This window comes from Marinobacterium iners DSM 11526, assembly GCF_900107855.1.
Classification (GTDB): Bacteria; Pseudomonadota; Gammaproteobacteria; order Pseudomonadales; family Balneatricaceae; genus Marinobacterium; species Marinobacterium iners.
The window spans coordinates 57,672-115,342 of the sequence record NZ_FNRJ01000011.1; the positions used below are offsets into that span (position 1 = coordinate 57,672).

The 57,671-nt window shown below is 56.1% G+C and carries 42 protein-coding genes and 1 pseudogene (2 of these 43 cut by a window edge); 26 read left to right on the forward strand and 17 right to left on the reverse strand.

What is annotated here, in order from left to right:
• The 7 genes from BLV48_RS12270 to BLV48_RS12300 form a co-directional block, all read left to right on the forward strand.
• On the forward strand, positions 1-1,562 hold the 3' portion of the coding sequence (locus BLV48_RS12270; protein WP_217633010.1) for a bifunctional diguanylate cyclase/phosphodiesterase. It extends 1,273 nt beyond the left edge of the window; the window shows 1,562 of its 2,835 coding nt (coding positions 1,274-2,835); its start codon lies off the left edge, out of view; the stop codon is at positions 1,560-1,562.
• Positions 1,563-1,673: 111 nt separating this feature from the next.
• Complete coding sequence (locus tag BLV48_RS12275) at positions 1,674-5,855, forward strand: PAS domain-containing protein (RefSeq protein WP_091827085.1); 4,182 nt, start codon at positions 1,674-1,676, stop codon at positions 5,853-5,855.
• Positions 5,855-9,487 carry a response regulator gene (locus BLV48_RS12280; RefSeq protein ID WP_091827086.1) on the forward strand — a complete coding sequence of 1,211 codons (3,633 nt, stop codon included), beginning with the start codon at positions 5,855-5,857 and terminating at the stop codon, positions 9,485-9,487. The genes BLV48_RS12275 and BLV48_RS12280 overlap by 1 nt, the downstream gene beginning before the upstream one ends.
• 27 nt (positions 9,488-9,514) lie before the next feature.
• Positions 9,515-12,703 (forward strand): response regulator, encoded by a 3,189-nt coding sequence (locus BLV48_RS12285; RefSeq protein ID WP_091827087.1) that lies wholly within the window; start codon positions 9,515-9,517, stop codon positions 12,701-12,703.
• A 151-nt stretch (positions 12,704-12,854) separates the two neighbouring features.
• Positions 12,855-14,006 carry a hypothetical protein gene (locus BLV48_RS12290; protein WP_175527665.1) on the forward strand — a complete coding sequence of 384 codons (1,152 nt, stop codon included), beginning with the start codon at positions 12,855-12,857 and terminating at the stop codon, positions 14,004-14,006.
• The gene (locus tag BLV48_RS12295) at positions 13,990-14,898 is read left to right on the forward strand and encodes a metal ABC transporter substrate-binding protein (protein WP_091827143.1); all 909 of its coding nucleotides are present in this window, start codon (positions 13,990-13,992) and stop codon (positions 14,896-14,898) included. Before BLV48_RS12290 ends, BLV48_RS12295 begins: the two co-directional genes overlap by 17 nt.
• Complete coding sequence (locus tag BLV48_RS12300) at positions 14,888-15,667, forward strand: metal ABC transporter permease (protein WP_091827088.1); 780 nt, start codon at positions 14,888-14,890, stop codon at positions 15,665-15,667. Before BLV48_RS12295 ends, BLV48_RS12300 begins: the two co-directional genes overlap by 11 nt.
• Here the strand turns inward: BLV48_RS12300 and BLV48_RS12305 are convergent.
• Genes BLV48_RS12305 through BLV48_RS12320 form a run of 4 tightly spaced genes read right to left on the reverse strand, consistent with a single transcriptional unit; the run spans position 15,625 to position 18,705 of the window.
• Positions 15,625-16,197, reverse strand: a complete 573-nt coding sequence (locus BLV48_RS12305) for a DUF3299 domain-containing protein (RefSeq protein WP_091827089.1) — start codon at positions 16,195-16,197, stop codon at positions 15,625-15,627. The genes BLV48_RS12300 and BLV48_RS12305 overlap by 43 nt on opposite strands.
• An 11-nt stretch (positions 16,198-16,208) precedes the next feature.
• Positions 16,209-17,465 carry an ABC transporter permease gene (locus BLV48_RS12310; RefSeq protein WP_091827090.1) on the reverse strand — a complete coding sequence of 419 codons (1,257 nt, stop codon included), beginning with the start codon at positions 17,463-17,465 and terminating at the stop codon, positions 16,209-16,211.
• Entirely contained in the window at positions 17,459-18,148 is a 690-nt protein-coding gene (locus BLV48_RS12315) for an ABC transporter ATP-binding protein (RefSeq protein WP_091827091.1), read from the reverse strand. The genes BLV48_RS12310 and BLV48_RS12315 overlap by 7 nt, the downstream gene beginning before the upstream one ends.
• Complete coding sequence (locus tag BLV48_RS12320) at positions 18,145-18,705, reverse strand: ZrgA family zinc uptake protein (RefSeq protein WP_091827092.1); 561 nt, start codon at positions 18,703-18,705, stop codon at positions 18,145-18,147. Before BLV48_RS12320 ends, BLV48_RS12315 begins: the two co-directional genes overlap by 4 nt.
• A 348-nt stretch (positions 18,706-19,053) precedes the next feature.
• Here BLV48_RS12320 and BLV48_RS19490 point away from each other — a divergent pair.
• The 6 genes and pseudogenes from BLV48_RS19490 to BLV48_RS12350 all read left to right on the forward strand — a co-directional run.
• Positions 19,054-20,202 (forward strand): annotated as a pseudogene (locus BLV48_RS19490) (methyl-accepting chemotaxis protein); the annotation flags it as partial.
• A gap of 159 nt (positions 20,203-20,361) precedes the next feature.
• Positions 20,362-23,004, forward strand: coding sequence for a GAF domain-containing protein (locus BLV48_RS12330; protein WP_091827093.1), 2,643 nt, complete (start codon positions 20,362-20,364; stop codon positions 23,002-23,004).
• Positions 23,001-24,737 (forward strand): GGDEF/EAL domain-containing response regulator, encoded by a 1,737-nt coding sequence (locus tag BLV48_RS12335; RefSeq protein ID WP_091827094.1) that lies wholly within the window; start codon positions 23,001-23,003, stop codon positions 24,735-24,737. Before BLV48_RS12330 ends, BLV48_RS12335 begins: the two co-directional genes overlap by 4 nt.
• 19 nt (positions 24,738-24,756) lie before the next feature.
• Positions 24,757-26,013: a DUF2254 domain-containing protein gene (locus BLV48_RS12340; RefSeq protein WP_091827095.1), complete on the forward strand. Its 1,257-nt coding sequence runs from the start codon at positions 24,757-24,759 to the stop codon at positions 26,011-26,013.
• 188 nt (positions 26,014-26,201) lie between these two features.
• Complete coding sequence (locus tag BLV48_RS12345) at positions 26,202-27,944, forward strand: autotransporter assembly complex protein TamA (RefSeq protein ID WP_254775032.1); 1,743 nt, start codon at positions 26,202-26,204, stop codon at positions 27,942-27,944.
• Positions 27,941-31,168, forward strand: a complete 3,228-nt coding sequence (locus BLV48_RS12350) for a translocation/assembly module TamB domain-containing protein (RefSeq protein WP_091827096.1) — start codon at positions 27,941-27,943, stop codon at positions 31,166-31,168. The genes BLV48_RS12345 and BLV48_RS12350 overlap by 4 nt, the downstream gene beginning before the upstream one ends.
• A 61-nt stretch (positions 31,169-31,229) precedes the next feature.
• Here the strand turns inward: BLV48_RS12350 and BLV48_RS12355 are convergent, their stop codons facing one another.
• Positions 31,230-32,090 carry a universal stress protein gene (locus BLV48_RS12355; RefSeq protein ID WP_091827097.1) on the reverse strand — a complete coding sequence of 287 codons (861 nt, stop codon included), beginning with the start codon at positions 32,088-32,090 and terminating at the stop codon, positions 31,230-31,232.
• Between the two features lie 12 nt (positions 32,091-32,102).
• Positions 32,103-33,593: a SulP family inorganic anion transporter gene (locus tag BLV48_RS12360; protein WP_091827098.1), complete on the reverse strand. Its 1,491-nt coding sequence runs from the start codon at positions 33,591-33,593 to the stop codon at positions 32,103-32,105.
• A gap of 144 nt (positions 33,594-33,737) precedes the next feature.
• On the opposite strand from BLV48_RS12360, the gene cysP reads away from it, so the two are divergent.
• From cysP to BLV48_RS12380, 4 genes are read left to right on the forward strand one after another with little or no spacing between them, the layout of a single operon-like run.
• On the forward strand, positions 33,738-34,733 hold the full coding sequence (gene cysP, locus BLV48_RS12365; protein ID WP_091827099.1) for a thiosulfate ABC transporter substrate-binding protein CysP: 996 nt from the start codon (positions 33,738-33,740) through the stop codon (positions 34,731-34,733).
• A gap of 9 nt (positions 34,734-34,742) precedes the next feature.
• A complete protein-coding gene (cysT, locus tag BLV48_RS12370; RefSeq protein ID WP_091827100.1) occupies positions 34,743-35,633 on the forward strand; it encodes a sulfate/thiosulfate ABC transporter permease CysT in 891 nt (296 codons plus the stop codon).
• A 6-nt stretch (positions 35,634-35,639) separates the two neighbouring features.
• Positions 35,640-36,503 (forward strand): sulfate ABC transporter permease subunit CysW, encoded by an 864-nt coding sequence (gene cysW, locus BLV48_RS12375; RefSeq protein ID WP_091827147.1) that lies wholly within the window; start codon positions 35,640-35,642, stop codon positions 36,501-36,503.
• Entirely contained in the window at positions 36,500-37,594 is a 1,095-nt protein-coding gene (locus BLV48_RS12380; RefSeq protein WP_091827101.1) for a sulfate/molybdate ABC transporter ATP-binding protein, read from the forward strand. The genes cysW and BLV48_RS12380 overlap by 4 nt, the downstream gene beginning before the upstream one ends.
• Here the strand turns inward: BLV48_RS12380 and BLV48_RS12385 are convergent.
• Genes BLV48_RS12385 through BLV48_RS12425 form a run of 9 tightly spaced genes read right to left on the reverse strand, consistent with a single transcriptional unit; the run spans position 37,588 to position 45,696 of the window.
• A complete protein-coding gene (locus BLV48_RS12385) occupies positions 37,588-38,439 on the reverse strand; it encodes a metallophosphoesterase family protein (protein WP_091827102.1) in 852 nt (283 codons plus the stop codon). The two genes, BLV48_RS12380 and BLV48_RS12385, sit on opposite strands and share 7 nt — an antisense overlap.
• On the reverse strand, positions 38,436-39,830 hold the full coding sequence (locus BLV48_RS12390; RefSeq protein WP_091827103.1) for a sodium:solute symporter family transporter: 1,395 nt from the start codon (positions 39,828-39,830) through the stop codon (positions 38,436-38,438). Before BLV48_RS12390 ends, BLV48_RS12385 begins: the two co-directional genes overlap by 4 nt.
• Position 39,831: 1 nt before the next feature.
• Entirely contained in the window at positions 39,832-40,422 is a 591-nt protein-coding gene (locus BLV48_RS12395; RefSeq protein ID WP_091827104.1) for a DUF3047 domain-containing protein, read from the reverse strand.
• Positions 40,419-41,045, reverse strand: coding sequence for a TIGR04282 family arsenosugar biosynthesis glycosyltransferase (locus BLV48_RS12400; protein ID WP_091827105.1), 627 nt, complete (start codon positions 41,043-41,045; stop codon positions 40,419-40,421). The genes BLV48_RS12395 and BLV48_RS12400 overlap by 4 nt, the downstream gene beginning before the upstream one ends.
• Positions 41,042-41,728, reverse strand: coding sequence for a TIGR04283 family arsenosugar biosynthesis glycosyltransferase (locus BLV48_RS12405; protein WP_091827106.1), 687 nt, complete (start codon positions 41,726-41,728; stop codon positions 41,042-41,044). The genes BLV48_RS12400 and BLV48_RS12405 overlap by 4 nt, the downstream gene beginning before the upstream one ends.
• Before the next feature lies 1 nt (position 41,729).
• Entirely contained in the window at positions 41,730-43,880 is a 2,151-nt protein-coding gene (locus BLV48_RS12410; protein WP_091827107.1) for an FAD-dependent oxidoreductase, read from the reverse strand.
• Positions 43,877-44,839 carry an arsenosugar biosynthesis radical SAM (seleno)protein ArsS gene (gene arsS, locus BLV48_RS12415; protein WP_091827108.1) on the reverse strand — a complete coding sequence of 321 codons (963 nt, stop codon included), beginning with the start codon at positions 44,837-44,839 and terminating at the stop codon, positions 43,877-43,879. Before arsS ends, BLV48_RS12410 begins: the two co-directional genes overlap by 4 nt.
• A 57-nt stretch (positions 44,840-44,896) precedes the next feature.
• Positions 44,897-45,103 carry a zf-HC2 domain-containing protein gene (locus BLV48_RS12420; protein WP_175527667.1) on the reverse strand — a complete coding sequence of 69 codons (207 nt, stop codon included), beginning with the start codon at positions 45,101-45,103 and terminating at the stop codon, positions 44,897-44,899.
• On the reverse strand, positions 45,100-45,696 hold the full coding sequence (locus tag BLV48_RS12425) for a sigma-70 family RNA polymerase sigma factor (protein ID WP_091827109.1): 597 nt from the start codon (positions 45,694-45,696) through the stop codon (positions 45,100-45,102). Before BLV48_RS12425 ends, BLV48_RS12420 begins: the two co-directional genes overlap by 4 nt.
• A 192-nt stretch (positions 45,697-45,888) precedes the next feature.
• On the opposite strand from BLV48_RS12425, the gene BLV48_RS19535 reads away from it, so the two are divergent.
• The 7 genes from BLV48_RS19535 to BLV48_RS12460 all read left to right on the forward strand — a co-directional run bounded on the left by BLV48_RS19535 (position 45,889) and on the right by BLV48_RS12460 (position 54,307).
• On the forward strand, positions 45,889-46,677 hold the full coding sequence (locus tag BLV48_RS19535) for a metalloregulator ArsR/SmtB family transcription factor (RefSeq protein WP_091827110.1): 789 nt from the start codon (positions 45,889-45,891) through the stop codon (positions 46,675-46,677).
• A 26-nt stretch (positions 46,678-46,703) separates the two neighbouring features.
• Positions 46,704-48,029: a permease gene (locus BLV48_RS12435; RefSeq protein WP_254775033.1), complete on the forward strand. Its 1,326-nt coding sequence runs from the start codon at positions 46,704-46,706 to the stop codon at positions 48,027-48,029.
• A gap of 43 nt (positions 48,030-48,072) precedes the next feature.
• Positions 48,073-48,303: a thioredoxin family protein gene (locus BLV48_RS12440; RefSeq protein ID WP_091827150.1), complete on the forward strand. Its 231-nt coding sequence runs from the start codon at positions 48,073-48,075 to the stop codon at positions 48,301-48,303.
• 113 nt (positions 48,304-48,416) lie between these two features.
• On the forward strand, positions 48,417-49,418 hold the full coding sequence (locus BLV48_RS12445; protein WP_091827111.1) for an ArsJ-associated glyceraldehyde-3-phosphate dehydrogenase: 1,002 nt from the start codon (positions 48,417-48,419) through the stop codon (positions 49,416-49,418).
• The gene (gene arsJ, locus BLV48_RS12450) at positions 49,419-50,660 is read left to right on the forward strand and encodes an organoarsenical effux MFS transporter ArsJ (RefSeq protein WP_091827112.1); all 1,242 of its coding nucleotides are present in this window, start codon (positions 49,419-49,421) and stop codon (positions 50,658-50,660) included. It abuts the gene before it with no gap.
• Positions 50,661-50,782: 122 nt separating this feature from the next.
• A complete protein-coding gene (locus BLV48_RS12455) occupies positions 50,783-52,399 on the forward strand; it encodes a methyl-accepting chemotaxis protein (RefSeq protein WP_091827113.1) in 1,617 nt (538 codons plus the stop codon).
• Between the two features lie 132 nt (positions 52,400-52,531).
• Positions 52,532-54,307 (forward strand): SLC13 family permease, encoded by a 1,776-nt coding sequence (locus BLV48_RS12460; RefSeq protein WP_091827114.1) that lies wholly within the window; start codon positions 52,532-52,534, stop codon positions 54,305-54,307.
• A gap of 30 nt (positions 54,308-54,337) precedes the next feature.
• Here the strand turns inward: BLV48_RS12460 and nhaB are convergent, their stop codons facing one another.
• Positions 54,338-55,849: a sodium/proton antiporter NhaB gene (gene nhaB, locus BLV48_RS12465; protein ID WP_091827115.1), complete on the reverse strand. Its 1,512-nt coding sequence runs from the start codon at positions 55,847-55,849 to the stop codon at positions 54,338-54,340.
• A gap of 195 nt (positions 55,850-56,044) precedes the next feature.
• Here nhaB and BLV48_RS12470 point away from each other — a divergent pair, with 195 nt between their 5' ends.
• Together BLV48_RS12470 and BLV48_RS12475 are read left to right on the forward strand one after the other, a co-directional pair.
• Entirely contained in the window at positions 56,045-56,497 is a 453-nt protein-coding gene (locus tag BLV48_RS12470) for an NfeD family protein (RefSeq protein ID WP_091827116.1), read from the forward strand.
• A gap of 60 nt (positions 56,498-56,557) precedes the next feature.
• Positions 56,558-57,397, forward strand: a complete 840-nt coding sequence (locus BLV48_RS12475; RefSeq protein ID WP_175527668.1) for an SPFH domain-containing protein — start codon at positions 56,558-56,560, stop codon at positions 57,395-57,397.
• A 1-nt stretch (position 57,398) separates the two neighbouring features.
• On the opposite strand, the gene BLV48_RS12480 is transcribed toward BLV48_RS12475, so the two are convergent.
• Positions 57,399-57,671 carry the 3' portion of a sensor domain-containing protein gene (locus BLV48_RS12480; RefSeq protein WP_254775034.1) on the reverse strand. Its footprint extends 1,986 nt past the window's final position, so 273 of the gene's 2,259 nt are visible here — the last part of the coding sequence; the start codon falls outside the window, past its right edge — the gene reads right to left on this strand; the stop codon is at positions 57,399-57,401.

The window sequence follows — 57,671 nt, forward strand, 5'->3', positions numbered from 1 at the left end:
GCATCGAACATGTGGGCTTGAGAGTCTCCGAGCGATTTGGTGGTTCGTTCTACGACACGGTAAAGGCCGGTTCCCAGGGGGTGCGCCTGAGTCAGGGGTTTCCGGTGCTGCTGACGCAGCAGGAGTGGCAGGTGGAGGCAGTGGCCGGGCCTGACTATCTGGCCGCTCACCCGGTCAGTCAGGCACTCTATCTGCAGGTTTTGCTGGTCGGCCTTGGCGCTCTGGCCTCTTTGCTGATCCTGTCGATGTACAACCGTGAACGCCTGCTGGTCGCGCGGGTGCAGCAACAAACACTGGACCTTGCCTGGCAAGCCCGACACGATGACCTGACCGAACTGCCCAATCGCACCCGTATGCAGGAGCAGCTGACAGAGTGGCTGAAAACACCTGACAGTCCCTTTGCGCTGCTGTTCATAGACCTGGACCGATTCAAGCTGATCAACGATAGCCTGGGGCACCAGGTAGGGGACCGTTTGCTGCAGGCGCTGGCATATCAGATGCGTGTGGAAACACCAGAAGACTGTAAGTTGTGCCGCATGGGAGGGGATGAGTTCATTCTGTTGGTGCCCGGTGCCGCGCAGCGTGCCATTGCCGAGGCACAGCGGATCCTGCTGATTGTGGGCCGTCCCTATACGGTTGCCGAGCATAGCCTGCAGCTGACCGCGAGTATCGGTATCAGCCTGTGCCCGTCACATGGGCGTGATGCCGACAGCCTGATCAAGCATGCTGATACTGCCATGTACCGCGCCAAGTCGCGGGGCAAGGATCGTTATGAGTTGTACTCCGAGCAGTTAACCTCGGATGCGGTGCAAAGCTTTTCAGTTGAACAGGATCTGCGCCAGGCACTGCAGGAACATCAGTTGGTGTTGCACTATCAACCACAGTACCGCCTGGATGATGATCGCCTCTGTGGTCTGGAAGCACTGGTGCGCTGGCAACACCCAGAGCGCGGACTGTTGGGGCCAGACCAGTTCATTCCGCTGGCGGAAGAAACCCAGCTGATTGTGCCGCTGGGCTGGCAGGTGATCGAACAGGCCTGTCAGCAGATGTCTCGATGGCTGGAGCAGGGGCTGGATGTTCCGCTGGTTGCGATCAACATTTCACCGCATCAGCTGTTGCAGGCCGACTTTATCCCGCGCCTGAATGCACTGGCAGACGGGTTTGGTCTTGAACGCAAGCGCATTGAACTGGAAATCACCGAGTCGATGATTCAACAGGATCCTGACTTTGTGATTCAACAGCTGCAGCGCCTGCGCCTATCGGGGTATCATTTGGCGCTGGATGACTTCGGTACCGGTTTCTCCTCACTGGACCGTCTCAAGTACCTGCCGCTGAATCGACTCAAGATCGACAAGAGCTTCACTCGCGACATTGGCCGTAACCCCAAGGATGAAGCGGTTATCCTGACGGTAATCGCATTGGGCCGAAGTCTGGGCGTAGAGGTGCTGGCCGAAGGGGTCGAAACTGAAAAACAGCGCGACTTCCTCAAGACACACCAGTGCAACAGCATGCAGGGATTCTTGATGGGCAAACCTGTTCCGGCAGAGTTGGTCAGATTGTGACAGTTTGGATTTACTGACAGAAACGGGGGAAAGTGATTCAATAGCGGTCCACAGACCTGACACAAGACAGTCAAGTCTGGTGTGTATTGACGTACCAGCTCTGGAGTTGTGATGCTGTTTGCCCCCCTATCGAGCATCGCCAGTCGTGACGTTATCACGTTGGCCGAATCCGATACTATCCATTCTGCTGTCAGCCTGATGGCTGCGCACTCGATTCATGATGTGGTCGTGGTTACGGCGGATGGGCTACGTATCATCACGATACAAACTGTGATCAGGTTACGTTTGGCAGAGGCGGATTTCTCTGCTCCGCTGTCACAGGCATGCCTGCCTCGGGTTTCCTGCGTTAAACCAACCGAAAGTGTAGCTGATGGTCTTGTAGCCTTGAGAGGCTCTCCAAGTGAACATTTGTGCCTCGTAGACGAGAATGAGAGGTTGGTTGGTATTGTCAGTTACACGGATCTGATAAGCCGAATTGACCCTCAGAATATGGCAGAAACTGTCCGTATCAAGGATCTGATTAGACTTACGCATTATTCTCATCTCGAACCAGACGATACTCTTAGGACGGCCATGCAGCAAATGCATAGCGCCGGTCACTCTGCAGCCTTGATATCGCTGCCGAATCAAACAATCGGCATCATTACTCAAAGCGATATTACCCGTGCACTACAAACTCATGCTGACTGGCAGCATCCGGTTACTGAGTTCATGTCGGCACCTGCGTTTACAGTTGAGGAAGATTTGACCATCCAACAGGCCATAACGGTGAGCCGAGAGCGTCGGTTAAAGCGGCTGGTGGTCACGGATAAACGGGGTGAGGTGGTGGGCCTGCTGCATCAGAAAGATTTGGTGGGGCTGGCTTATGAAAGTTGGCGTGAGCTTCTTAAACGACATGAAGAAGACGTTCAAGCCGCCCTTGATGCCACAGAAAATGAACAACGTTGGCGAGCTGTGCTTGAAGGCACGCAACAGGGTGTCTGGGACTGGAATGCCCAGACAAACAAAGTGTTTTTTTCGCCGACCTGGAAATCGATGCTGGGCTACTCTGAGGATGAAATTGGAGACTCGCTCGATGAGTGGGACTCGCGTATTCATCCGGACGACAAAGCGGCAACCTATGCAGACCTTGAGCGACATTTCTCAGGGGAAACATCCGTTTACGAAAACACACACCGCGTGCGCTGCAAGGATGGCAGTTATAAATGGATTCAGGACAAAGGCAAAGTGTTCAGTACTGACGCTGACGGCAAACCGTTGCGTGTTATCGGCACACATACCGATATAACGGCTGAATATGAGCAAAAACAACAACTGAACCGGCTTGCAGAGAACGTGCCGGGGGTGTTGTACCAATATCGGCTGTTTCCGGATGGCAGCAGCTACTTCCCTTTTGCAACTGCGAATATCAGAGACGTTTATGGAGTGTTTCCCGAACAGGTAGCCAAAGATGCTCGAATTGTACTTGAACGTTTACACCCTGATGATGCTGAACGGGTTGCTACGAGTATAGGGGAGTCTGCCGATCGGCTAACGGTCTGGGAAGAGCAGTATCGATATAACCATCCCGAAACAGGCGAACGCTGGCTCGAAGGGCGTGCTACTCCCGAAAGGATGGCTGATGGCTCAATTATCTGGAACGGTTATATCTACGATATTACCGAGCGAAAACAGCAGGAGCTGAAACTGGCGGAAACCACGGCTCAATTTCAGCTTACCATGGAAGCAACGGACACAGGTCTGTGGACCCGGGATTTGTTAACCAATGAGGTTAACTGGTCACCACAAGCCTATTCCATGCTGGGATATGAACCGGATGAGTTTGCGGTGACGCTCGAAAAGTTCCAGGAGTTGGTGCACCCTGATGATCTTCAGAACATGATGTCTGGAGTGATGAGCAGCATCGAACAGGGCAGTGGGTTCAATGTCCAGTTTCGGCTGCGCCATGCTGGTGGGTATTGGGTCTGGATCCAGGGTCGAGGCAAGGTCACGGAGCGTGATACAGCTGGCAAGCCCTGCTTCATGATGGGCACCTATTTCAATATCAATGCCCTCAAAGAGACCGAAGAAAAACTGAACAAGAGTCGAGAACGTCTCATGCTCGCGACTGAGTCGGCAGATCTTGGGATATGGGACCTGGATATGAAAACAGGCCGGCTGGAGTGGGACCAGGGTATGTTCAGTCTCTATGGCATGCGTCCAGACGAGTTCAGTGGTGAGATCAATGACTGGAGCAATGCAATTGTCAAAGAGTACCGCGATCAGGTTGTTGAAACGTTCCGGTCAGCATTGGAGCATGAGACCACGCTGGTTCTGACTATGCCCGTTTGCAGACGATCGGATAGCGAGGTTCGTATTCTGCACGGTGAGGCCAAGATCATCAGGGATTCTGCGGGTGAAGTACTCCGGGTCGTTGGCATCAACCGTGATGTGACAGAGCAGGAAGAAGCTCGCCGAGCATTGGCCACAGCAAAGGCCGAAGCCGATGCCGCCAACCGTGCCAAATCTGACTTTCTTGCCAACATGAGTCATGAGATCCGTACACCCATGAGTGGCATCATTGGTCTTAGTCAGATCAGCATCGATGAACAGGACGTTGTCACCTTGCAGGATCGGCTGCGTAAAATTCACCGCTCAGGTCGTCTGTTGCTTGGAATTATCAATGACATTCTCGATTTTTCCAGAATAGAGTCTGGCAAATTGGAGATCGACCCGCAGCCGTTTTTCCTGCCTGGGTTGCTCGACAATCTTAAAAGCTTATTTGCTCAGATGGCAGCCGAGAAAGGCTTGCAATTGAATATTTCGACCGATGACAGTGCGGGAAAAGCTTATGTTGGGGATGAGCTTCGCCTGCGTCAGGTGCTGACGAATCTGTTGGGTAATGCGATCAAGTTTACTGAGAAAGGAACGGTAACGCTGAATGTCAGCGTCAAGGTCACGGACGATGGACTCCGTCGTCTCAGCTTCTGCGTCACTGATACAGGCATCGGTATCTCCAGTGAACAGCAGCAAAAGCTGTTCACTGCATTCAGCCAGGCAGATAACTCCATTACGCGTAAGCATGGCGGCTCGGGTCTGGGGCTGGTGATCAGTCAGCGACTTGTCGAAGCCATGGGAGGGGCTCGCATAGAGCTTGAGAGCGAGCTGCATCAAGGCTCCAGTTTCGGCTTCTCACTGATAATGCCGGTGTGCAGCCCAGGGCAGGAACAGGCGCTGTTACAGAGTATTCCCGATAGCCTGGGGTATTTTCAAAATCTGCAAGGCAGAGTGCTGCTGGTTGAAGATAATGAGATCAACCAGGAAGTTGCGAAAGCGCTGTTGCAGCAGTATGGGCTTAACGTGACAGTGGCAACTAACGGGGTGGAGGCGCTGGAACTGTTCGAACAAAAAGACTTTGATCTGATCTTCATGGATATACAGATGCCAATGATGGACGGATATGAAGCAACCCGTCAATTGCGTGCGAGGGGGTGTCAGTTGCCAATCATTGCGCTGACAGCTGCTGCCATGGCTGAAGATCAACAAAAGGCTTTTGACGCTGGCATGAACAGTCACCTTGCTAAACCCATTGATACCCAGGAGCTACAGCAGGTTTTGGTTCATTGGCTGCTGAAAGTCGACAAAACGGTATCGGCGGTTTCAGCTAATACGCAGGTGTTTGAGCACTTGCCACCGAGGACAAACGGCTTTGATCCCGCAGCAGGCCTTGCCATGTTGGCGGGCAATCGCCCTCTGTACCGAAAAGTACTGACCGAGTTTTTGCAGCAGCTTGAGTCTGAATATCAAGCCTTGCCGGATACACTGCGTAGCCTTCAATCAGACGGCCAGGAAGCCGCTGTCGCTGCTGCGCAAAGAAAAGCACACAGCCTGAAAGGTGTTGCCGGCAACCTTGCCCTCAAGGATTTGGCTCAGTGTGCAGTATCGCTTGACAGAGTGTTGAAACAGGCCCAATTACCGGAAATCCAGTCTATCAATACACTGGAGCACACCCTGAAACAGACAGCCACAGAGATCAAACGATGGCTCGATGAACAGGGGGAAAAGAATGAAGTCGTTGGCTGTTATCGCAGTAGTAATGACACATTGGAAGCTGACCTTCAGCAACTGCTGCAGGCCATTCAAAACAGTGAATTCATCGATGAGTCTCTGTTGAATAATGTTGAGAAGCAAGTGCTTCCATATGCTCAGGATGCCTGGCGACGGCTTTGTCAGGCCCTTGATGACTTCGATTTTGACAAAGCGAAGATTCAGTTATCACAGCTGAAAAAACTGTTGTCTGAGCTGCATCACTGATGCGCAGGCCCGTATCCAACTCGCTGAGCAAACGATTGCTGCTGACTACGCTTGCGTCTGTTCTTGTGACGACGCTATTGCTTACGGCAATGATCGAGTGGCTGGTGTTACAGCATAACCGTGGCCTCCTGCTTGAGCATCAAAAAAGCTACACGGACCTTGTGGCACGCCGTATTGATCACGGGCTGGAAGTGCGCACGCGTACGCTGAAAGGCTTGGCCGGGTTGCTCAATGATGGTGAGCAACTACTGCCGCTTGAGGCCATACAGGCTGTCCTGGACTCACGCCTACAGCTTCATGAACATTTTAATAATGGCCTTTCGGTGCTCAGTAAAGAGGGTGTGCTCTCGGTCGACTCCCCGGTACTAGAAGGGCGTGTTGGCATTGATCTGAGAGACCGTGAACATTACCGCCACGTATTGCGGACGCAACAGCCGTATATTTCCAAGCCACTCATTGGTAGAGGTGTCAACTCGCCGGTTTTTCTGATCAGCGTACCCATACTGAACCGGCGCAACCAATTGCTTGGCATGACGCTTGGTTCAACTCGCTTGGCTGAAGACAACCTGCTGACCGAGATATCACTGCAAACCATCGGTGATGAAGGTGAACTGTGGGTGTTGGATCTTGAAAGCGATCTTGTAGTCACCAGCTCAAAGCGAGAATACGTCATGGGACATATCTCGCAGTTGGGTTTTAATACGTTGCCCAATCGCCTGAAGCAAAAAGAGTGGCAGGGTCAGATGACCAATGGCGGCGGGAAATCACTGTTGTATACAGCGACACCGTTACAGCAAACGGGCTGGGTTGTGGTACATACCTTTCCTGCGGCCATGGTATTGGCACCGGTCAAAGCATTGCTGTTGCAAGTTGTGATGGCAGTCACAGCGATGCTGGTCGTGGTGGCATTGCTGGCGTATTGGCTGATCAAGCGGCAGTTGCGTGGCCTGAGAAATGCAGCTGTCCAAATCGCTGGTATGCTGGGAAACGTTTCCGAGGTTAAACCGTTAACGGTTGTACGGGATGATGAAGTTGGGCTGCTGGTAAGCGCCTTTAATCAGCTGCTGGAAAAACAGGAAGTACAGGCCCAGCAGTTGTTGGCTGCGAAAACTAAAGCTGATCAGGCCAACCAGTCCAAGTCCGAATTCTTGGCTAACATGAGTCATGAAATTCGTACCCCGCTGAACGCCATTATTGGGCTGAGTGAGTTGCAGCTAGGAGAGGAACAGCCTCTGCACATGCAGCAGCGTACCCGTCAGGTTCATCACTCCGGCAAACTGTTGCTTGGAATCGTGAATGACCTGCTCGACTTCTCCAAAATTGAAACCGGTAAAATGGAGCTGGAGTCGCGCCCATTCATGCTGAGTGATGTGCTGCAACATCTTGCATCGCTGTTTGCGCTTCCCAGTAGTCAAAAAGGTCTTGAACTGGTGTTGCACCTGGAACCGGACCTGCCTGAGGCGTACGAAGGGGATTATCTGCGCCTGACTCAAATTCTCACCAACCTGATGGCCAATGCCGTCAAGTTCACCGAGCAGGGCACGGTGGAATTACTGATTGAAGCGAAAGCGATACAGGATAAGCAAGCCGAGCTTGTTTTCAGCATCAGTGATACCGGTATCGGTATGGCACCCGAGCAGCAAAAGCGGTTGTTCAAGGCTTTCAGCCAGGCGGATACCTCGATCACACGGCGTCATGGCGGCACGGGGTTGGGGTTGATCATCAGTCAGCGGCTGGTAAGGCTGATGGGCAGTTCTGGTATTCACCTTCATAGTGAAGCCGGTGTGGGCAGTTGCTTCAGCTTTGGGTTGAGGTTGCCTTTGGCTGCAACCAGTGAGCAATCCTTACAACAACCACTTCGCTGTGAAAACGGTGCATGTCATGCGCTTGTAGTGGACGATCACCCCCTGGCACGTCAGGTATTACGAGAGATTCTTGAGTCCTGGCAGTTTGTGGTCGAAGAGGCGGAAGGTGGCGTGAGGGCGGTGGAAAGGGTGCAGCAGCGGCTCAAACATCAGCAGAGCTACGACGTTGTACTGATGGACTGGGAAATGCCTGGAATGAACGGCCTGAATGCGTTGCGCACGATCCGTACGGTGATGGAGGAGGCCGGCATGACGCGTCAACTGCCGGCAATGCTAATGGTTTCGGCGCATGACCAATCAAACATCCAGTTCTATAGTGAAGATGATATTGAGTGTCTGCTAAAGCCGGTTCATCGTTCTTCACTCTACGATGCCCTTTCGCACCTGTATCAACAGAATCAGGTGCAGCTGCCACAGTCACAATCACAGCTATCCGAGCACTTCTGTGGTCAAAGGGTGCTGGTTGTGGAGGACCACCCGATCAATCAGCAGGTTGTCCAGTCGCAACTGGAACAGATGGGGCTGACGGTCAGCCTGGCTGGAAACGGTGCCGAAGGTGTGGAGCAGGCTCGCCGTGAACAATATGACCTGGTATTGATGGATATCCAGATGCCGGTTATGGATGGCTATGAGGCAGCTCGTACGATTAGAGCCTTCAATACAGAGGTTCCGATCATTGCCCTTACCGCGGCAGCACTGGTTGAAGACCGTGAAAAGGCTCTTCAGGCTGGCATGAATGATCACTTGGGCAAACCGTTCTCAGCACAACAGCTCTTTGACCATCTGCACTCATGGCTGCAAACCCGCCAGGACGCTGCAGAACTTTCACCTGCGACTGCTGAAACAGCAAGCACTGCACAGTTGCCGGTTGCACAAAAACGGTCACTGCTGATTGTGGATGACATGGCGGCCAATATTCGGATTTTGGCTAACCTGTTGAAAGGCGACTACACAATTCAAGTAGCCAACCGAGGGCAAAAGGCTCTGGATATTGCCCGTGGAAGTCATCCTCCGGATCTGATATTGCTGGATATCATGATGCCGGAGATGGACGGTTACCAAGTGTGCCGTGAGCTTAAAAACAATGCGACCACCAGTCACATTCCGGTCATTTTCGTGACGGCAATGGATGCAATTGAAGATCAGAAAAAAGGTCTGAGTTTGGGGGCTGTTGATTACATCACCAAGCCTTTCGATGCTGATATCGTGAAGGTGAGAGTGCGCAATCACATGAACCTGAAGGTCAAAACGGACATGCTGGAAGATATGTCGCATGTGGACGGTCTGACACAAGTGGCCAATCGGCGCAACTTTGATCGATCACTGCAGCGGGAACTGAAACGTCTTGAGCGCAGTGGCAAGTCGCTGGGCCTTATTATGCTGGATATCGACTATTTCAAGCCGTTCAATGACCATTACGGCCATGGCAAAGGGGATGAGTGCTTGATTAAGGTGGCTGCGGCACTGCAGCAGGTGGTTAAGCGCCCCGGTGATCTGTTGGCACGTTACGGTGGTGAAGAGTTTGCCGCCATTTTGCCTGAAACAGATGCAGGGGGCGTGGCACAGGTGGCTGAAGCAATGCGCGCTGCTGTAGAGGCAATCGATGTCGAGCATGGCTATTCACAGGTTGCTGATCATGTGACGATCAGTGTGGGCTGCTGTGCTCAAATCGTTACAGCTGAAACAACGGCAGAGCAGCTGCTGAACAGGGCGGATACCGCACTTTATGCTGCCAAACGGCAGGGGCGCAATCGGGTCGTAATCTGAGTAGCTTTTTATCGGCAGGAGGCAGAAATGGCGGCGAAAGGGGGTCAGACAGGCAAATTCAGCCCATTCTTTTTAAAGCCTTTTCTGTTTCCCGTGATGTTGCTGTTGTCTGTAAATGGCCACGCGGCACCTGCAGATCTGGAAAGAGTGTTTCTTGATCAAGGCGTTCCCATGCTTTGGCTTGACCCTGCCAGTGGAAAGATTGCTGACGTCAACCCCGCTGCTGCACAATTCTATGGCTATGACCCCGACGTAATGCGTGGAATGAGTATTTCCGAAATAAACCTGCTCAGTCCTGAGCAGGTTGCAGAGGAACGTGCGCTGGCGGCCGAGGAGGGGCGCAATTACTTTACTTTCAGGCACCAACTGGCCAATGGCGATATTCGCACGGTTGAGGTGTACTCACACCCTTACGAGCACCAGGGAAAAACGCTTTTGTTGTCCGTGGTACATGATATTACACCGGGGCGTAACCTGGATCATGGGCTTTGGCACTATAAGCAACGTCTTGAAGAATTGGTGGAGGAACAGACTGCAGAGGTTAACCAGCGCAATCGTGTCATTATCCTGTTGTTGCTGGCTGGGCTTGCGTTGTCGGTGTTTACGATTGTGGTTTTAACCTATCTGATGCGACAGCGACAAAAGGCTGAAGCGGAAACTCGGCATTTCAGATCCATTGCCGAGAGTGCGATGTATGGCAATGTGATTACGGACTTGCGAGGTCATGTACTCTATTGCAATCCTTTCTTTGCCAATATTCATGGCTATACGGTGCAGGAGCTGAAGGGAAAACATCTGTCTGTTTTTCATTGCCCTGAGCAGATGCCGGCAGTAGAAACGCTTTTATCCCAACTTAAGCAACAAGACTATTTTCCACCGACTGAGGTGTGGCATTACAGTCGTAACGGCTATGAGTTCCCGATGTTGATGAGCGGTATCATCATGCCAGATGAGCATGGTCAGCCGGCTTATCTCGCCACAGTAGCCATTGATTTGACCGATCATTTCAATGAGCGCCAGCAATCTGAAAAGTTGCTTGTCAGTGCCAAGGAAGAGGCAGAAAACGCCAGCCGTGTGAAGTCAGAATTTCTTGCCAATATGAGTCACGAGATCCGGACTCCGCTCAATGCCATTATCGGGCTTAGCGAGCTGCAGATAGCCGAGTCTTTGCCAAAGCGGGCACATCATCGTGCACGACAGATTTACCAATCAGGCGAGCTATTGCTGGGGATTGTGAATGACCTGTTGGACTTTTCAGAGATAGAGTCGAAAACATTGGCGATTAAAGCCGACTTTTTCAGGCTTTCTGATGTCATCAGCCAGCTCGATACCCTTTTCGGTCCATTAAGTCGGCAAAAAGGGGTGGAGTTGTTATTTACGATCCAGCATGACCTGCCTCAGTGGTATACAGGCGACCGAGTACGCCTGACACAGGTGATGACCAACCTGTTGGGTAATGCCGTGAAGTTTACAGAGCAGGGCAAAATTGAGCTGCAGATTGAGGGTGAATGCCTGTCAGACGAGCGTGCGAGGCTTGTATTCAGGGTAAAGGACAGCGGTATTGGCATGACTCAAGGACAGCAAGAAAAACTGTTTCAGGCATTCAGTCAGGCCGACACCTCTATCACGCGCCGTCATGGCGGTGCCGGCTTAGGACTCTCAATCAGTCAACGCCTGGTTATGTTGATGGGTGGAGAAAACATCCATGTAAAAAGCGAAGCAGGTGTCGGCAGCTGCTTCTGCTTTGAGTTATGCTTGCCGATCGCACAGGTGCAGACATCCTCGGGTGATAAGTCTGAAACCGAGTATCTCTGTGATGAGACTGCGCCTGTCGGGGATCTTATAGAGCCTGGCTCATGGAGACCCGTTAGCCTGTTCAAGAGTCAGCGAGTGCTGGTGGTGGAAGACAACCCGGTTAACCAGCAGGTGGTGCAGTCCCAGCTTGAACAGATGGGGCTTGGAGTTGAGCTGGCCTGTGATGGTGCCGAGGGTGTTGAGCGTGTGCGGCAGGGTGGTGTGGATCTGGTATTGATGGATATACAGATGCCTGTAATGGATGGTTATGAAGCGACCAAAGCTATACGCAGCTTTAACCAGGATATACCGGTTGTCGCATTGACGGCAGCAGCCTTGATTGAAGACCGAGACAAGGCACTGAATGCCGGAATGAATGACCACTTGGGCAAACCCTTTTCGGGACAGCAACTGTTCAAGATGTTAGAACAGTGGCTTGAGTTGGCGCCAATGGCTCAACAGCCGGAGGAGAGTGCGTCGACGCTGGAACCGCAGCCCACTGCAGGGCAGCCGGTCAACCCAGCTGCCAAAAACAGGTTGCTCATTGTTGATGATGTTGCGGCGAACATCCGTATTTTGGCCAACCTGCTCAAGGATGAATATACGATTCAGGTGGCCAACAATGGCCAAAAAGCGCTTGAAATAGCGCAAGGCAATCACCGGCCTGACCTGATCCTCCTGGATATTTTGATGCCCGATATGGACGGCTACGCTGTTTGCCGCGAATTGAAGCAAAAGCCGGAAACCAGCAAAATTCCGGTGATCTTTGTGAGTGCCCTGGATGAAGTTGAGGATGAGTCCAGGGGGCTTGCGCTGGGTGCAGTGGATTACATCACCAAGCCTTTTCAAGCTCAGGTTGTGAAAGCGCGTGTGCGTAACCACATGAACTTGAAACTCAAAACGGATCTGCTCGAAAATCTCTCGAATTTTGATGGGTTGACTCAATTAGCCAACAGGCGCCGTTTTGATGAAGTATTACAGTCTGAAGCGAGACGTTTGTCACGCAGCGGTAAGCCTTTGGCATTGATCATGCTGGATATCGATTTTTTCAAACCTTTCAATGACAACTACGGCCATGGCAAGGGTGATGAATGCTTGATCAAGGTTGCAACAGCCTTGCAGCAGGTAATACAGCGCCCGGGTGACCTGGTTGCACGTTATGGCGGTGAAGAGTTCGTGGCCGTTTTGCCGGAAACTGACATCATCGGTGCAGCCAAAGTTGCTGAAGCGATGCGCCGTGCAGTTGAGAGTTTGAACTATCCGCATGAATATTCATCCATCGCGGATCATGTAACGGTAAGTGTTGGTTATGCGGCGGCAGAGTTGAAACAGGGTCCAGCAGAGGCGCTGTTGGAGCAGGCAGACCACGCATTATATCGTGCGAAGAGTGCCGGACGTAATAGTGTAGTCGGTACAAGTTAATCGGCCCGAAATCCCTTTTTACAGCCTGCACACGTCTGCGAGTTCGATCAAACAATCATGCTCTCCTCCCCCTATTGGCTTTTGTTGTTATGTTATAACAAAGGCTATAGTATACACATCCCTTTCTCCAACGTACTAAAGCTGTAAAACCATGAAAATGAAATCAACTTTACTTCGCACATTGCCCTTAGCTGTATTCGTGGCCGGTACCGCTCAGGCGGAGCTGTCGGCCCCCGATATCAGCCTCACGATTGATGCCTATCACAAGTCTACGGATACGGCTTTGGGTGGCCGTACAGAAGGCTGGGGGCTGAGCCATACGGAGCTGGCGCTCAAGCAACAGTTTGGTAACCTGATGAGCGGCAAACTGACCGCCGTTATGGAAGCCAATGAGGAGGAAACCGATTTCAGTATTGAAGAAGCCTACCTGCAGACGCTGTCATTGCCGGCAGGAATGACGCTGCGGGGTGGCCGCTTTCTGTCGGATATCGGCTATCTGAATGGTCAGCATCCGCATGCTGACAGTTTTGTTGAGCGCCCGCTGCTGTATCGCGCTTTTTTGGGTGGTCACTATTACGACGACGGTCTTGGGTTGAGCCTGGTTATGCCCACGGATCTTTACTGGCGCATCAGTGCCGAGGCATTTGATGGCGACCAGCTGAGTGAAACCGATAGTGGTCGTACGGTGGGTACCTGGGCTCTATCAACCAGCCTGGGCGGTGATTTGAGTGATTCTCAAAGCTGGCAGGCTGGCTTCAGCTACCTGCGTAACCGCACACTGGAAGCGGGTGAGCATGATGAACATGACCACCACGACCATCACGATCATGAAGAAGAAGGGCATGGTCACAGCCATGGTGCCGAATATACCGGCAAGCATATGTACCTGGCCGATCTGGTGTGGAAGTGGGCGCCTCAGGGCAACAATCGCAACCAGCAGCTGACACTTTCAGCCGAATATGCCCGCGTAACCGACCCGAACGAATATGCCAGCAGTCAGGAATACCACGAAGGCTGGTATGGTTCTGCGGTGTATCGTTTTGCACCCCAATGGAGTGCAGGGCTGCGACATGGCCGAATAGATGTACAGATGGGGCATGATGATCACTTCCATGAGGGTGCGCTGGAAGAGACCGCTGTGATGCTGGCCTGGAATCCGAGCCACACCCAGACGCTTCGACTGCAGTACACTCATCAAAATGTACTTCAGGACTGGGATGATACCTTTGATGCGGCAGCTGATGATGTCCTGACGCTGCAGTACATCATCAGCTTTGGTGCTCATGATGCGCATTCGTTCTAGTTTGACAGGCCTTGCGCTGGTAGCGGCATTACTGCCACTGCCGGCTCAGGCACTTGAGATCTTTGCCTGCGAACCCGAGTGGGCAGCACTGGCTCAAGCACTGGCGCCGGAGGCACGTATCAGCAGTGCAACCCATGCCTATCAGGATCCGCACTATATTGAAGCGCGGCCGAGTCTGATCGCCCGGTTGCGCCGTGCGGATCTGGCCATCTGCAGCGGTGCCTCGCTGGAGGCTGGCTGGCTGCCGGCGTTGCAGCAGCGGGCGGCCAACCCAAAGGTACAGCCGGGGCGTGCGGGTATGCTGTTTGCGGCTGAACATGTCGAAACGATTGATCAGCTCGATCATGTACCTTTCGGTGCCGGTGATGTGCACCCGGAGGGCAATCCGCACCTGCACCTTGATCCGGAACGAATCCGGCAGGTGGCAGCGGTACTGAGTGAGCGTCTGGGTCGGGCCGATCCTGAGCAGGCCGCCCAGTACCGTGCGGCCTACCTGCGTTGGTCCCTGAGTTGGCAGCAGCGTATGGATAAGTGGCGTGAACGAGCAGAGCCGCTGCGCGGTCGTACGCTTGTGGTTCAACACAGCACCTTCGATTACTTCTGGCGCTGGCTGGGCCTGGAGGTAGTGGCCGATCTGGAACCCAAGCCGGGTGTGCCGCCGACTCCGGGTCATCTGGCATCACTGGTCGAGGATGTGAAGGCAGAACAACCGCTGGCCATTGTGCACAGCTGGTATCAGGACCCGCAAAGTGCTCAGTGGTTGGCGCAGAAAACCGGGCTGCCGGTGTTGGCACTGCCGTCCACAACCGAGCCAGAGCAGGGGATAGAACGGCTGGATCAGTTGTTCGATCATCTGCTGGCGCAGCTACTGGAACAGGTTGATGCTGGCTGAAGCGGGGCTGTTACTGGTTCCGTTGGCGGCAGGGCTGCTGGTACTGCTGACCCATCTGCCGCTGGGCGAGCAGGTGCTCAAACGTGGCATTCTGTTTATCGACCTGGCGGTGGCTCAATTGGCTGCGCTGGGAGCCTTGCTGGCGCAGCTAGTGTGGCCGGAGGTGCCATGGGCCGCGCTGGCAGGTGGCACTTTGCTGGCGGTGCTGGGTGCCGGTCTCGTGGGCTGGTTGGCTGCATGGTATCCAGCCCAGCGGGAGGCGGTTATCGGGTTGCTCTATGCCGGGGCCGCCTGTTCGTTGCTGTTGTTGCTGGCATCCGATCCCCATGCGGGACATCAGCTGGCCCGCAGCCTTAACGGTGATATTCTTTGGGTCAGTTGGAATGACTTGTTGCCGCTGGCGCTGCTGACTGTCGCTTTCTGGACTGTACAGTGGCGGTACTCAAACTGGCTCGGTGCTGCAGGGTTCTATCCCTGTTTTGCGCTGCTGGTCAGTTTTTCGGTACCGCTTCTCGGCGTCTATCTGGTGTTCGTGACACTGATTGCACCGGCGCTGGTGGCGCAACTGGCGGGTGGTCGCAGCGCAGCGCTGCTGTGCGGTTGTGTTGGCTACCTGCTGGGGCTCGGCCTGGCATGGCAGTTTGACTGGCCGGCGGGCGCCACTCTGGTGCTCAGCCTGTTGCTGGCAAGTGTGATCTGGGTGGTACTGTATGGCCTGAGAGCAGATTACTCTTCAGGCCAGTCTTCCGCATCATCCGGCAGTTCATAGGGTTGGATGCGGTAGGCTTCCAGTCGGTAGCCTGCCGTTCCCATCTCATGGCTGAACACTTCGGTCGTCAGCCGGCCGCTGATCAGCACCGCATCGTACAGGCTTTCAACCCGTGTGCCGGGCTGGTAATGCACGTCGATGATCTGGTTGGAGGGCGGTGGCGGCACATGAATACAGGCGCCGAAATAAGGTACCAGAAAAAAACGATCAACCACGTCACCCACCCCTTCAAGTGGTACCACAAAGCCTGGAATGCTCACCATGCGGCCATCCATCGACTCCACGACTGGGGCTGAAGCCAGTGTCTGCATCATCTGGTCCATGATCTGCTGCGCTTTCGGGCTGTAATCGTCCAATGCATCCAGCTCGGGGCTGTTGAACAGCTCTTCAAGTGAGAGGCCATAGTCTTCCGGCATCAAATCATCCCAGCGTATCTCGGCCGCGGTTTCGCCATTGACGATGATCTCGTCATTGGCCTGCAGTGGCTGCAACAGCGAAAGGCCCAGTATCAGAGTAGTCAGTACACGCATTGAGTTCTCCATCAGTTGCGCCGGATCAGACTGTTGGCCAGTGCCATGCGGTAGGCCATGAGGGCCGGTATCAGTCCGCTGAGCAGTCCCAGCAGCAGGATGATACCACCAAGTGCCCATTGCTCGGGTGACAGCTTTGCAGGTACCAGCCGCAGGCCAAACAGATCCAGCAGAGGCTGTTGCAGCAGTGTCATTCCGCCCCAAAGCAATAACAGCCCCAGCAACAGGCCACTGAGAGTCAGCAGCAGGCTTTCAGTCATCAGCAGTCTGGCGATGCGCAAGGGGGATGCCCCCAATGCCCGCAGTACGGCAATCTCATGTCGGCGCTGCTGCATGCCACTGAGCAATACGGCCAGCATGCCACACAGGCCGATCAACAGTGCAGCACCGGACACGGCCAGCAATGCTTTTTCGGCCACGCTGACCACTTGCCACAGTTCCTGCAGCGCCACGCCAGGCAAAACGGCAGTGAGGGGATCGTCCCGTCGGTTGTTCAGTTCGCGCTGCAGATGGAAGGTCTGCAGGCGAGATTCAAGGCCCACCAAAACAGCCGTAACTTCTCGGGGTGTCAGGTCGCGCTTGCGGGCCTGCTCGGGCGTGACCTGCATACCCGGTAGGGGGATGCCGGCACGCCAGCCGAGATGAACGGCCTCCAGCCCCTCAAGTGATACCAGCAGGGCCCGATCCAGTGGTGTGCCGGTGGCGGTCAGAATGCCGCTGACCTTGAAGGGCAGATTGTCGTGACGCTTGAAACTGGTGTTGCCGGCACCGTGTGCGATTACCAGGCGGTCATCAAGGTTGTAGCCCAGCTCGCGTGCCACCTCGGCACCGATTACTACCGAGAACAGGTCATTCAGCGGGCCACCCTGAGCGAACTCAAGCGGTTGTTTGGCGCCGTAGCGGTAATGTTCAAACAGGCTGTTGTGAGTGCCAACAACACGGTAGCCGCGGTGCGAGTCGCCCAGTGACAGCGGGACTGTCCAGGCGATGCGCGGGTCATCACTCAGGGCTTCGTAGCTGCTCCAGCGGATATTGCTGGTCGCTGAGCCAATATGAAACACGGAATAGAGCAGCAGTTGTACGGGCCCGGAGCGAGCACCGACAATCAAATCGGTACCAGAGACCGTATCGAAAAAACTCAAACGGCTTTGTTCGCGAATCTGCTGTACACCCAGCAACAGAGCAGTGCTTAGCGCCAGAGTGAACAGTGTCAGCAGTGCGCTGGCGCGGCGGCTGGCCAGACTGCGCAGTGCAAGTCGGATCAGCATGAGCTGGCTCCTTCCAGTGTAAGGTGGCGTGAGAAATACTCAGACAGCGCGGGGTCATGGCTGACCAGCAGAAGGGTGGTATTACTCTGATCCAGTTCTTCCAGCAGTAACTGCATAAAGCGGTCACGGCTGACACCATCCAGCGCCGAGGTGGGCTCGTCCGCAATGATTAACTCCGGTGCGCCAATCAGAGCACGGGCAGCGGCCACGCGCTGCTGCTGACCGATCGACAACTCGGCGACGGTGCGGCGCTGAAACAGTTCGGCGGGCAGCTGCAACCGTTCCAGCAGGCGATGTGCTTCTGCCTGAACACTGTCACTGCGGCGGATTGCGGCTTCGCGCCGGGGGGCTGAAAGTGTACAGGGCAGACTGACGTTATCGATCAGGTTCAGGTAGGGCAGCAGGTTGAACTGCTGAAACAGTATGCCAATATGGTCTGCACGCAGGCGATCACGCTGGCGCTCTGACAGGCTCGCCAGGGATTGACCAGCAAGGCTGATTTCTCCTTCGAAACCGCCCAAGACACCCGCTATCAAGTTCAGCAGGGTGCTTTTGCCGCTGCCGGAAGGGCCTTGAATGAACAGGTGCTCTCCGGCCTGCAGCTGCAGTTGTTGAATCTCCAGCATGGGCGCTTGTCCGGGCCAGGCAAAACGCAGGTTGTCGATACGGATGATCGGTTTCATGGCAGTTCAAGCAGGGTTTCGCCCTGCCGCAGTTGGCTCAGGTGCTGGCCTGATGGCGTGATCAACTGAACATCCAGTCTCTCGATCCCCGGATAGTGCTTCATCAACGGTAACTGCAATTGTTTCAATTGTGCCGAGTCGGCACAGAGATAGTGATATTCCACCATCAGATCGGCATGTTCCTGATACTCATCATCCGAACTGTGATCATGCTGGTCGTGGGAATGAGAGTGCGCATCATGAGTATCCGTTTCCTTGAATGGCTGGTGCAAGGCGACTTTGCTCAGACTGCAATCGGCTGCAGCCGGAAGTTGCAGCAGATGCCCGGCCTGCTGCAGTTGTTGCTGCAGTGAGGTCCAGTCAGCCTGCTCCTGTTCAGACATTGGACGATGCTCAAACCCGACCAGGTTAGCCAGGGGCGAGCGTATTGAAACGGCGAGCATGGGAGGGTCCAGCACCAGATCGAGCTGGGCAACACCGTGTTGGTGTACACCGGCCGCAACAGCCGTCTGAAGCGGGAGAAGGGCGCATAACAGCAGGGGGGTGATCAGTCGCATCTTGGTCTCCGGATACCATCTGTCAAAAAGGAAACGTTATTTGATAACATGATTCAGTGCACTCAACGGCACCTGTGACAAGAAACGAAACAAAAAGATCAGCTGTTACAGCAAAAAAACGTTTTGAAGTAAACATAATTTAATGTAGCGATGATCTACCTTTATTTCCCTGTTGTATAACCCGGTGAGAGTTTGCAGCCACGCGTTCAACCCCTTCTGGTTGTTCGGCACGATCCCATCCCCCGAGGTTAATACATGTTGTTCAATCGCCATAAATCAGCCCTGCTCAAGGCCAAGGTTCAAGTCGCCCATCAGCAGGAAATCCTGAGCGCACTGAACCGACACATGGCGCTGATAGAATTTTCACCTCAGGGTGAGATTCTTGATGTCAGTGCACCTTTCTGCGAGGTGATGGGCTACGACCGAGAACAACTGATCGGTCGGCATCATCGTATTTTCTGCAGCGAGCAATATAGCGGCAGCTCGGCTTATCGGGGGTTTTGGCAGATCCTGTGTCGGGGCGAAGGTTGCAGTGATCGCTTTCAGCGCTTCAAGGCGTCCGGTGAGGAGATTTGGCTGGAGGCGACCTATTTCCCCGTACGCAATGAGACGGGCCAGGTGGTGCGTGTTGTCAAAATAGCGTCGGATGTGACCGATGATGTCAAACGGGAGCAAGGGCAGGCAAGTACTCTGGGCGCTATTGACCGTTCCATGGCGATTATCGAATTCAATCTTGATGGCAACATCATCAAGGTGAACCGCAACTTCCTTAACACCATGCGCTACAACGAAAAGGAGCTGCTCGGACAGCATCATCGCCTGTTCTGTGATGCCGATTATGCTGCCAGCGAGGCCTATCGTGATTTTTGGCGCAAGCTGAACCGTGGTGAGTTTATATCGGATCGTTTCCGTCGGTATGACAAGACGGGGCGGGAGATATGGCTACGTGCCAGCTATAACCCGTTGTTCGATGCGACCGGAAAGCTCTACGGTGTGGTGAAAATTGCTTCTGATGTGACCGATCAGGTGGAACAGCAAAAAGCAGAGCAGCGGGCAGCCCGTATGGCGCTCGAAATTGCAGCCGAAACCGACAGCAATGCTGCACAAGGTGCTGAAATCGTCAGCGCGACCGTCAGCATGGTGCAGGGAATCGCCAGCGGACTCAATACGGCTGCAGAAGAAATAGGAGCGCTGAGTCACCAGTCAGACGAGATCGGCAGCATTGTCCATGTGATTCAGGGAATAGCCGAGCAGACCAACCTGCTGGCCCTGAACGCCGCAATAGAAGCCGCACGTGCAGGCGAAGCGGGGCGCGGCTTCGCCGTCGTGGCAGATGAGGTGCGCAAGCTGGCATCCCGTACCCACGATGCGACTGAAGAAATCAAGCGTGTTGTGGCGCAGAATGGCACGCTGTCGCAAAAAGCGGTAGCCCATATGAGTGGCAGTCGTGATCAGGTTGAGGCTGGTGTAATCAAGGCCGAGCAGGCTGGAGAAATGATGCTGGGGATTCGTGCCGATGCCCGGCGCGTGGTGGAGGCGATCGGGCAGTTTTCAGATACTTTAAGCGGCTGATGGTGTTCAAAGACAGTAAGTGCAGGCTACCGTATAATCCAGTCCAATGATTTCTGCCGATTTTGACAATGGAGTGGAGGCAGTATGACGGCCCCCCTGATACCGGATAACGAGAACCAGCGCCTTGCGGAGCTGTATGATTTAAATCTGTTGGATACAGCGCGTGATGCGTCATTCGACAGTCTGACCCAACTTGCTGCTGAGCTGTTTGATGTTCCCATTGCGCTGGTGTCTCTAGTGGACAGGGATCGGCAGTGGTTCAAATCATCCTATGGTTTCTGTGTTACGGAGACCACTCGAGATGTGTCGTTTTGCAGCCATGTAGTCTATAACCAGTCCCCTCTGGTCGTGCAGGATGCAAGTCTGGACTCCAGGTTTGCCGACAACCCACTTGTAACGGATGAGCCTCATATCCGGTTTTATGCCGGCATGCCGATCAGCTCTCCTTCGGGTTTTGTTCTGGGAACGCTGTGCCTGATTGATACTCGACCGAGAAACTTTGATACAGAATGCCTCGAACGTCTGAAACTGCTGGCCAACCAAGTCGAGCCGTTGATCAGCCTGCATCGATATACATACTCGCTGGCTGAAGAGGCGGATAGTAACCGTGCGGTTTCGGCCCGTTATCAAGCCATTATCCGGGGTGCAGCAGCCGGCGTAGTACGCATTAATGGCCGTGGGACCATGTTAGAGGTCAACCACTTCGTCTGCGATATGCTTGGCTACTCTGAAAGAGAACTGTTGGGCAGAAATGTCAAAATGCTGATGCCGCAATCGGTAGCTTTGGCGCATGATGGCTTTTTACACGCCTATCAGACGAGTGGCGATGCCAAAGTCATTGGCAAGGGGCGTGAAGTTGAGGCGCAGCATAAAACAGGAGAACTCATCCCGGTTCACCTGGCGGTCAGCGAAGTACAGCTCGGTACAGAAACTGATGATCATGAACGGCGTCACTTTATCGGCATCCTGTCTGACCTTCGTGATGTCCATGCCGCACGCAAGCGTGAGCAGAAAGAGCGTGCTTTGCTTGAAGTCTTGCATCAGGGCTTGACCGACTACCGGGCGTTGGTATCCGGAAATACGCTGTGGCGCTTTTTGAGAGAGGCTTTGAAGGAGCTCACACAGAGTGAATATGCACTCATCGGTGAGGTCGTTACTCAGGATGACAAGCCGGCACTTAAAATCCATGCCATAACTGATTTGTCCTGGAATGATGAGTCGCGGCGTTTGATGGAGCTTTTGGTCAGTGGCGACATGATGCTGGGTAATCCGCATACCATGCTGGGCCGGGTATTTGCTGGCGGTGAAACCGTGTTGAGCAACGATATGTTGCATGATGAGCGTAACGGGCACTTGCCACAGGGGCATCCGGTGTTGACTCGCTACCTGGGTGTGCCGATCATTGATCGTGGGCAGTTGATTGGCATGTATGCCATTGCCAACGCCCAACACGATTACGATGAAGCCTTGGTCGAATGGCTGAAACCCTTTACCTCGACCTGTGCCTTGTTGATCAATTTGCACCGCCAATTGCGTGAGCAGGAGCGTTTTACCGAAGAGTTGAGGCTTGCCAAAGAACAGGCCGAAACAGCCAGTCAGGCCAAGACGGACTTCCTTTCCTCCATGAGTCATGAGTTGCGCACACCCTTGAACTCAATCCTTGGGTTTGCGCAGTTGCTTGAAAACAGCCGTACCCCTTTGCCAGAGCGCCAGAGGCGTCAGGCGCAGCAGATTATTCGCAGTGGTCGACATCTTTTGGAACTGATCAATGAAGTGTTGGATCTGGCCCGTATAGAGTCTGGCAACATGCAAGTCTCTCTTGAATCCGTCCGGGCGCAGGATGTACTTCAGGATGCAATCGAGATTATCAGACCTCTGGCAGACGAGCGTAACCTCAGTCTTAATCTACCGGATGTGGGGCAGTGTGACGTTTGTATTTTGGGTGACTATACCCGCGTGAAACAGGTGCTGATCAACCTGCTCAGTAATGCTGTTAAATACAACCGTGATGGTGGTTCCATCAGCCTTTACTGTGTGCCCGATGCCGGGGTGTATCGCATCACGATATCCGATACGGGCCATGGTATACCGGAATCGCGTCTGGATGAGTTGTTTCAGCCCTTCAATCGCCTGGGGGCTGAATCTGGCAGTATCGAGGGGACCGGGGTAGGCCTGGCCTTGACCCGTAAAGTGGTAGGTTTGATGAATGGTCAGATGGGCGTTGTCAGCCGAGAAGGAGAAGGCAGTGATTTCTGGTTTGAGTTGCCGCTGTGTGCCGGCCATGAGGTGGCGTCGACCGAAGCTGAGCCATCCATGGTATCGAGGGAAATAACGGAACCTGTTCGCTATCAACATGTGCTGTACATAGAAGATAATCCTGCCAATCAACGTTTGATGCAGGATCTGTTTCATGATCTGCCAGACGTGCAGTTGACCTGTGTTATGGATGCCGAGCAGGGGCTGGAGTTGGCCTTTTCAGAATCACCGGACTTGATCCTGATGGATATTGATCTGCCTGGCATGAATGGTTTTGCTGCCCAGCAGATTCTGGCTCGAAACCCTATGACCCGAAACATTCCAGTGCTTGCCATATCGGCTGCAGCCTCCTCATCCAATCGGCGCCGTGCGCGCGAAGCTGGTTTCGTCGACTATTTGACAAAACCCTTTGATATTCAGGCTCTGGTCGACCAGGTGCGGCATATTCTGTCACAAGGAGAGTCACATTGAGTCTTTCAACCCCGCTGCATATCGATGCTGATATTCTGGTAGTGGATGATAATACCGCCAATGTGGAGTTGCTGCTGGCGCTGCTGGAAGATGAAGGTTACAGCCGAGTTGAAGGCATCTGCGACCCCAGAGAGGTTCAACCGCGAGTCAAAGCTCGCCGTCCTGATCTTGTTCTGTTGGATGTGCGCATGCCCTATTTGAGCGGCTTTGATGTGATGCAGCAACTTAATACGTTGGGAGAGCAAGTACCTGCGGTGATTATCCTGACGGCTCAGGTTGACGACGCGACCCGCTACCGTGCACTTGAGCTTGGGGCTCGAGACTTTCTGACCAAGCCTTTTGATCACTTGGAAGTGTTGCAACGCATTAACAATACCCTTCAGTTACAAAAACTGATGACTGAACGGCTTGAGCGGGCCAATGAGCTGGAGTATCTGGTTCAGGAACGGACTCAAGAGCTGGCACGCAAAGCCCGGCAGGAGCCATTAACAGGCCTGCCAAACCGACGTGCCCTGTGCGATGTGTTGCAGCAACAGCTGAATGCGGGTTACGAAACCGTCGTCATGTTCCTTGCCATCGAAGGTATGGATGAAATCGCCCGTCTGCACGGCTTCACTATCGCGGACCAATTGGCTGCCCAGCTGGCGCAGCGGCTGCAGGCCCAGCCTGACCTCTGTGATTCAACACTTGGAGTCTGGAACAGTACGGAATGGGTTATCCTCTCGCCCTGCCAGCATCGAGATCAAGCGGTTGAGCCACTGGGACAGGTTGTGTTGAGCTGTTTTGAGCAACCGTTCGAGATAGAGCAGATGTCACTGCACTTGAGTGTTCGGATCGGGGTCAGTGCAAGCCTCCCGGGGCGCAGCACCGACCAACTGTTTCGTATGGCAGCGTTGGCGCTCCCTTCAGTGGCAGGACGTTGGCGTGGCTATGACGACCAGCTCGAGCAGCAACTGCAGCGGCGAACGGGGATGCGCAATGCCCTGCGCACAGCGGTAGAAAATGGGGAGCTGAAGCTGGCATATCAGCCCAAAATTGATCTTCAATCCAATCGTATTTGTGGTGTGGAAGCACTGCTGCGCTGGGAAAGTCCCGAATATGGGCGGGTATCACCAGCAGAGTTCATCCCTCTGGCTGAAGCGAGTGGTGACATCGTACCCATCGGCGGTTGGGTGGTACAGGAAGCTGTTGCTGCACTGGTTCGCTGGCGTACTCAGGGGCAGGTGGGAGATGCTTTCTCGGTGGCTGTCAATGTGGCGCCATTGCAGCTGGCACAACCGAATTTTTCAAACTGGCTGATGGATTCGGTATCGGCAGCGGGCCTGCCATCGACATGCCTGGAAATCGAGGTTACAGAGTCGGGTTTAATGCAGGATATGGAGCTTGCATTGAAACAGCTGCAGTCTTTGAGCGACGAAGGGTTCAAAGTCGCCATTGATGATTTCGGTACCGGCTATTCTTCACTGGCATATCTAAAAAAATTGCCGGTTTCGATACTTAAAATCGATCGTGCATTCATCCGTGAATTGGAGACCAGCGAGCAAGACCAGAAGCTGACAGAAACAGTGATAGCCATGGCCTCTCATTTCGGTTTTTCGACAGTAGCCGAAGGAGTTGAAGACAACGCCCAATTGGTGTTGCTCAGGGCAATGGGCTGCGACCAGGTGCAGGGGTTCTATTTTGCTCCTCCCCTGAAAGAGTCGGCTTTGCTGAACATGTTGAGCGCGTTATAAACTCCGAGAGGTAGCGAAAATGCAAAACACGGGACGTTACCTTTGGCTGCTGCACAACACCTTGAGGAAGATCTGGGTACGAGTTGCAGGCTTTGCGCTGCTGGCCATTCTTTCACTTGTGATGGCGCATCTATTCTCGGGCTGGCTACCTGTTGAATTGACACAGCGTTCCGGTGCGGCTGTGGTTGAAGACCTGCTGACCATCTTGGCCACTTCCATGTTGGCAGTCACCACCTTCTCGTTGTCCATTGCCGTTTCAGCCTTCGCTGCTGCGGCGAATTCAGCAACGCCTCGTGCCACTGCACTGTTACAGGAAGACAACACGACCCAAAATGTGCTGGCCACATTCATAGGGTCTTTTGTGTTCAGTCTGCTTGGCTTGATCGCGCTTAGTGCTGGCTTGTATGACGAATCAAGCCGATCTGTTCTGTTTGCGTTTACCATTGTGGTCATTGTATGGGTGATTGTTGCACTGATTCGTTGGACAAATCACCTGATGAATTTTGGCAGGATGGGTGACACTCTTGGGCGTGTAGAAGCGGCAGCCAGCGATTCACTTGCTGCTCGTATTCAAAACCCATATCTGGGAGGGAAACCTCTTCTCAGTAGTTTGCCGCAGGGACAGCGGGTGTGTGCTGCTTCGACGGGCTATGTACAGCACATTGATATGCCTGCACTGCAGGCTATTGCAGATAAGAGCGGTGCAAACCTTTATCTGTGTCAGCTGCCCGGCCACTTTGTTTATAACGGCAAACCTCTCATGGTGATTACGGGCGCCCAGCTGGACAGCGAAGCCGTTTCGGCGGCCTGTGCTGCGATTGTGTTGGGTACGGCTCGTACCTTTGCAGAAGATCCTCGGTTTGGATTGATCGTGATGGCTGAAATAGCCAGCAGGGCTCTGTCACCGGCCGTCAATGATCCAGGAACAGCGATTGACGTTGTTGGACGCCTGCTCAGAGTGCTCTCGCGGTGGTCCGAGAAAAACGAACCTGAGCCCAGCTTTCCAGACATCCATGTGCCTGTCGTATCCGTAAAAGATCTGGTAACCGATGCCTTCAGGCCCATCGCCAGAGATGGTGCAGCACTGATTGAAGTGCAGTGCCGCTTGATCAAGGCACTTTTGGCACTGAAAGACCAGGCTCCGGAAGTGTTTGGAGAAGCGGTAAATGCGATGCTTGCTTACATACTTGATTGCATGAGTGTGGCAGGTGTTGCCTCTGCCGACATGGACGAGGTCATGAAGATTGATGGGATGGCACAGCTTTTTAACAATTGAGCGATGTGCCCCTGCTGAATCAAAACGAAAATGCCCCGCATCGTCGGGGTGTCATGGTTCGAGCAACAGCCTTGCTCCTTTGGCTTGTGCTCCTTGAGTTCCTGCTGTGTCGGCGCGTCAGCGAGGGAAGATTTTCAATGCCTTGGCAGGTTAGAATGGTGCCAGACTCGATCAAAGGAGCTGTGTGAGTGCCTCTGTTTTATCGTCCCCGACTGCTGTTGTTGCCCGCTTTGTTATTGTGCGGCACATGTGGCCAGCTCCAAGCTGCCCAGTTTGAGCTCGATGGGGTTGAGGGTGAGCTGGCTAACAACGTGCGTGCGATGCTGAGCGTTGACGATGCGCTGTTACAGGCACCACCGCCCACTGCCAGCCGGCTTCGCTACCTCCACCGTCAGGCGCCAGAAGAGATACGCCGGGCGCTGCAACCGTTCGGTTACTACAATCCGGTGCTGCAGCTGGAGATCAATCTGGATGGACCGGCAGAGCAGTGGGCGGCTCGCTATCGGATTGATGTCGGTCCAATCACCCGCATCCGTTCTGCACAGCTGGTGCTTGAAGGCGAAGGCGCCCAGGACAGTGTACTGCAGCAGGTGCTGACGGATACAAATGTCCGAACCGATGAGCCATTGCGGCATGCTGACTATACCGCCCTTAAAAGCAGCCTGCAGTCGCGGGCAGCCGAGCGGGGTTACTATGAAGCGATGCTCAGGGTCAGTGAGATCCGGGTTGACCCCGAACAAAATCTGGCCGATATCGAGCTGGTGTATGACACCGGAATCCGAGCCCGGATCGGTGAAATTCGTTTTGACAAGGCACCGGTGTCGGAAGCGCTGCTGCGACGTTACCTTCCCTTCGAGTCGGGTGACCCGGTTAATACCGCACATCTGATCGAGTTGCAGCGTAACCTGATCAACAGTGATTATTTTGCCGATGTGGAGGTGAGACCTCAGCTGGCGGAGCTGGACAATGCAGAACTGCCGGTCGATGTAAAACTGACACCGCGCAAGCGCAGTCTCTACCAGGCCGGTTTTGGTTACGGAACCGATACAGGGGCGCGCATGCAAGTGGGTCTTACGCGGCGTTGGGTTAACAGTCGGGGACACACGCTGAACAGCCGTCTGCGGCTGTCTGAAATTCGCCAACAGTTCACGACCAATTATGAGATTCCCGGCTTTCAGCCGACCACTGATCGCTTTGCGCTGAATCTGAAACTGCAGGATGAGCAGTCGGATACCATTGATGCCCGCAGCTACGGCATCGGTGGCAGTTGGCAGAAACAGATTGGTGACTGGGAACGACATCTCTCGCTGGATTGGGAGCAGGAAAGCTGGGTGTTTGAGGGGGATGAACAGGACTCCACACTGCTTATTCCAAGAGCCCGTTTCAGCCGAACCATCGCGGACAACCGTCTTAACACCCGTAAGGGACATCAAATCAGTTTTGGCGTCGGTGTGGCCTCACAAAACCTGCTCTCCGATACTGACCTTTTGCAGCTGGATCTGCGTGGAAAGCGTGTCGACAGCCTGTCTGATCGCTGGCGTTTGCTGTCCCGTGCCGAACTGGGTATCACATTGATCGACTCGGTCGATGACCTGCCGGCCACAATGCGTTACTACGCTGGCGGTGACAACAGTGTAAGGGGGTACGACTACCAATCGCTGGGACCAGTCGGCGGTGATGGTGATGTGATTGGCGGGCGCTATCTGGTGACCGGCAGCGTTGAAGTCGACTATCTGATTCGTGAAAACTGGCGCGTGGCGGCTTTTATCGATACTGGTAACGCCTTTGACGACGCCGATACAGAGCTCAAAACCGGCGCAGGTTTCGGTGCCCGCTGGCAGTCGCCGGTAGGGCCGGTGCGTCTTGATCTGGCCATGCCTCTGGATGAGAGCGGCTGGCGCATACACTTTACACTGGGGCCTGATTTGTGAGACCGCTGTTACGCTGGAGTCTGGGTACACTGCTGATTTTTCTGCTGGGCATCCTGCTGATGCTGGCGGCCATTTTGTTTCTGCCCTCCGGTACCCGTTTTGCGCTCAACCTGAGTGCCAATCTGCTGCCCCAGCTTGAACTCAGGGATATTGATGGCACCTTGACATCCGAGCTGCAGATTGGATACCTGCGTTTTGCCCAGGATGGGCTGGGCATCGAAGTAGAGCAGCTGTCTCTGCACTGGCACCCCTGGTCGCTGCGCGAGCCACGCCTGAAAGTGTATGGGCTCAGTGCAGCGTCTGTGAACGTTGCCTTGCCGGCATCGGCTGAGGAAGAGGCTCCGGTGCAGGAAACAGGCACTTTCCAGCTGCCGGAACTGCCTGCAGTGGAGTTGCCGCTGCAGCTTGAGTTGGATCAGGTTAGTGTGGGGCATATACGCATTATCCAGGGAGAACAGCGGTTGCTGGACGAGCTGGGAGTGAGCCTCGCACTGCACAGTGATGGTCAGCTGCTTGTGATTGACTCACTGAAATTGGAACAGCCCGGCAGCCAGTTGCAGTTGAGCGGCTGGACCGAACCGGCGCGGCAGTTCCTGAGCTACCTTGAGTTGCAGGGCTCAACCGATCTGACCCGCTGGGTACAGCTTGATCACTGGCCGGAGTCACTGCCTCTGAGTGCTGATCTGGTACTGGATCTGGATGGCGCCCAGCGTCAGCTGGAGTTGCAGCTTCAGGCACAGCAGGGTGAAACAGTGTTGCGGTTGCAGTCACAGGTGGACGCCAGCGAAACGATCCAGCTTGATTATCAACTGAGCGCTGAAGGCATCAACCCGGCACTGGCAGCTGCTGACTGGCCGGGTCAGTTGGAGCTGTCGGCCAACGGCCACGTTGAGCTGGGGGAGCAGCTGCCTCAGCTGTCGCTTCAGTTGCAGTCATTGCAGGGTCAATTGCGACAGCAGCCGATCAGTTTGAGCGCCAGCGTGGCGAGTGATACCCGGCAGTGGCAGATTGATGCGCTGGATCTTCGCTACGCGGGTGCGAGGGCACAGGCAAAGGGTGCGATCAACGATCGTCTGGATTTAAGCTGGGAGCTGCAGGCACCCAATCTGGCTCGGCTGCTGCCTGACGCGCGTGGGCAACTGTCACTCAGTGGGCAGTTGAAGGGCGCATTGCTGCAGCCTGCCGTGACGGCCCGCATTCGTGCCAGTGGGCTGGGCTATGCCGATCAGGCCAGCCTGGAGCGCTTGAGTGGAGACGTGTCGCTGGACCTGTCCGGTGGCAGTGACTGGAAGGCAGACCTGCAGCTGGATAATGCCGCTGCAGCTGGCCAGACCATTGAACAGGTCAGTTTGAACCTCAATGGCAAACCGGAGCAACACCGCTTGAGCCTGTCTGCAAACGGCTCGCCGGGTCAGCTGGAGCTGAACGCCGCCGGTGGCTGGAGCCCGGATCAGCAGCGCTGGCAGGGGCAACTCAATCGACTGGAGCTGCTGCCCGAACCATTCAGCCAATGGCGCTCGGTGGCACCTGCGGGTCTCATGATCTCAATGAAAGACTATCGCCTGGAACGTTTCTGCCTCGATGAGCAAAGTGCCGGAGGGCGTTTGTGCCTGCAGGCAGACGGTGATTTTGCCGGCCGTACGCAGGCAAGGGCTGAGCTGGACGCGCTTGCACTGAGCCTGCTGGAGCCGCTGCTTAACGGTATGCAACTAACCCCGGCGCTCTCGCTGCAGGCTGATTTCACCCAGCAACCTGGTGGCCTGCCAATACTTGATGCAACACTGACGACGACAGCGGGTGAACTGACTCCGGCGCAGGCTGACCAGTCAGTTGCTTTGGCGCCACTGACAGCACATATTGCCTTGGCTGAGGATCGGTTGCAGTTGACGGCAGATACGCTGCTGGAAATGGTAGCCGGTGAGTTGGCGCTTGAACTGGATGTAAGGGGACTGAGCCAGCAACAGCGATTGCGTGGACAACTGCGTCTCAGCGCTGATGATCTGAGTGATGTGCAGGTGCTGATACCGGATCTGCAAAACCTGAAGGGTTTTGTCCGTGGCGAGCTGAGCCTGGCGGGTACACTGGCAAAGCCGGAGCTGGCAGGAGAGATCAGCTATCGAGAGGGTAGTGTAGAGCTGCCGGCGATGGGGCTGCTGATCGCGCCGATTGAGCTGCAGTTGGCACAGGCCGAATACCCCGGTCTGATCCGCTTTACGGGGTCAGCGCGCTCCGGTGACGGAAAGCTGCAACTGGACGGGGAATATGATCTGGAACAGCGTACCGGTGAGCTGACGCTGAATGGCGAGCAATTTACCGCCATGAACACACAGGAGATTCATGCCCAGATCAGCCCCGACCTGACCCTGAACCTGTCACCTGAAGCGGTCCGTCTGGGAGGGACCCTGCGTGTGCCCCAGACGCTGATATCCACGCCCAAGTCCCGTGAAAGTGCCGTGCAGCCCTCATCTGATGTGGTTATTGTCAAGGGTGGAGAGGTCGTCGAAAAAGACCCCGCCATTCCTGTGTATGCTGACATTCGCATCGAACTTGGTGACGATGTGCGGGTCGATGCGCTGGGCTTCAAGGGGCGTCTGCTGGGAGCACTGCAGATCGAGGAATCGCCGGGCCGGACCACGCGGGCAACTGGCAGCATCCAGGTGGAAAGCGGTCAGTACCAGCTTTATGGTCAGGATTTGCAGATCAGACGTGGCAGTCTGGTATATGCTGCCGGCCCGGTCGATAACCCGGGACTGGATCTGCGTATCGGCCGCCAGGTAGACGACGTGATGGTAGGTGCCAATGTCAGTGGCACCTTGCGTGAACCGCGCATGGACCTCTATGGTGAGCCGGCCATGCCGGACAGCAGCGTGCTGTCCTACCTGTTGCTGGGCAAGGCTCCTGGCGAAAGTTCCGCAGGTGAGCAGCAGGTGATGCTGCAGGCGGCATTGGCACTGGGCATGAACCAGGGCAACAAAATTACCGGTAACCTGCGTGAGGCCTTTGCTCTGGACGAGTTCGGCTTTGACAGCGATGCGAGCGGTGAATCGGCCTTTTTCATTGGCAAATACCTGTCACCCCGACTCTATTTGCGTTATGGCGTAGGCGTGATGGAGGCCGTCAACACACTTAGCCTGAAATACAAGTTGAGTGAAAAATGGCGTGTTGAAGCGCAAAGCAATGAACTGGGCAGTGGTGCAGATCTGCTCTATACCTTGGAACGTTGAATACTTTGAATCTGTTGAAAACGGGGCCCTGATACATAACAACAGGGCCCCGGCGCACTGATCAGCGCAACAGCAGCAGCGGAACCTTGCTGTTATGCAGCATCCAGTGGGTCATGCTGCCCAGCAGAAACTGGCGGATACGGGAGTGGCCCCAAGCCCCCATCACCAGCATGTCGATCTGCTGTTCTTCGACGTAAGCCAGTAATGCCGTACGCACCTCTTCCTGCTCCAGCTCGGCGGTTGTTACATCAAACCCCGCTCCTTCCAGCATGGTTTTGGCATTGGCCAGCTGCTCACGCTGACGCTCAAGGCGTTTGCCTGCCATTACCAGGTGGCAGGGAATGCCCTTGAACAGCGGGCTTTGGGCAACCATTTTCAGTGCCTTGTTGGCCGTTACACTGCCGTCATAGGCGAGCATAAAGCGTTCGGGGGCCTTGAAGTTGTCCAGTGCCACCAGAATCGGTTTTTGCAGCGTACGGGTGACATTTTCCAGATGGCTGCCGACGGCATCACTGGCGCTGTCATGGGCTTCACCCTGACGTCCCATCACCAGCAGGCGGGTATCCGGCTCGAACTCCAGCAGGGTATCGACCAGAAAATCGTGGCGTTGCAGCTCGCTGATCTGTTCATTGGATACACCGGCTTCTTCCACCTGCTTGCGGGCTTCGGCCAGCATGAAACGGCCCTGCTCCAGCATCAGGCGGCTGCGTTTGCCATCCAGTTCGGCCAGCTCTTCCAGCAAATGCTCACGAGTCCCAAGGCCAATGTTGCCGCTCATGTTGCCTTCGGCCGGGTAGTCGGTTTTTTCCAGCACATGCAGCAGCTTCAGCGGTGCGTTCAGTTGCTGCTGGGCCCAGGCGGAGGCTGCACACACGTTGATGGCGGCCCGTGAGCCATCGATACACGCAATAATCTTGCTCATGGTCAGTATCCCTTAATGCCCGGACATGAATTTTTCGACCGCTTCAGGCTTGTTGTGGATCGCCTGTTTGTCGACGATGGTGCGGCTGGCCTCATTGAGGCCAATAACGTCGACCTCAACACCTTCGCGGCGGAACTTGAGCACGACCTTGTCCAGTGAACCAACGGCCGTAATATCCCAGAAATGAGCCTGGCTCAGGTCGATTACGACCTTATCAAGCGCTTCCTTGAAATCAAAGGAGGCGATGAATTTTTCCGCCGAGGTGAAGAATACCTGTCCGACCACTGTGTACGTACGGGTGGCGCTGGCATCGTCCTTGTGTGAGCGGATTGCCATGTGCTGACCCACCTTGTTGGCGAAGAACAGCGACGCCAGCAGTACCCCAACGAACACACCGATTGCCAGGTTGTGTGTTGCAACCACTACGGCGACGGTGGCGATCATGACCACGTTGGTCGACATCGGGTGTTTCTTCAGATCCCGAATCGATGCCCAGGAGAAGGTGCCGATGGACACCATGATCATCACGGCCACCAGGGCCGCCATCGGGATCTGGCTGATCCACTCGTCCAGAAAGACCACCAGAATGATCAGGAACAGACCCGCCACGAAAGTGGAGAGACGGCCTCGACCACCGGATTTCACGTTAATGATCGACTGTCCTATCATCGCACAGCCGGCCATGCCGCCGAGCAGGCCCGAACCGATATTGGCGATGCCCTGACCCTTGCACTCACGGTTGCGGTCGCTGCTGGTATCGGTCAGCTCATCTACGATGTTGGCGGTCATCAAGGATTCCAGAAGGCCGACCACGGCCAGGCCAAGGGAGTAGGGCAGGATGATCATCAGAGTTTCAAGGTTGAGCGGCACTTCAGGCCAGAGGAAAATCGGCAGGGTGTCCGGCAACTCGCCCATGTCGCCAACGGTGCGAATATCGAGGCCGAAGATCATGGCTACGGCGGTCATGGATATGATGCAGACCAGTGGTGAGGGCAGGTTCTTGCCCAGCATCGGTACATAGGGGAAAAGATAAATGATACCCAAACCGGCGGCCGTCATGGCGTAGACATGCCAGGTCACGTTGGTCAGCTCGGGCAACTGAGCCATGAAGATCAGAATGGCCAGTGCGTTGACGAAGCCGGTTACCACCGAGCGCGATACAAAACGCATCAAGTCACCCAGCCTGAGAAAGCCCGCCAGAATCTGAATCACGCCCGTAAGCAGAGTCGCGGCAAGCAGATACTGCAGACCATGTTCCTTAACCAGCGTTACCATCAAAAGCGCCATGGCACCGGTGGCGGCCGAGATCATCCCGGGGCGACCGCCCACAAAGGCGATGATGACGGCGATACAGAAAGAGGCATAGAGGCCAACCTTGGGATCGACACCGGCAATGATGGAGAAGGCGATTGCCTCGGGAATCAGGGCCAGTGCCACAACCGTTCCCGCAAGCAAGTCGTTGCGGATATTGGAGAACCAGTCCTGTTTGATTTTTTGCAGCATTACAGCGCTCTCAAGATCGATGAATATTAGCAGGGGCGCGATTATAGCAAATTTCTATATGGCTATAAAATTATAAGATTTGGATTATTGATTTCCTTTTGTTATAAAGAATCCATTCTTAAGACCCTGACAAAAGGTGCAATGATGAAAAACTGGATCAAGGCGGCTGCTTTGGGCGCTGCCCTGCTGTCGCAGCCGGTACTGGCTGAAGAGCGTGAACTGCTTAACACATCATACGACATTGCCCGTGAGCTGTTCGCTGACTACAACGAGCATTTCAAGGCTCACTGGCAGGCAAAAACCGGTGAAACCGTTGCCATCAAACAGTCCCATGCGGGCTCTTCCAAGCAGGCCCAGGCCATTCTGCAGGGACTGCGTGCAGATGTCGTTACCTTTAACCAGGTGACTGATATCGACATCCTGCATGAGCGTGGCAATCTGATTCCGGCAGACTGGTCCGAGCGTTTGCCCAACGCCAGTTCTCCCTACTACTCCACCATGGCGTTTCTGGTTCGTGAAGGTAACCCGAAGAACATTCAGAACTGGGATGACCTGATTCGTGATGATGTGGCACTGGTAATGCCGAACCCGAAAACGTCCGGCAACGGTCGCTATACCTACTTGGCCGCACTGGGTTACGCCCAGAAAGTGTTCGGCGGTGATCAGGAAAAAATCGACCAGTTTCTGGCCAAGTTGCTGCGACAGGTAAAAGTGTTCGATACCGGCGGCCGCGGCGCCACCACCACTTTTGTTGAGCGTGGCATTGGTGACGTGCTGCTGACCTTCGAGAGCGAAATTCTGAACCTGGCCGACAGCCATAAGGGTGCCTATCAGGCGGTGACACCGAAAGTCAGCTTCCTGGCCGAATTCCCGGTGACCTGGCTGGAAAGCAATAACGAGCGCAATGGCACAACCGATCTGGCCAAGGCCTATCTGGAAGAGCTGTACTCCGAAGCGTCTCAGCGTCTGTTGGCCGGCTATAACTACCGTGTTCACAACGATGTCGTGAAAGCCGAAACAGCGGATCGTTTCCCTGAAGTTGAGCTGCTGCCGATTCAGGCCATTACCGGCAGCTGGCAGAAGGCGATGGACGAACATTTTGCCAGCGGTGGCAAGCTGGACCAGCTGCAGCGTCGCTAGGAGCCCCACGTGACCTCACGGCAACACTCAGTACCGCAATCATCAGGCGCCCCCTTTGGGGGGCGTCTTTTTGGCAGCAGAAGCAAGCGGGTGCTGCCCGGCTTTGCACTGAGCCTTGGCATCTCCCTGTTCTTCGTCAGCCTGGTGCTGTTGCTGCCCATCAGTGGGCTGGTGATGGAAACCTCGGGGATGGGTTGGGCGCGTTTTTGGCAGGTCATAACCGACCCGCGCGTGATTGAATCCTACAAGGTAACGCTCTGGACCGCCCTGGCGGCTTCACTTTTCAACGGCGCGTTTGGTCTGTTGCTGGCGTGGGTGCTGGTACGGTACGAGTTCCCGGGCAAGCGGCTGGTGGATGCGATGGTCGATCTGCCCTTCGCGCTGCCGACGGCGGTTGCCGGCATTACGCTGGCGGGCCTATTCTCACAGAACGGCTGGTACGGTCAGTGGCTGGCACAGCTGGGGATCGATGTGGCCTTTACGCCGCTGGGTATTGTGGTCGCCATGTCGTTCACCAGTATCCCCTTTGTGGTGCGTACCGTTCAGCCAGTGCTGGAAGATATGGCCCCTGAGGATGAAGAGGCCGCCATTACACTGGGAGCCACCGATCTGCGCGTATTCAGACAGGTGGTGTTTCCGGCGATCTGGCCGGCACTGGTGACCGGTATTGCGCTCTCTTTTACCCGCAGTCTGGGTGAATTTGGCGCCATCATCTTTATTGCGGGCAACATGCCCTATGTGAGTGAAGTGACCAGCCTGATGATCTTCATTCGGCTGCAGGAGTTTGACTACGCCGCCGCCAGTGCCATCGCATCCGTGGTGCTGCTGGTATCGCTGGTCCTGCTGTTTTCAATCAACCTTTGGCAGGCGCGGTTTCTGCGCCGGCTGGCAGGTCGGTAATTGATCATGAGACGTGCACAACATAACCGCATTGGTGATCAGCCCTGGGTGAAGTGGCTGTTGGTCGGGTTGACCCTGACGCTGGCTGTACTGCTGTTACTGGTGCCGCTGGTGATGATCTTTGCCCAGGCGCTCAGTGCCGGTGTCGCCGGCTATATTGAAAACCTGAGCGACAGTATTACCCTGCACGCCATCGGCCTGACCTTGCTGGTAGCGGCACTGACCGTGCCGCTGAATCTGGTATTCGGTACCGCACTGGCCTGGGCCGTGACCCGGTTCAATTTTCCGGGTCGCAAGCTGTTGATCACGTTGATCGATATTCCCTTTGCGGTCTCCCCGGTGGTGGCAGGTTTGCTCTACCTGGTGCTATACGGCAACAACGGCTGGGTGGGCAGTTGGCTCAGTGACTACGATGTTCAGCTGATGTTTGCCTGGCCGGGCATTGTCATGGTGACCGTGTTCGTGACCTGTCCCTTTGTTGCCCGTGAGCTGATCCCGCTGATGCAGCAGCAGGGCAGTGAAGAGGAAGAGGCTGCAGTGGTGCTCGGTGCTTCGGGCTGGCGGCTGTTCCGCAAGATCACGTTGCCCAATATCAAATGGGCGCTGATTTACGGGGTGGTACTGACCAACGCACGGGCGGTGGGCGAATTCGGCGCCGTGTCGGTGGTGTCCGGCAATATCCGTGGCGAGACCAATACCTTGCCGCTGCATGTGGAGCTGCTGTATCAGGATTACAACATCGTGGGGGCCTTTGCCAGTGCCTCCCTGCTGGCGGGCATCGCGGTGCTGACGCTGGCGGTAAAAGGGTTTGTGGAGTGGCATCAAAGCCGCGAAACCGTGGAAACACCGAGTGACAGGACCGGCGCATGACCATCAGAATTGAACGGGTAAACAAGTTCTTCGGCAACTTTCAGGCGCTGCATGACGTGAATCTGGAGATTCCCGAAGGCCAGCTGACGGCCTTGCTGGGACCATCCGGTTCCGGCAAGACGACGTTGCTGCGCATCATTGCGGGACTTGAAAGCAATGATCAGGGCCGCATTCTGTTTGGTGATCAAGATGTGAGCAAACTGCATGTGCGCGATCGCAATATCGGTTTCGTATTCCAGCACTATGCCCTGTTTCGCAACCTGACGGTGGCGCAAAACATCGCCTTTGGTCTGGAATCGTTGCCGCGCCGCGAGCGGCCGGCAAAAGCTGAAATCGCCAAGCGGGTGAAGGAGCTGCTGGAGATGATTCAGCTGCCGCAGCTGGCGGATCGCTATCCCGCCCAGCTCTCCGGTGGACAGAAGCAGCGTGTGGCCCTGGCACGGGCGCTGGCCACTCGGCCGCGGATTCTGTTGCTGGATGAACCGTTCGGGGCGCTGGACGCGAAAGTGCGCAAGGACTTGCGCCGCTGGCTGCGCAGCCTGCATGACGAATTCCACTTTACCAGCATCTTCGTGACTCACGATCAGGAGGAGGCGCTGGAGCTGTCCGATCAGGTCGTGGTAATGAGTCATGGTCGGGTGGAGCAGGTCAATACACCCACAGAACTCTATGCCCGACCGGAAAGCCGCTTCGTGTTCGATTTTCTGGGGCATGTGAATGTACTCTCGGGACAGATCGAAAGCGATCGACTGAGTCAGGGGGACGCTTGGGTCAGGCTGCCGCAGGCCGCACAGCAAGGCGAGGCACAGCTCTGTCTTCGTCCGCATGAGGTCAGGCTGGTCGAGCAGCCATCCGAACATGCCTACCTGCCGTTCAACATCGAGGCCGTCAGCCTGATCGGCTCTGAGGTTAGGGTTGAGCTGCGCCCTGATGGCTGGGCCGGTGACGAGATCTGGGAAGTGGGCATCAGCCACGCCGAATTCAACCGGCGTCAGCCCAAGCGTGGTGACCGCTGCTACGCGGTGCCCGATGTGGGGCACCTGTTTGTGGGAACCGACAGCAAACCCAGGACACTGGCCTGGGCTCAGTAACTCAGGCGCAGCGTCTGAGGCTTAAGCGGGGTGGCTGGCTCCAGTCGATCTGCCTCCGGCAGAATATCGGTACTGGGCCAGCGCCCGCTTGTCAGGGCCTGCGCGTATGCATCACACAGGTCCGCTTGTTGCATCCGTTGTCGGCTTTGCTGTGCTTGATACGGTAGCCGGTGCCAATTGGCCGTGACGCCATTGCTGTCGGGTTCCAGCAGCAGATACCAGCCATCCCGAGTCCCGTCATTGGCGGGCATGCCGATCACACCGGCGTTAAGCCAGTAGCCACGTTCAAGGCGCTCGCCAAACGGAATACCGCAATGCCCCCCGACCACCACATCGGCAGCGGTGGCTGACAGGCGTGCCTGTTTCAGTGCCTGCGGGGTGCCCGGGAAGATGAACTCGTTGATGCTTTGAGTGCTGCCGTGTACCACGCTGAATCGGAGTGAACCCAGCTGAAAATCCACTTGCCCCGGCAGCTCGGCCATCCAGTACTGCTGCTCCGGGCTGACCCGTTGGCTGGCGTAGCGATACCACTCGATCGACAGCAGTGAGCAGCTGCTGCCGCTGTCAAATCCACAGCCGCAGTCGGGCGCGCCGGCCCCTAATGACTGCTCACAGTTGCCCTGCACCACATGGATGCCCCAGTGCCTGATCAGCTCAAGGGTTTCCACAGGCTCGGCGCAGTAGGCGATGATATCGCCGGTGCAGATGACCCGCTCGGGCGGGATCTGCAGCCGCTGTGCTTCGGCCTGCATCGCTTCGGTGGCGGCCAGGTTGCTGTAGGGGCCACCAAACAGCAATACAGGCCCGTTCAACAGTCCCAGGTCCCTCTTAGGGTTGATCATCATGGCTGTACCTGCATCCGGCTGTCCGATGGTCGGGGGCGGCGGGCACTCAGGCTGCCGATCTGGAACATCAGGCAGCCGATGACCAGCACGGCCAGTGAGATCCACAACAGCTTGGTGTACTTGTGTGCCTCGCCCAACAGAGCGCTGTAGCCCGAGGACTCGGTGAAATAGAGCACCGCACCCCCAAGGGCTACAACAAAGCTGCCCAGATAGCTCCACAGCGGAATGTCACGTTGATTGTCCCACAGGCTGAAAAAGATGACCGGGGCCAGGTACATGGACGCGGTACCGCTGACCGCCACGGCGCTGAACAGATCCTTGTTGCCCCAGAACACCAGCGCCAGCCCCAGCAGCATGAACAGCACCATGGCGATACGGCCGTTGTTTACCCGTGCCGGGACCAGCTTCATGTCCATCACTACCAGTTTGGCTGAACTGGACAGGGTGCTGTCCAGGGTCGACATGGCCGAAATTACCAGCGTGGCGCTGAACAGCAGCATGGGCCATTCACCCAACAATCGCGTCAGCGCCTGGTTCATGTCTTCACCACTAAAAGCACCGGCACCGGCAATAACGCCCAGTGAACCAAAGGCGAGAATACACAGGGTGCTGATCCAGCCGGCATGGATGAAGCTGCGCCAGGTGGTGCGGCGGTCGGCAAGGAAGCCACGATCCATCATCACCGGGTCGTGCATCGGGTAGCTCCACACCTGCAGCAGGGCGACCAACAGCAAAATGGGGCCGGGATCACTGATCTCAAAGGGCTTGAAATCGAGCAGGGCGACAGAAAAGTGACCTCCGGCCACGGCAAAAATCAGCAGCAGCCCCAGCACTGCAAGGAACACCAGCATCTGGAACAGGTCGGTGCGCAGGCTGGCGTGCAGGCCACCGAGCATGGAGTAGATCAGGGTCACAAGCGACACGGCCAGTACCGCCAGGGTATAGGCCTGAGAACCGGCCACACCGAACAGAATGCCGATTACCAGCAGGTTGGCGAACACCTCGCTGACAAGGCGTACGCCGATCACCAGGTTGTAGCAGCGGGTGCCCCAGTGGCCAAAGCGTTCATGCAGGAAGGCCTGAATGCTCGTGTGCCCCTGTCGAAAGCGCAGGTGGTCGATGATCAGGGCACCGGTAAAAAACGAGAGGTAATAGGCGGCGTAGGCAAGCGTGCCCCAAATGCCGTAGTAAAAACCCAGAATGGCGGCGTTGAGCAGCGAACGGGCAAAGATCCAGGTGGTGACCTGAGAGAAAATCAGCGTGATTAGCCCCGGTGCATCGCCTTCGGCAGAGCGGCCATGGAAAAAGCCGTTTTCCTGTGTCCTTTGGCGGGACAGATACAGCGAGAAGGCAGCCACGATCATAATCAAAACAGCCAGCGGAGTGTTCATCTCAGTTCCCGTTCGTGTCAGTCAGGTTGTTGGAGTTAGACGGTGAGGCTGCAGCGGCAGGAAACCGGCACGGCGCCTCGGCGGTAACCAGATGGAGATCCGCAAACAGGGCGCCGGTTTGAACACCGGTATTGTCGCTGTCAGACGCTATGGCAAGTTGCAGCGTGCGGGCCAGGCCCAGCTTCATGCGTGTGCCGAGGCTCATGGCACTGTCGGGAAGGTCAAAGGTGACGTAGACACGGGCGGCATAGTCATCGCCCGCCTTGGTGGTCATGTCAGCCTGCTCGATGGGGCTGTCGACCCACCAGCGCCAGCAGAGCACCGGCGTTTGATCCAGATCCACCTGCAACGGGCGCGCCAGCAGCGCCATGGCGGCTTCGGCACGGGCTTCAACAGCTGCAACCCCCTGATGTTGGCGCAGGCCATATTGAGTCGCCGGGATGTTGTCCTCGAAACGTACCAGCTGCCAGGGTTCCTGGGGCAGGCTGCTGTAGCGGCTGAAATCACCCAGCATGACGACTTCAGCCCCCGACAGGGCCGGGGTACACAGCGATGCACTCAAAACAGTGGCACACAGCAAACGGCTTCTCATATCGAATGTCCTGACAGGGATGGATAGTGTTGCAGTCGCACTAGATCGTCGGGCTCATCCAGATCCCAGAGCGGCTCACTTTCATGCCAGCGCCAACCCAGTTGTCTGAGGCGGTCACGGGTCAGCGTTGTTACCTGATCCGTACTCCATGGCATATCGCTGAACAGGGATGCATCAAATCGGCGCAGCCCCAGCAGGGAGTAGCCGCCATCCAGCACGGGGCAGAGGCAGGCATCTTGTTTCATCAGCGTGGTAGCCATGGCCTGCAGCTTTGGTGCTTCCAGCTGCGGGCAGTCGGTGCCGATCAGCATCACCGGCAGTCCTGATGCCAGCCCCCGTCGAGCCGCTGTGGCCATGCGCTGGCCCAGATCCCCGTCGGACTGTTCGGTCAGTTCGAGCCGGTCATTGTCATGCCAGTGGTGCCAGTAGTCGGCACGTCGGTCCGGGGTCACACACAGCTCCACCGGACCCAGATCGGCCGCCAGCGCCTGTGTAACCACGTGGTGCAACAGCCGGTCGGCCAGTTCGGCGGCCCCCTGTGCCCCCAGTGCCGGAATCAGCCGGGTCTTGGCAAGGCCTGGCCGGGGTTCCTTGGCGATGATGATGATGCGTACTGCGTTCATCGATAGCGCTCCGCCAGTTGTTGTGCCGGGGTTCCACGCCAGTAGGCCCAGCGCAGTTGCCACATCAGCAGGATGGTGCGCCAGCTGCCACGGCTGTCCCAGCGCCGGCCGGAGGTGGTGACGGTTTGGCGCAAACAGATGGGGGCGACGACCGACTTCAGGCGTTTACTGATCTCGATATCTTCCATTAGCGGCTGCTCGGGGAAGCCGCCGACCCGTTCGAACAGCTCACGGCTCATGAACAGCGCCTGATCGCCGGTGGCGATGCCGCTCAGGCGGGAGCGCAGGTTCATCAGGCGGGCGATCAACGGCAACATGCGTGAACGTCCTTCAATTTGCACATCGAAGCGACCCCAGACATGAGGGTGATTGGCAAGCGCAGCCAGTACCGCTTGATCCGCCCCGTCCGGCAGGCGTGTATCGGCATGCAGGAACAGCAGGTTGTCCGCTTTGCAGGCGCGCGAGCCGCTGTTCATTTGAGTGGCGCGACCACGCGCGGCATCCAGTACCCTGAAGCCCTGTGCTCGAGCGGTTTCGGGCGTCTGGTCATGACTGCCGCCATCGACCAGCAGCACCTCGGCACCGCGCTGCTGCCAGTGACGCAGATGCTGCAAGAGCCGGGGCAGTGCCTCGATCTCGTTCAAGACCGGCACCACGATCGCAAGATCGGTCTGGGTGGTCATCTCAGCCTCTCCTCCAGGCATGGTAGCGCTGCAGCCATTTCATGGCGGCTTCGGGGGCATGTGCCTTTTTCCATTCGCCGGCGGCATACTTGTTGGCTTCGGCCCAGGTGGGGTAGGTATGAATGGTGCCCAGCACCTTGTTCAGACCCAGTCCGTGCTTCATTGCCAGTACAAACTCGGCCAGCAGGTCACCAGCATGGCTGCCGACGATGCAAACGCCGAGAATGCGATCCTTGCCCGGTGGCGTGAGCACCTTCACAAAGCCGGTGCGTTCGCTCTCGGCAATGGCGCGATCCAGATCATCCAGGTCGTAACGGGTCACCTCATAGGCGATGCCCTGTTCTATGGCCTCCTGTTCGCTAAGGCCCACCCGTGCCACCTCAGGATCGGTGAAGGTGGTCCAGGGAATCACGCGGTAGTCGGCACGAAAGCGCTTGAACTGCCCGAACAGGGCATTGACGGCGGCGTACCAGGCCTGATGGGCCGCCGTATGGGTGAACTGATAGGGGCCGGCCACATCGCCAACGGCATAGATATTGGGGTAGAGGGTTTCCAGATACTCGTTGGTAACAACGGTTCGCCGGGTTTCGATCCCCAGTGTTTCCAGTCCGTAATCGGTGAGGCGTGGCTGTCGGCCTATGGCGATCAGCAGCTCGTCGAATTCCAGCGCGGTCTCCTGTTCCTGGTGCTCACAGATCAGGAACTTGCGACCTTCTCGCCACTCGGTGCGCAGGGCGGCGTGTTCGGTCAGAACCTGAACGCCGTCGGCCTGCATGGACGCCTGCACCAGCTGGGCCACCTCTTCATCCTCACGCGGCAGCAGGCGTGCGCCACGCTGTACCTGTGTCACGTCTGATCCCAGACGCGCAAGGCCTTGTGCCAGCTCACAGCCGATGGGGCCGCCACCCAACACGATCAGCCGCTTCGGTGGGGTATCCAGTTCAGCAAACCTGTCCCACAGGGTATCGCTGGTGACATAGCCGGTCTCGTCCAGTCCCGGCAGTGGCGGCACGACCGGGCTGGCGCCGGTGGCGAGAATGATGCTGCGGGCAGTCAGACGCTGGCGGCTCCCATCGTGCAGGCGGATCTCCACCGTCCAGGGATCAATCAGGCTGGCATGCCCCTGAAGGATTTCGACACCCAGCCCGGTATAGCGCTCAACGCTGTCATGAGGCTCTACCTGACGGATCACCTCATGGATACGTGCCATGACGGTACGGAAGGAAAAACTCGGGTTGGTCGCTTCAAGACCATAGCGCTCGGCGTGCTTCATCTGATGGGCGACACGGGCGCTCTTGATCAGCGCCTTGCTGGGGACGCAGCCGTAGTTGAGGCAGTCGCCGCCCATTTTGTGGGCTTCGATCAGGGTCACTTTGGCGTTCACGGCGGCCGCGATGTAGGACGACACCAACCCCCCGGCGCCCGCGCCGATCACGATCAGGTTACGGTCAAAGCGCGCCGGTTTTTTCCAGCGGGCATAAACCCGGCGGCGCTGAATCAATCCAGTCACCTTCTTCGCCAGCAGCGGGAACAGGCCCAGCAGCGCGAAGGAGATCAGCAGATCAGGCGAGAGAATGCCGGACAGGCTTTCAAGCTGGGCAATCTGGGTGCCGGCATTCACGTAGACCAGCGTGCCGGCCAGCATGCCGATCTGGCTGACCCAGTAGAAGGTCCAGGCCTTGATCGGCGTGAGGCCCATCAGCAGGTTGATCAGGAAAAAGGGAAATGCCGGTACCAGCCTCAGGGTGAACAGGTAGAACGCCCCGTCTCGCTCAATACCGCGATTGATGGCTGCCAGTCGTGAACCGAAACGTTGCTGTACCGCATCACGCAGCAGATAGCGCGACACCAGGAACGCCAGGGTGGCGCCGATGGTGGATGCAAAGGATACCAGCAGTGTGCCTTGAAGCAGGCCGAACAGAGCGCCGGCAGCAACGGTCATGACGGCGGCACCGGGCAGTGACAGCGCGGTCACGACCACATACAGAAGAAAGAAACCGCCGGCCATCAACAGCGGAAACTGACTGCGCCACTGTTCAAACTGGCCCAGACCCGACTTGAGCCCTTCCAGTGTCAGCCAGTGGTGCAGGTCCAGCATAAAGAAGGCACCGGCAACGGCTGCAAGGATGGCCAGTATCAGCCGCTTTTTCATCCCTTGTCTCCGATAGCGCCACCACAGCTGCTGCCCTGACCCGCCGTGCAACCATAGCAGTGATCGCCGGTACAGATCGGGTTGTCGGTCAGGTCAGTGTCGAGCAGATCCTCAAGGCTGTGTCGCTTGCCCGGTACGGGCATTTCCAGCTGCTGGTTGAAGTCGCAGTCATACAACCGGCCCTGCCAGTCCACGCTCAGGGTGCTGCGGCACATCAGGTTATCCAGATTGGTCTGGCTGAAATTGTCTTTCAGCAGTTGCATGTAGGGCTCAAACTGACCCTTGGACAGCAACATGGAGCCAAACCGCTTTATCGGCATGTTGGTGATGGTAAACAGCTGATTGAAGACAATACCGAAGTGTTCGGCCAGCTCACGTGTGTAGTCGGCCTCCAGTGCCTGCTGCGGCGGCGGCAGCGAAGGGCCTTGCGGGTTGTAGACCAGGTTGAGCACCAGACCGGAACCCGGCTGGCCATAACCAAGAGCGTTCAGTTTCTGCAGCCCGGCAATGCTCAGGTCAAACACCCCCTTGCCGCGTTGCCTGTCCACGTTTTCAACCGAGTAGCAGGGCAGGGAGGCCACGATCTCCACCTGCTGTTCGGCGAGAAACTCAGCCAGGCCGGTCTGATCTTTTTCAAACAGAATGGTCAGGTTGCAGCGGTCGATCACCTTCACGCCCAGCGCACGCGCAGCGCGTACCAGTTCGCGAAAGCGCGGGTGCATTTCCGGTGCGCCGCCGGTCAGATCCAGAGTGTCGATTTTGCGTGTTTTCAGTACCTGAGGAATCAGGTCAATCAACGCATCGCTCATCATCTCGGTACGATTGGGGCCGGCATTGACGTGGCAATGCACACAGGTCTGGTTACAGCGATAGCCCAAATTGACCTGCAGGGTCTGTGTTCTGTCGCGGCGTATCGTGGGAAAGTTGGTCACTTCCAGCAGTTCTATGGTCGACAGCATGTGTCAGCCCCCTTTAAAAGGTGTGTTTTGATATTAGTCGCGGCTCGGGCTGGAATATTACAGCTCGTCATCACAGTTTTTTTCAGTGGAGCTGCCCTTTGCGTACAGTCGAGTGATGTCGCGCAGTTCATGCATCTGTTGTCCAAAATTGCGGCAACCGGAACACATCATCAGGTGGACTTTCAGCTCGGCACGTTCTGCAAGGGTCAGCTCTCGATCCAGTGCCTGTGACAGCAGTGCAGTAGCCTGTCTGCAGTTCATCATGGTGTGTCTCCTTTCTGAAACCAGCCGTTATCGAGACATTGACGCAGCTTCATGCGCGCCCGATAGAGTGTTACGTTCAGGTTGTTTTCGCTGATTGACTCGGTGTGACAGATTTCGGTCGTGGACAGTTCAAGAAATTCGCGCATCATGAAAAAACGGGCATAGTGCTCGGGCAAGGCGTTCAGGCAGATGTCGAATACCCTCCAGAAGTGGCTTCTCTCAATGTCCAGGTCAGGCTGCTGCCATTTAACCGGCCGCTGGGTGCGATGCCAGTGCCCGCGACCGTTGAACAGGCTATCCATCCAGCCCTCATCGTTTGTATCGGTATCCCTGTCCTGACTGACATAACGCTGTTGCTGCCGCAGCAGATCAACAACTTTGTGCTTGAGAACGGCAAACACCCAGGTTTTGAGGGCGGCCTGACGCTTGAAGGCCGAACCGTTCTTGAGTGCGCCGAGCATGGCTTCCTGCACCGCATCCTCAGCCAATACCGCGTCCTTCAATTGCAGAGTGGCAAATTTCAGCATCTGAAGGCGCAACTCTGCGAGGAATTCGGGATCCTGCAGCCCCTGCGGGGCATTTTCGTCTGACATGGCGATACCGGTTCAGTGAAGCAACGTACGATTAGGGTCTTTAGTCGTGCAGTAGTTGAAAAACTTACACATTATTTGAGATTAGCATGGCTGGTGATGCGGTTACCCGTGACAATCCTCTCCATTGCTATATGAAACTTTACATATGTGTTTTTTCATATATTCTGCCTTTTAAATGAAGACGGGGTAGATATGAAAACACGTGTCCTTTTCCTTTGTTCGGCCAACTCCGCCCGCTCACAGATGGCTGAAGTGCTGCTGCGTCATTTCGGCGGTGATCGATTTGACGTATTCAGTGCCGGCACAGAGCCCTCAACGGTCGATCCCCGTACCCTGGAAGCGCTGAAGGGCTTCGGACTGGAGGCTCAGGGGCTTGTCTCAAAGTCGGTTGAGAGCCTTGGAGATCAGCATTTCGACTATGTGATCAGTCTGTGTGACAAGGCGCACCGTGAGTGCCGCTACTGGCCCGGCAGTGGTGTGGTGATGGCCTGGGACTTTCCGGACCCCAAGGTGAGCAATGATCCGAAAGCGTTTGAACGTACCCTGCAGGAGATCAGCGAGCGAATCCGTCTGTTTGTATTGGTGAACAGCAAGGACGTGAACTCCGAGGTAAAGGTGTTGCAGCCGCTGGAGTTCTACAAGTCGCTGGCGGATGAAACGCGCCTGCTCAGCTTGCTGTTGATTGAGCAGGAAGGGGAGCTGTGTGTCTGCGAGCTGATGACTGCCCTGGACCTGCCACAGCCGAAAATTTCACGCCATCTTGGCCAGCTGCGCAAGGCAGGGCTACTGCTGGATCGCCGCCAGGGTCAATGGGTGTTTTACCGGTTGCACCCTCTGTTGCATGACTGGATGCGGGATGTACTGCGCCAGACACGTGAGCACGGTACTCGCATGCTGCGGCAGCCACTGGCGCGTCTGGAGGCGATGGGAGATCGCCCAAGCAAGGGTGGCAATGTCTGCGGTACGGCGTTGGCCGGTTAATACATCTGAATACAGAGGTACCTGTCGTGTACAAGCAACTGTTAGGGCTCTATGACAGTAACCGGCGTGAAGGCAATCTGCTGTTTCTCATGCTGGCGGCCTTTCTCGCCATCTATTTTGTACCGGCGGGTACGGCGCGCTTTGACAATGCCGTACTTGAAGCGGTGCGCCTGACCAACTGGTATGCGCGTGAACATGTCATCCTCTGTCTGCTGCCCGCGTTTTTGATCGCAGGCGCCATGGCGGTCTATATCAGTCAGGGTGCCGTGATGCGTTACCTTGGGCCTGATGCATCCAAGCCGGTCGCGTTCAGCGTGGCCTCCGTTTCGGGCACCTTGCTGGCGGTGTGCTCCTGTACGGTACTGCCGCTGTTCGGCGGCATCTACAAGCGGGGCGCGGGTCTTGGGGCCGCGATCGCCTTTCTCTATTCCGGCCCGGCAATCAATGTGATGGCGGTGGTGGTGACGGCCAAGGTACTCGGTGCCGAGATCGGTATCGCCCGTGCTGTGGGTGCCATTCTGTTTGCGCTGGTGATCGGCACCACCATGCATCTGATTTACCGCAGGGAGGAAGCAGAGCGCTCAGTGAAGAGCAGCCGAGGTTTTGAGGGTGAGTCGGGCGATCGCCCTATGGGGGTTATTGTCGGCTTCTTTGCCCTGATGGTCGGTATTCTGGTCTTTGCCAACTGGGCGGCGGCCGACAGTGAGGTCTGGATGGCGGTGTATGAATGGAAGTGGCCGATCACCGCCGTACTGGCATCACTGCTGGCGGCTCTGCTGGTCTGGCGTTGGCACTGGCCGGCTCATCAGTTGCCGCTGTTGGGGGGCGTGGTCGTGGCGGCGGCCTGGCTGGTGCCCGCGGCTCCCGAGCTGCCGTTTGCCATCGGTATTGCCGGCTTGATGATCATTGCAAGCCTGCGCGAGCAGGATCGGGAGTGGGCCGTACAAAGCTGGGATTTTGCCAAACAGATCCTGCCTTTGCTGCTGGCGGGGGTGTTTGTCGCCGGCTTTGCGCTGGGGCGGCCGGGCAGTGAAGGCATCATTCCGTCACAGTGGGTGGCGGCTGCAGTGGGTGACAACAGCCTGCTGTCGACCATTCTTGCCTCTTTCCTCGGTGCACTGATGTACTTCTCGACACTGACTGAAGTGCCGATTGTAGAAGCATTGATGGGAGCCGGAATGGGCAAGGGGCCCGCGCTGGCCCTGCTGCTGGCGGGCCCTGCACTCTCACTGCCCAACATGCTGGTGATCCGCACCATTCTGGGCACCGAGAAGACACTGGTCTACTGTGCACTGGTCGTCGTGATGGCCACCATCACCGGTTATATATACGGCAATATCTGGCATGCCTGAGCAGGCCAGTCTGATTCGAAACGCTGAGTATGAGGAAAGCAGGATGAAATTCACCATTTACGGCAGTGGCTGTGCCAAATGCAAACAGTTGACCGAGAATGCCGAGCAGGCGGCGAACGCCAAGGGCATTGCCTGCGAGATCGAGAAGGTCACCGACACCAATGCCATCATTGACGCAGGGGTCATGCGGACACCGGCCTTGGCTATTGACGATGAAATTCTGGTCGAAGGCAAGGTGGCCAGCGCGGACGAGATCCAGAAACTGTTGGGATAAGCAAAAACGGAATGGACATTTTTGAACGCTACATGACCCTTTGGGTCGGCCTTTGTATTCTCGCCGGTAGTGCTGGGCAACCTTAAACCGATTTTCAGTGAGGGAGTTACACCATGACCATTAAGGTGGGGATCAATGGTTTTGGGCGCATGGGGCGCCTGACCATGCGGGTGTTGTTTGAGCACAGCGACATCGAAATCGTACAGGTCAACGATCCGGCCGGTGATGCCACAACCCTGGCTCATTTGATGAACTTTGATTCAGTGCACGGACGTTGGCAGCACGAGGCGCTGGCCGAAAACGACGCCATGCTGATCGATACGCAGCGTATTGCGATCAGCCGTAACAAGAGCATCGAAGAGACCGACTGGTCCGGCTGCGATCTGGTGATCGAAGCGTCCGGCAAGATGAAAAAGAAAGAGGTACTGCAGGCCTATCTGGATCAGGGCGTGAAGCGGGTAGTAGTCACCGCGCCGGTGAAGCAGGAGGGTGTGCTCGATCTGGTGATGGGGGTGAACGATCACCTGTTTGACCCGGCACAGCACCGGATTGTGACGGCGGCGTCCTGCACCACCAACTGTCTGGCGCCGGTGGTGAAGGTGGTTCACGAGCAGTTGGGGATCAAGCACGGCTCCATGACCACCATCCACGACATCACCAACACCCAGACCATTCTCGACGCGCCGCACAAGGATCTGCGCCGTGCTCGTGCCTGCGGCATGAGCCTGATCCCGACCACAACTGGCTCCGCCACCGCGATCACCCATATCTTCCCGGAACTGAAGGGCAAACTGAACGGTCACGCCATTCGTGTGCCGCTGGCCAACGCCTCCATCACCGACTGCGTGTTTGAAGTCGCCCGCGAGACAACGGTGGAAGAGGTCAACGAGATGTTGAAAGCCGCTGCCGAAGGCGAGCTGAAAGGCATTCTGGGTTATGAAGAACGCCCGCTGGTATCGATCGATTACAAGACCGATCCACGCTCGGGCATCATCGATGCGCTTTCGACCATGGTGGTGAACGGCACTCAGGTGAAGCTCTATGTCTGGTACGACAACGAGTGGGGCTACGCCAACCGCACCGCCGAACTGGCGCTGAAGGTAGGACGCGCGTAAATGCTGAGCCGGCTTTCCCCCGCCATCCGCCAGTATCTGGTGGTCACCGGCAACTACTGGGCCTTTACCCTGACCGACGGCGCCCTGCGCATGTTGGTGGTGCTGCACTTTCACGGTCTGGGCTATTCGCCGCTGGAGATCGCGCTGCTGTTTCTGTTCTACGAAATCTTCGGCGTGATCACCAATCTGGTGGGGGGCTGGCTCGGAGCTCACCTGGGTCTCAACCGCACCATGAATATCGGTCTGGCGCTGCAGGTGATCGCCCTGACGATGTTGCTGGTGCCGGCAGCCTGGTTCACCGTGCCCTGGGTGATGGCGGCGCAGGCGCTGTCCGGCATCGCCAAGGATCTGAACAAGATGAGCGCCAAAAGCTCGATCAAGCTGCTGGTACCGACGGATGCGCAGGGCACGCTCTACAAATGGGTGGCGCTGCTGACCGGCTCGAAGAATGCGCTCAAGGGCGTGGGTTTTTTCGTGGGTGGGGCGCTGCTGATGTGGCTGGGCTTTGCCGGGGCCGTGGCAGCGATGGCCGTTGCGCTGGCCCTGGTGTGGCTATTGAGTCTGGTGCTGCTGAAGCAGGATCTGGGCAAGGCGAAACACAAGCCGAAGTTTCGCGACATCTTTTCCAAAAGCCGCGCCATCAACATACTGTCAGCGGCACGGATGTTCCTGTTTGGGGCTCGTGATGTCTGGTTTGTGGTCGCCCTGCCGGTGTTTCTGTCGCAGACACTGGGCTGGAATCACAGCCAGACCGGTGGCTTTCTGGCGCTCTGGGTGATCGGTTACGGCATGGTGCAGGCGCTTGCTCCCCGGCTGACCGGCAAGGCGGCCGGGAAGGTGCCTGACGGCGCTGCGGCGGTTGTCTGGGTCGCACTGCTGGCGCTTTTGCCGGCCCTGATAGCGTTGGGACTCCTGTACGAACTGAATCCTGCTGCCGTGCTGATCGGCGGCCTGTTGCTGTTCGGTGCAGTCTTTGCCGTCAATTCGTCGCTGCACAGTTATCTGATTGTGAGTTACGCAGGCAGTGACGGCGTATCGCTGGACGTGGGTTTTTACTACATGGCTAATGCGATGGGGCGTCTGATCGGTACGCTGCTGTCCGGCTGGGTATTCCAGTTGGCAGGTATGGGTAGCAGCGGTTTGCAGGCTTGCCTCTGGATTTCGACCGCCATGCTGGTCACGACGCTATTGATCTCCCTTGGCTTGCCACGGTTAAAAGGGCCTGACCTCGCACGCCGTTGAGCGTTATCAAGTACTGATTGAGCGCTGCAGCCGGTGAGTTAATAGACCCGTCGGCGGTGCTGTCATCAAACAGTCATCCCTCAGACATATCCTGCCGAGCGTAGTATGCATTTGGAGTCATTATGCTTGGCACAGTCCGTTTTCGTATTCTGTTTTTTGCCTTCCTCTGCGTGCTTGCGCTGGCCGGTCTGGCTACGCTGGCCTGGAGTATCATTATCAAGGCTGAAGAAGCCTCCAATAACCTGATCCACACCAGCTTGGAGGAAACCTGGCTGCTGGTGGATCTTGAGCAGGATCACCGCAAACTGCAGGACCTGTCCTATAAAACCAAGGCCCAGCTGTTGCTGTGGGATGAAATTGAACCGACTCATGCTGATTTGAAGCAGGCGCTGCCCAGTCATTGGCAGCGAATTGAAAACAATGCGGGCCTGAGCGCTTGGGCCGAAGCGCATCAGGCGGAGTTTGACCGTGTGATGGCGTATCTGGATGCCATGGACAAGGGCATCAATGAAAAAAGTTACTACCGTGTCGGACAGGTGGTGGACTTTGATCTGGTACCGGCACTGGAGCCCATGCTTAAGGCGATTGCTGAGCGCCAGCAAACCAGTCGCGATGGGCTGTCCCTGGCCGCACAGGAGCTGCTGACGTTTCTTGCAAGTCAGCAGAATTATCTGTTTGGGGGCTCAATTCTGTTTCTGGTGATCGTTGCCAGCATGACGCTTTGGCTGCGTCATACCGTCATTCTGCGGCTGCAGCGCATGGAGCGGGACCTGAGCGCCATGGATCGCAACAGTGACTTGAGCGGTGTGCCAATGGTCGATGGCAATGATGAAGTGGCCGGCGTGAATCGGGCGTTAAGTGGTTTGGTACAACGCTTTGAGCACTTTGTTGGTGACGTCAGAACGGCTGCCAGCGGTTTGACCGAACGCTCCGCCCAGCTGGATCGAGAGGCGGAAACCTTGCACAGCACGTCAACGCAAACGCGTCGATTGATTGATGATGTAAACCAGTCCATGAACAACATTGCGAATCAGTCCACCGCCATCGAAGCGGCCAGCGAGCAGTCCGCCAATACAGTCCGTGAAGCACTGGCAGCCAATGCGGAAGCGCAGCAGGGCATCCTCAGCAGCGAGCAGGCAGCAGATCACGCGGTCAGTATTATCAACCGGGTCAGCGAGTCGATTACGACCCTGACCGAATCCAGTGGCCGAATCAGCCAAGTGATCAGCATCATTGCAGATGTTGCCGAGCAGACCAACCTGCTGGCCTTGAACGCTGCCATTGAGGCTGCTCGTGCCGGCGAGCATGGGCGAGGCTTCGCCGTGGTTGCAGATGAAGTCCGGGTACTGTCACAGCGCACCTCGGATTCCACCCGTGACATACGTCAGTGGGTTGAAGAGCTGGTGGCCGGTGTAAAAGAGGTCGAGCAACAACTGGGTGGCATGCGTGATGCCGGTAGTCAAAACCGATCCCATATTACGGTTCTGCGCGCGTTCCTGGAACGGCTGCAGGAGCAGTTTGTTGAACTGGAGAGTCATAGTGCCGGTATCAGTGATGCGATCGCGACCCAGCGTGATGAAACCGGCCGTGTAGGTCGCCGGGCACAGGCGCTGGAAGAGAGTGCCGATTCACTGGTGGCAAGCGTTGGCAGCGCACGGGAAGTCAGTAATGCCCTGCGTCAGGAATCGGACTCCATGCGTGGCCTGATCGCCCGTTTCAAGACGTCGGTAGATGCTTGAGATGCGCTACAGGCAGCGCGGGAAGTTGATAATTTATATTCTTTAAACGAATAAATTTGTTATTTATTATTCTTTTATAGAATCAAAATAACCCTGTATCTTGGTGGTTTTTAACGGATACGGGTTATCGCTGTGGAGTGGCAGGGCTGGTTTGCACTGAGTTTGATGGTTACGGCACTGGCCGTACTGATACTGACGCGCATAGGGCCGCACATCGTGATGATGGCGGTGCTGGCACTGCTCAGTATCAGTGGTGTGCTGAGCCCCAGTGAGGCCCTGTCCGGCTTTTCCAACTCTGGCTTGATAACCGTTGCCTGCATGTTTGTAGTAGCGGCCGGAATTCACTCTTCCGGCGGTGTCGACATGCTGGTCAACCGTGTACTGGGCAAACCGAAAGGGGTGCGTGGTGCATTGGCCCGCATCTTTGCGCCGGTGGTGCTGCTCAGCGGCTTTCTCAACAACACCCCCGTAGTAGCGACCATGATTCCGGCGATCCATGCCTGGTCGCGCAAGATCAATATTCCCGCATCCAAACTGATGATTCCGCTCAGCTACAGTGCCATTCTGGGCGGTACGCTGACGCTGATCGGAACCAGCACCAATCTGGTCGTGAACGGTCAGTACCAGGAGTTGACCGGTGAAGCCGGCCTGTCGCTGTTCTCGATTACCGCCGTTGCGCTGCCGGTGGTACTGGTTGGCCTGGCATTTATCTGGCTGGTGTTTCCGCGTCTGCTGCCGGATCGCAGTGAAAAACGCGCTTTTGCCAATCTGCGTGAGTTTACCCTTGAAGTGGCTGTGGCGCCCGGTGGGCCGCTGGTGGGCCAAAGCGTGGAGCAGGCGGGGTTGCGCAGTCTGGATAGGGTCTATCTGGTCGAAATTGAGCGCAACGGCAATATCGTGACCGCAGTACCGTCCGAAGAAAAGCTGCGCGACGGTGACAGACTGGTGTTTGCTGGCGATACCGAGGCCATTTCAGACCTGCTGCGCATCAATGGAATCATCCCCTCGCCGGAAAACGGCCACTCCGATACGCTCAACCTGGACCGTGCCGAACGCAGTCTGGTTGAAGCGGTCGTGTCACCTCACTGTGACGCCGTCGGCCACGCAATCCGTGATGCCCGTTTTCGGGATCGCTACGGTGCTGTTGTGTTGGCAGTAGCACGCAATGGGGAACGGGTACAGGGCAACCTGGGCAATATCGTTCTGGAAGCTGGGGATACTCTTCTGCTTGAAGCACGCCCGGCCTTTGTGAGTCGCCAGCGCTACAACAAGGATTTCCTGTTGATTAACGACTTGGACAAGTCCCAGCCACGCCATGAGCGTGCCTGGCTGGCCTGGGGTATTCTGGCCGCGATTGTGCTTGCCGCCGGTACAGGTGCGACCAGTATGCTCAATGCGGCACTGGTGGGCGCCGGCTTAATGGTAGTGACCGGTTGCTGCAGTGTGTATCAGGCAGAAAAGAGCCTCGATCTGACCGTGATTTTGACCATCGCAGCGTCCTTTGCACTGGGGGCTGCGCTGCAGAAAACCGGTGTGTCAGGCTGGATCGCCCATGCGATTGTCGACCTGAGTGCAGGCACGCCTTGGCTATTGTTGTTGCTGACTTATCTGGCCGTTTCCATCCTGACCGAAATCATCACCAATAATGCTGCCGCCGTTCTGATGTTACCGATCGTACTGGAGGTGACTGAACGTGCCGGTCTGCAGCATGAGCCGTTCATTTTTGCCATCATGATTGCCGCTTCAGCCAGTTTTGCGACCCCGCTTGGGTATCAGACCAACCTCATGGTGTACGGTCCCGGTGGCTATCGGTTCAGTGATTTTCTCAAAGTTGGAGTGCCCATGAACCTGCTGATCGGTGCGGTTACGCTGACCACATTGCTGCTGGGCTGGCCGCTGGTGCGTTGATGCGCTCGCCTCAGGGCGAGCGCAAAGCCTTCAAGCCTTGATGAACAGCATAACCGACAGCAGTCCTACCCCGCCCAACACCACAGTGTAAGGCAGAGCCATGATCACCATGCGACCATATGATAACCGTACCAGTGGTGCGATGGCCGAGGTCAACAGGAACAGGAAGGCGGCCTGGCCGTTGGGCGTGGCAACGCTGGGCAGGTTGGTGCCGGTATTGATAGCCACTGCCAGACGATCAAAATGTTCGCGGCTGATAGCGCCGTTATCCAGTGCCTGCTTGATTTCGCTGATATAAACCGTGGCGACGAACACGTTGTCGGAGATCATCGACAATACGCCGTTGGCGAGGAAGAACATGCCGGGCTGTTGCTCTGGCGGCAGTGCCAGTACTGCCGCGATAATTGGACTGAACAGGTGCTGCTCGTGAATGACTGCCACAATGGCGAAGAAGACCACTAGCAGTGATGTGAAGGGCAGTGCTTCCTGAAAGGCCTTGCCGATCTGATGCTCGTCGGTTACGCCGTTAAAGGAGGTAATCAGGATGATCACCAGCAGGCCGATAAGTCCTACTTCCGCCAAGTGCAGGGCCAGTCCGACGACCAGTATGGCGGCAGCAACTGCCTGAACGATCAGTGCGGCTTTTTGGCTCTGGGTACGCTTGGCGCGCTCGGCATCGGCAAACTCCTTCAGCACCTGCAGAACGGGACGAGGCAACTTGACGCCGTAGCCGAACAGCTTAAATTTCTCCAGCAGCACGCAAGTGATCAGCCCGGCCGCCAGTACCGGCATGGAGATGGGGGCCATCTTGATAAAGAAGTCGGCAAAATCCCAGCCGGCTGTTTTGGCAATCAGCAGGTTCTGTGGCTCGCCGACCAGCGTACATACGCCCCCCAGGGCGGTACCAATGGCACTGTGCATCAGCAGGCTGCGCAGAAAGGCGCGAAAGCCTTCCAGATCATCCCTATGCAGGTCAACCACTTCCTGATCGCTGCCGTGGTCGTGTGTATTGTGCTGATGTCCCTTGCCGGAAGCTACCTTGTGGTAAACGGAGTAGAAGCCCACCGCTACGCTGATGATGACGGCCGTGACGGTGAGTGCGTCGAGAAATGCGGAGAGCAGGGCGGCGGTCATGCTGAACATTAGCGCCAACAGGTACTTGGAGCGCACATGCAGCAGAATATTGGTAAAGGTCACCAGCAGCAGGCTCTTCATGAAATAGATCCCAGCTACCATGAACATCAGCAGTAGAATGACCGGCAGATTGGTCTGAATCTCGGCATAGAGGGTTTCAGGCGAGGTCATGCCCAACAGCAGGGCCTCGGTGGCAAGCAATCCGCCAGGCAACAGCGGGTAGCACTTGAGTGCCATGGCCAGGGTGAAAATAAACTCGGCGATCAGAAGCCAGCCGGTCGCCTGAGGGCCAAACAGCCAGAGACAAACCGGATTGATGATCAGGAAGAGTACAATTGTCTGCTTGTACCAGGCAGGGGCATTGCCCAGAAAATTGTGCGCCAGCGCACCGGGTGTGCTCGTCGACATGGCAGGTTTCTCTCTCAGCCGTAAGGGCTGTCATGCAGTTTGAGTTGTTTTTATCGCGGCGAATTATACGCCGGGTTTAATAATATTGCTGCACCTGCGTAATACCAGAGCATCCTCAATTAGTGCTAATCATATCGACCTGCTATGGCAGGCGTTGCATAATCCCTTTTACCTCTTTCCATACAAGGACGCATCATGGAGTTTCAGATCGAATACTGGCACTGGGTCGTATTTGGCATGCTGCTGATATTGGCCGAGTTGGTGGTGCCCAGCTTTACCATTTTCTGGTTTGGGCTTGGTGCTCTGCTGATGGCGCTGCTGGTCTGGTTGCTGCCCGAGCTTACACTGAACCTGCAGTTGGTACTGTGGGCAATCGGATCGGGTCTGTTTGCGCTGGCCTGGTTTCGACTATTGCGACCGATGATGCGAGACCGAACCAAAGCCGGTATTTCACGTGAGGCGGTACTGGGTGAAACCGGGCAGGTGATAGAAGCCCCGCAAGCCGAGCGGCGAGGGCGAGTCAGATTTACCACACCGGTACTGGGTGATGATGAATGGGAGTTCATCTGTGAGCAGCCGGTCGAAGTGGGTGATCGAGTGGTGATAACGGAAATTTCCGGCAACACTCTGATTGTCAGAAAACGCTGATACAACCAAACCTTCAAGTGATTGCATGAGGATAAACGGATGCTGATCGATGGATTGACAATGGCTGGAGTATTTCTGGCTTTGGTAGTAGTCACCCTGTTTCTGGGTGTCAAGATTGTGCCTCAGGGCAGTAAGCATGTGGTGCAGCGGCTGGGCAAGTACCACAAGACGCTGGGACCAGGGCTGAACATCATTTTCCCCTATATTGATACCGTGGCCTACAAGGTGACGACCAAGGATATCGTGCTGGATATTCCTTCACAGGATGTGATCACGCTCGATAATGCGGTGATCATCGCAAATGCTGTGGCCTACATTAATATCGTGTCGCCGGAAAAGGCGGTCTACGGTGTTGAGGACTACCGCTTTGCGATCCAGAATCTGGTGCAGACGTCGCTGCGCTCCATTGTAGGCGAGATGAATCTGGACGAGGCTCTGTCCAATCGTGACAGTATCAAGGCCAAGCTCAAGGGCGCGATCTCCGACGATATTGCTGACTGGGGCATTACCCTGAAAACGGTCGAAATTCAGGATATCAATCCGTCCCAGACCATGCAGACAGCGATGGAAGAGCAGGCGGCAGCCGAACGTCAGCGCCGCGCCACTGTCACCCGAGCCGGAGGCGAAAAGGCCGCCGCCATACTGGAAGCGGAAGGGCGGCTGGAAGCATCGCGTCGTGATGCCGAGGCCAAGGTGGTATTGGCGGAAGCCAGTCAGGCTGCCATCGAAAAGGTGACCTCAGCGATCCAGGGCAACGAATTGCCGGTGATGTTCCTGCTGGGTGAAAAGTATGTGGATGCGATCAAGGAGATGTCAGCGGGTGAGAATGCCAAGATCGTACTGCTGCCCGGCGATATCCCGGCGGCTGTCCGAGGCATTATGGGTGGCATGAGCAAGTAGCTCAGATCTGGTAGTTCCACCGCTCCGGCTGCTCGGTATTGTCAAACAGATCAGGAATCTGTTCTGCCGGTACCGGGCGACTGAAAAAGTAGCCCTGATACTGATGGCAGCCAAACTCGGCCAGCATGGCCAGCTGATCGGCATCTTCAACCCCCTCGGCAATGACTGTCAGGTTGAGGTTGTCTGCCATGGAGATGATGGTGCGACAGATGGTGGCATCATCAGGATCAACACAGATTTCACGCACGAAGGACTGATCAATCTTGAGCTTGTT

Bases quoted from the DNA above. Each gene is read 5' to 3' on its own strand.
- BLV48_RS12275 (WP_091827085.1), top strand. From the start codon at position 1,674: ATGCTGTTTGCCCCCCTATCGAGCATCGCCAGTCGTGACGTTATCACG.
- BLV48_RS12280 (WP_091827086.1), top strand. From the start codon at position 5,855: ATGCGCAGGCCCGTATCCAACTCGCTGAGCAAACGATTGCTGCTGACT.
- BLV48_RS12285 (WP_091827087.1), top strand. From the start codon at position 9,515: ATGGCGGCGAAAGGGGGTCAGACAGGCAAATTCAGCCCATTCTTTTTA.
- BLV48_RS12290 (WP_175527665.1), top strand. From the start codon at position 12,855: ATGAAAATGAAATCAACTTTACTTCGCACATTGCCCTTAGCTGTATTC.
- BLV48_RS12295 (WP_091827143.1), top strand. From the start codon at position 13,990: ATGCGCATTCGTTCTAGTTTGACAGGCCTTGCGCTGGTAGCGGCATTA.
- BLV48_RS12300 (WP_091827088.1), top strand. From the start codon at position 14,888: ATGCTGGCTGAAGCGGGGCTGTTACTGGTTCCGTTGGCGGCAGGGCTG.
- BLV48_RS12305 (WP_091827089.1), bottom strand. From the start codon at position 16,197: ATGCGTGTACTGACTACTCTGATACTGGGCCTTTCGCTGTTGCAGCCA.
- BLV48_RS12310 (WP_091827090.1), bottom strand. From the start codon at position 17,465: ATGCTGATCCGACTTGCACTGCGCAGTCTGGCCAGCCGCCGCGCCAGC.
- BLV48_RS12315 (WP_091827091.1), bottom strand. From the start codon at position 18,148: ATGAAACCGATCATCCGTATCGACAACCTGCGTTTTGCCTGGCCCGGA.
- BLV48_RS12320 (WP_091827092.1), bottom strand. From the start codon at position 18,705: ATGCGACTGATCACCCCCCTGCTGTTATGCGCCCTTCTCCCGCTTCAG.
- BLV48_RS12330 (WP_091827093.1), top strand. From the start codon at position 20,362: ATGACGGCCCCCCTGATACCGGATAACGAGAACCAGCGCCTTGCGGAG.
- BLV48_RS12340 (WP_091827095.1), top strand. From the start codon at position 24,757: ATGCAAAACACGGGACGTTACCTTTGGCTGCTGCACAACACCTTGAGG.
- BLV48_RS12355 (WP_091827097.1), bottom strand. From the start codon at position 32,090: ATGAGCAAGATTATTGCGTGTATCGATGGCTCACGGGCCGCCATCAAC.
- BLV48_RS12360 (WP_091827098.1), bottom strand. From the start codon at position 33,593: ATGCTGCAAAAAATCAAACAGGACTGGTTCTCCAATATCCGCAACGAC.
- cysP (WP_091827099.1), top strand. From the start codon at position 33,738: ATGAAAAACTGGATCAAGGCGGCTGCTTTGGGCGCTGCCCTGCTGTCG.
- cysW (WP_091827147.1), top strand. From the start codon at position 35,640: ATGAGACGTGCACAACATAACCGCATTGGTGATCAGCCCTGGGTGAAG.
- BLV48_RS12380 (WP_091827101.1), top strand. From the start codon at position 36,500: ATGACCATCAGAATTGAACGGGTAAACAAGTTCTTCGGCAACTTTCAG.
- BLV48_RS12385 (WP_091827102.1), bottom strand. From the start codon at position 38,439: ATGATGATCAACCCTAAGAGGGACCTGGGACTGTTGAACGGGCCTGTA.
- BLV48_RS12390 (WP_091827103.1), bottom strand. From the start codon at position 39,830: ATGAACACTCCGCTGGCTGTTTTGATTATGATCGTGGCTGCCTTCTCG.
- BLV48_RS12395 (WP_091827104.1), bottom strand. From the start codon at position 40,422: ATGAGAAGCCGTTTGCTGTGTGCCACTGTTTTGAGTGCATCGCTGTGT.
- BLV48_RS12400 (WP_091827105.1), bottom strand. From the start codon at position 41,045: ATGAACGCAGTACGCATCATCATCATCGCCAAGGAACCCCGGCCAGGC.
- BLV48_RS12405 (WP_091827106.1), bottom strand. From the start codon at position 41,728: ATGACCACCCAGACCGATCTTGCGATCGTGGTGCCGGTCTTGAACGAG.
- BLV48_RS12410 (WP_091827107.1), bottom strand. From the start codon at position 43,880: ATGAAAAAGCGGCTGATACTGGCCATCCTTGCAGCCGTTGCCGGTGCC.
- arsS (WP_091827108.1), bottom strand. From the start codon at position 44,839: ATGCTGTCGACCATAGAACTGCTGGAAGTGACCAACTTTCCCACGATA.
- BLV48_RS12420 (WP_175527667.1), bottom strand. From the start codon at position 45,103: ATGATGAACTGCAGACAGGCTACTGCACTGCTGTCACAGGCACTGGAT.
- BLV48_RS12425 (WP_091827109.1), bottom strand. From the start codon at position 45,696: ATGTCAGACGAAAATGCCCCGCAGGGGCTGCAGGATCCCGAATTCCTC.
- BLV48_RS19535 (WP_091827110.1), top strand. From the start codon at position 45,889: ATGAAAACACGTGTCCTTTTCCTTTGTTCGGCCAACTCCGCCCGCTCA.
- BLV48_RS12440 (WP_091827150.1), top strand. From the start codon at position 48,073: ATGAAATTCACCATTTACGGCAGTGGCTGTGCCAAATGCAAACAGTTG.
- BLV48_RS12445 (WP_091827111.1), top strand. From the start codon at position 48,417: ATGACCATTAAGGTGGGGATCAATGGTTTTGGGCGCATGGGGCGCCTG.
- arsJ (WP_091827112.1), top strand. From the start codon at position 49,419: ATGCTGAGCCGGCTTTCCCCCGCCATCCGCCAGTATCTGGTGGTCACC.
- BLV48_RS12455 (WP_091827113.1), top strand. From the start codon at position 50,783: ATGCTTGGCACAGTCCGTTTTCGTATTCTGTTTTTTGCCTTCCTCTGC.
- nhaB (WP_091827115.1), bottom strand. From the start codon at position 55,849: ATGTCGACGAGCACACCCGGTGCGCTGGCGCACAATTTTCTGGGCAAT.
- BLV48_RS12470 (WP_091827116.1), top strand. From the start codon at position 56,045: ATGGAGTTTCAGATCGAATACTGGCACTGGGTCGTATTTGGCATGCTG.
- BLV48_RS12475 (WP_175527668.1), top strand. From the start codon at position 56,558: ATGGCTGGAGTATTTCTGGCTTTGGTAGTAGTCACCCTGTTTCTGGGT.